Origin of the sequence: Paenibacillus sp. P36, assembly GCF_045866505.1 — a bacterium.
GTDB classification, from domain to species: Bacteria; Bacillota; Bacilli; order Paenibacillales; family NBRC-103111; genus Paenibacillus_E; species Paenibacillus_E chondroitinus.
The window spans coordinates 3,714,934-3,772,604 of sequence record NZ_AP038372.1; the positions used below are offsets into that span (position 1 = coordinate 3,714,934).

Below are 57,671 nucleotides of genomic sequence, written 5' to 3' on the forward strand. Positions count from 1 at the left end.
GGAGAAGATTGCCGGGAGGTTGTGACTCAGCTATCAGCGGTTCGAACTGCGGTAGACCGGACAATCGGTGTCGTGATCGGGTCCAATCTTCAGCATTGCATCCAGGAGGAACTTGCCAAAGGAAATTCACCGGACAAAGTGATTCAAGAAGCTGTGGAGCTTCTCGTAAAAAGCAGATAAAAAATGGGGGTGTCACATCAGGTTAGGAAAACTTGATGGACAACCCCTTTTTTATACGGTAAATTCAACTTATTATTGTGCTCGCTCGGTAGGATGCACAACGGATCTTTCCCAATCCAGCAGCAGCTTGACGGTTTCATCCAATTGTTGCTCGGCCGAAATCTCTGCAGGGTGATCCCCTTTCTGAAAGCCGTAACTGCCAAATTGCGAATGATTTCCGCCGCGGATCGTATGATATTCAGCCGTATTCGGTAAATCGCTTTTTGCTTTTGTCAGCGCCGCCATATTGATGGCTCCATCATCGGAACCAACGACGGAGAATACGGGTAAGTTAGACGAAACTAAGCTTCCTTTAGGATCTGGATAAGAGGCAAAGAAAAAGACACCATCCAATTCGCTGGCATGCGCTGCAGCATAACGAGCTGCCATCACGCCGCCAAGCGAATGGCCGCCAAGCAGAAAGGTTTCATCCGCCGCTTTCGCCGCAATGATCGGCTGAGCACGGTCTCCGCCGAATATGGCGAGATTCAGAGGCATTTTCACAATATAAACGCGATGACCTGCTTGCGCAAACGCTTTAGCATAAGTCGCATAGCTCTCCGGCTTCACGAGACCGCCAGGATAATAAATGATGCTGGGTTGTACAGGGGTTTTGGGTTCAAAACGGATGACCTGTTTCTCATCACTGACCGTAATCTCATCAGTAGACTGCATGGCTGACAACGCGTCTAGACTTGGCTGGTAAGGTCTCAAATACAAGTAGGTTGCTCCCATCAAAAGGACAATAAGAGCTAACCCCGCTTTCCACCAGTGGCGTTTGAAAGCTTTCACGATCCATCACCTCTCGCCGAGTAGGTTATCAATTCATAGAGGGAGTGTCAAGTGAATCCATATGAGGAGGTTTTCTAATGAACAAAGGTTATTATTTGACTGATTTAGATGGTACTTTGCTTCGCTCAAATGCCTCTTTATCCGATTATACGGTCCGTGTAATCACAGAAGCACTGGAAGCTGGAACGGTGATCAGCTATGCAACAGCAAGGAGTTATCAAAGCTCAACCGCTGTTGTTTCCCAAATTCCCTGGCGTTACCCGCTTGTCCTCTACAATGGAGCCTTGCTGTTTGACCCTGTGCATAAACATGTGTTGGACGGTTACTTTCTTGACCGGGAGCGTACGGAAGCAATTTTAGCCATCGGCAAATCAAGAGGTTTTGTTCCACTCTTATTCGCTTTAGATCATGAAGATCAGGAAAAGGTCCTGCATGAAAAGCTTGTTAGAACAGGGGATTTGCAGTTTGCTGCTAGCCGACCAAATGATCCTCGATTCAACGAAGTGAAGGAGCTAAGCTGTCCGCCACATTTACGTACACTGCTTATCACGTATATTGGTTTGCTAGAGGAGTTGGAGCCCCTCAAAGCGGCAGTTACTTCAGCGTTTGGCGCTGAGATCCATATTCATATGATGAAAGACAACTATATTGAAAACCATTATTTTTTGGAGTTCAGCCACCCCCAAGCAAACAAGCAGGAAGGACTCCTTTTATGGGCAAAACATGTTGGCTGTGCGGTAGATAAAATCACTGTTTTTGGCGATAATCTCAATGATGTCGGGATGTTTCGCGCTGCTGGCCGCAAAATTGCTGTGGAGAATGCGTATGCTGAGATTCTGCACATGGCGGATGAAGTCGTGTCAAGCAATGATCAGGATGGCGTTGCTGCCTATGTGGAAGCTCGTTTGAAAATGGGTGTATAATGGAAAAAATAGGGGAAAGGAGTGAGTTAATCAATGCCTTACAACGATGAACACATGAGTTATTCGAATACGTTCATTCAAGTCGCGACGGATTGTCCCGTTGAGATGGGAGTCGAGCCGCCGATGAAAAAGGAAGGCAAAACGGCTCACCGAATTCAATATGAGCTGTTGTCGCAGAACCCTTACAAATTCACGCAAGGTGAACTCATTTATGAAGTGCATTTGCAGCATAAACAGATTACAGATGAGGAAAGCGAGCAGCGCGGCGCCGAAATTCGTGAGGCGTTGTTTGCCAAAAATCACCCCTGTCTTCGAGCGTCCATGCTCCCGAAGAAACACGGTTGGGGTGTTCACTACAATGAAGAAGGCAAAATAGCGATCTACCCGATGGAATCGGAAGCATACCAGCAATTTGTTGAAGCAGGGACGCACCAGCCGGACGGGCCTAAGCTTTTGTTTGCCATGCGCAGTTCACGCGGATGAGTGGAAGAATATGTTTGGGGGTAACCGAACCAATGGTTACCCCTTATTTGTTTTTTGCGCAAAGGGCTGATAGAGTATCATCTCACGCATTGTTGACATATTTATAAACAAAATAATATAATGTCTATGAATTACTAAACAATTTGAGGAAGTGTTTGCTGTGGAAGTGTCTGATCAGTTTTGGCAGGCTTCAATCGATGACTGGAAGCGCGGCTACGTGAAAGAGAATGAATACTTTTGCTGTCTGCTATGCGGCAAGCGGACGGAAGTGGGAATTATTTATCCGGAAAGTGGAGTTTTATACGAAGCAGAACGATATATGAAATGGCATATCCAGCATGCGCATGTTTCAGTTTTTCACTATTTAATCGGTCTGGACAAGAAACTTACAGGGTTGACAGATCATCAGAATAGTTTGATGAAGCTGTTCTACGAAGGCAAGAACGATAGTGAAGTTCAGCAGGCAATGGGGATTGGCAGCGCCTCGACCATTCGCAATCATCGCTTTGGGCTGAAAGAGAAAGAGCGGCAGGCCAAAGTTTTTCTAACGATGATGGAGCTATTGAAAGAAAAGGATCAGCATGCGCCAACTTTTGTAGATATTCATAAAACGGCTACGATGGTGGATGAACGATACAATGTCACACAAGATGAGTATGAGCAGATTGTTAAAAAATATTTCCCAGAAGGCACGTCTGGAAAGCTCACTTCCTTCTCACAGCAAGAAAAACACAAGTTTGTTGTTCTTCGTGAGATCGCCAAACGATTCGAACAAGATCGCTTTTATGGAGAAAAGGAAGTTAACGAGTTGCTAAAACCGGCGTTTCACGATTACGTGAAAATCCGCAGGTATCTAATTGAATATGGCTTCCTGGACCGCGAAGAAGATGGTAGCCAATATTGGTTGAAAGGATGAAATGAGACCATGACAAAAAAGGAATCAAATCAACGGAGACAAGAATTGCAGCAAATCTATAAAGAAACGAAAAAAGAATCCGGAGTATTTCAAATCCGCAATACGGTGAATGATAAGCGCTGGATCTCGAGCACAAAAAATTTGCGCTCCTTAAACGGCAAACGTATGGAACTTGATATGGGTAAACACATGAATCATGCCCTGCAACTTGAATTGAACGAATTTGGAAGCAGCGCTTTTGAAATTGAGGTACTGGAAGTGCTTAAGGTAAAGGAAACAGGGTACTTCGATGAGGATGACGCCTTGAGGAAGCTGGAAGACAAATGGCTGGAAGAACTGCAGCCTTATGATGATCGCGGTTATCATAAGCGAAAGACTGAATAATTCGGATCATTTCTGCATGCATGTATAAGGTTTTGGTTTAGTAATGGATTTACTGAGATTTTTTAGTATAATCGTAGGTAGAGATTGAAAACTCTTACTACACTTTTACTAATAAGGAGTCTTATCATGTCAAAAACACTTATTTTCGGACATAAAAATCCGGACACTGATTCAATCACATCAGCAATTGCTTATGCAGCACTGAAAACGAAGCTTGGCCAAGAGGTTGAAGCTGTTCGTCTAGGCAGCGTGAATGGTGAAACACAATTTGCACTCGATACGTTTAAAGTTGCGGCGCCTCGTCAAGTCGATACGGTTGCGAACGAAGCGGCGAATGTAATTTTGGTTGACCACGTTGAGCGTCAGCAAAGCGCTGCGGACATTGATCAAGTGCGTGTAGTGGAAGTTATCGACCATCATCGAATTGCAAATTTCGAAACCAGCCACCCGCTGTACTACCGTGCAGAGCCAGTTGGTTGCACAGCAACGATTTTGAATAAATTGTACAAAGAAAACGGCGTTGCCATCGATAAGGACATCGCAGGTCTGATGCTTTCTGCTATCATTTCAGATTCCTTGTTGTTCAAATCCCCGACTTGCACAGAACAAGACGTTGCCGCAGCTCGTGAGCTTGCAGCTATTGCTGGCGTAGACGCTGAAGAATATGGTCTGCAAATGCTGAAAGCAGGCGCTGATCTGAGCGACAAAACCGTTGCTCAATTGATTTCCTTGGATGCAAAAGAGTTCCAAATGGGCAGCTACAAAGTGGAAATCGCGCAAGTTAACGCGGTGGATGTCAACGATGTGCTTGCGAAGCAAGCCGAGATCGAAGCTGCACTGAACACCATTATTGCTGACAAAAACCTGGATCTGTTCCTGTTTGTCGTGACAGATATTCTTAACAACGATTCCGTGGGTCTTGCCCTTGGTCGCAAAGTTGAAGCTGTTGAAAAAGCATACAAAGTAACGCTTGCCGACAACAAAGCACTTCTGAAAGGCGTAGTTTCCCGTAAATCCCAAATCGTTCCTGTACTTACGGATATTTTCAACAACCTGTAAGCTTGAAACGGCATACCGCAGGCATCGTTCGCACAAGTGGACGGTGTCTTTTTGGTTATCGCGCAAACTTTTGGTATGATAGAAGTGATTTCAATGAAAGAGGTGGAGAAGAGATGGAAACTAACGTTCAACAAAGTAAATATGACAAGGCAACATTTGCCGGGGGTTGCTTCTGGTGTATGGTTACGCCGTTCGACCAGCTGCCGGGGATTGTGTCTATCGTATCTGGTTATATAGGTGGTCATACAACTAATCCGACATACGAAGAGGTGTGCTCGGAAACAACAGGTCACGCTGAAGCCGTCCAAATTACATTTGATCCCGAACTTTTTTCGTATCATAAATTATTGGAAACCTATTGGCGCCAAATCGACCCTACAGATGCGGGCGGACAGTTCCATGACCGCGGCTCCTCCTATCGTACAGCGATTTTCGCACATACGGATCAGCAGAAGTTGGAAGCGGAAGCCTCCAAGCAAGCCTTGCAGGATAGCGGACGTTTCAACGCTCCGATCGTAACGGAAATCGTGCGTATCGATGCGGATGCTTTCTACCCAGGAGAAGAGTACCATCAGGATTATCATCATAAAAATCCGCTGCGCTACAAAGCATATCGCAAAGGCTCCGGGCGCGATGCGTTTATTTCCAAACATTGGAACACGGCCAAAGACAAAGAGGAGCGCAAGAAAAAGCTTACTCCTCTGCAATATGAAGTGACGCAAAACAGTGCGACAGAACGCCCTTTCAACAATGAATTCTGGGACTCCCATGAAAAGGGATTGTACGTAGACATTGTTTCAGGCGAACCGCTATTTACCTCCATCGATAAATTCGATTCAGGCTGTGGTTGGCCCAGCTTCACGAAACCGGTATTTGAAGGCAATGTGAAAGAGAAAACCGACACCAGCCATTTCATGGTCAGGACGGAAGTACGCAGCCAGGAAGCGGATTCGCATTTGGGTCACGTGTTTAATGATGGTCCTGGACCAACTAGACTCAGATACTGCATCAATTCAGCTGCACTTCGGTTCGTCCCGCTAGCTGATTTGGAAAAAGAAGGATATGGAGCTTATCTTCGTTTCTTTGAAGTTTAATTAAGCAAAAAGACGCTAGTCAGGTTCATGCCTGATTAGCGTCTTTCTGTTTATTTGCTCAGTTCATTAATCTTTGTACCAGGGATTTAAATGGATGAGAACTTCGTCGACGTCGGCGTGCTGGTCCATGATCGATTTTTTGATCACACGGGTAATATCGTGCCCTTCCTGAACGGTTAGTTCACCCGGGATGGATACTCTAGCATCTACCAGAATGTAGTGTCCATGTTCGCGAGCACGAATACGGTCTATTCGTTTTACTTCAGGCACCGCCTCAATCAGTAAGATGTATTGGTGAAGCTTCTCTTGATCAACCGTTTTCTCCATCAAAATATCGAAGGATTCTTTGCCCATTTCCACGGCTAATCTTAGAACGAGCAGGGATACGATAATTCCCGCAGCTGCATCACCAAAGGATAACCAGGCAATGTTATAGGCTCCTCCAACAAAAGCCAAACCAATACCAACGACTGCAGCGAGCGATGCGTAGACATCGGCTAAATGATCTTTTGCAGTCGCTATCAGACCCTTACTGCTGGTGTTAACGCCAATTCGCATGGTGTATTTATAAAGCACATACTTCCAAACGGTTGAAATAACAGCAGCCGTAAAAGCGACCCAGCTAGGGGATTGAGGTTCGTGAAATAAGGCAATAGTAGAATGATAGCCAATATAAAGTGCTGCAATCAGCAGGATAAAAGCGACAAATCCAGAGCCGAGCACCTCAGCTTTGCCATGCCCGTAAGGGTGGTCCTCATCAGCTGGTAGTTTGGATATGCGCATCGCGCTAAGGGCCGCGATTGTGGCGATAATATCGCCGGCATTATGGAGTCCGTCGGCCAGCAAAACTTCACTTTGGAACCATAACCCGATAATAATCTTCATGAGCGTAAGAAAAATGTTGCTGATCAGCGAAAGCCATATCGCCAATACGGATGATTTGTTGTCTACAGTCATTAATGATGACCTCCTACAGAAGTGTTTCCCGAAGGAAAAAAAATCCCTTGACCTAGGTACAGCTCAGGTCAAGGGATTTTTTGATTTATATAGTAATCTAGTAACTATCAATAGGCGCATAATCAACACTTCACTTTACACAAATATCTTTGTATAATACCACACATAGCAGAAATTAACAAACCACGAATCAGAGAATCTTGGAGAGGCACTAATTTGTGGGGGAAGGAAGTCTGGAGAAACAATGTTAAAGCCATGGTTGCTTGAGATCGAACATCAATTATTGCCACAGTTAGAGATATACAGCAAACAACCCTACGATCCGATTGTAGTCCATTATATTCCGAAGCCGTGGAAATTGCTTGGTTCAGGTAACTATGCGGCAGTACTTATGCACCCCAATTATTCTGATCTTGTTGTTAAGGTATACGCGCCAGGCAGGCCGGGAATCGAAGAAGAAACGGAAGTCTATCGACGACTAGGCAAGCATCCCGCTTATTCCGAATGTTTGCATGCAGGAGACAATTACTTAGTTCTGCGCCGGTTAACTGGCGTTACGCTTTATAAATGTTTGCAGCGTGGACTTCCGATTCCAAGGCAGGTCATTGAGGATATAGATGAAGCATTAGCCTATGCGGTTAAAAGAGGCCTGAATCCACATGATGTTCATGGAAAAAATGTGATGATGAAAGATGGCCGAGGATTAGTCGTAGACGTATCGGATTTCATGAAACAGGAATATTGTCCGATGTGGGACGATTTGAAAAACGCTTATGACCGATTTTATTATCCATGGGTTCGCAAAATGCCTATACCAAATTTTGCTTTAAATGTTGTGCGGAGAAGCTATCGGAAATGGAAGAAATTTCGCCGAACTCGTGGTACAATCTAAGTAGAAGAGATGAGATTTCCTAAATTTTAAACATAAGGAAGGCGCGTCTATGAGAGTACATGAATTCGAGCTTGGCGCTGACTTGCAGCGAAGTGATCTAACGGCGATTTCGGCCAAATCTTCACATTTTATGTCGGACATTACGATTGATTTTGAGTATGATCATTCCATGCATTGTGTCGATGTGAAAAGTTTACTGGGTATGCTGTTAATACCGATCAGAGCGGGGACTACGCTCCGCTTGCTGACCAAGGGCAAAGATGAGGAAGAAGCGATGCACTACATGTTCGATCTGTTTCAATCCTATCGGTAAAATAAAATAGATCCTGATAAAGACGTCCATTCTAACACTTGCGAATACTTGTTTATTCGATGGTGAGGAAGCGGCGTCTTTTTTCAGAGATGGATGTAAACGGTTTAACTTTAGGACAAGATGTGACGATTTTCCGTCAAGATTGGATAGAGCATGTACCAAACAAAAGGGATAAAATAGGTCTATATAGACGGAATAAAGGAGCGTGGCTGCTAAATGAGTAAGCATCAAATTGTCATCGTTGGTTGCGGAGGCATGGCAAATGTTTGGGTTGACTATGTGTTAAAACGTGAAGATTGCTTGATTGTGGCGCTGGTTGATATCAAAAAGGAATTCGCTCAGGCTATGGCGGATCGCCATCAGCTGACTTGCGGCATTTATACGGATCTGGAGCAAGCGATTGAGGAGTCCGGCGCGAATCTGGTACTGGACATCACCATCCCGGCCAGCCATTTTCAGGTGGCGACGACGGCGCTTCGCCATGGCTGCAACGTCTTCGGCGAGAAGCCGATGGCCGCCACCATGGCGGAAGCACGCGAGCTCGTGCAGCGGGTGGAACAGGCGGGAGCTTCGCTCTCCGTCATGCAAAACCGGCGCTATGACGCGAACATCCGCTCCCTACGCGAGCTGATTCACACGGGCACGATCGGACGCGTGGGTTATGTGGGGGCCGATTTCTTCCTCGGCCCACATTTCGGGGGCTTTCGGGATGCGATGGAAAGCCCGCTGATCCTGGACATGGCGATCCATACATTCGATCAGGCTCGCTTTATTACAGGGGCAGACCCGGTGTCAGTGTACTGCCAGGAATTTAACCCTCCCGGCTCGTGGTACGCCGGGAATGCTTCCGCCATCTGCATCTATGAGATGTCAGATGGCACGGTGTTCTGTTACCGCGGCTCGTGGTGCGCGGAAGGGGCGCCGACCTCATGGGAGGCGTCATGGCGCGTGACGGGCGAGACCGGCAGTGCCATCTGGGACGGGGCTGGCGCACCGTACGCCGAGGTTGTCGCCGGCGGCGAGCAAGCCGGCAAGTTCCTTCGCGAGCATACGCGCATAGACGTGGAAGTGAGCTGGCAGGGCCGCAGCGGGCATGCTGGCTGCCTGGATGAGATGTTCGCGGCGCTGGAGCAGGGACGCCGTGCGGAGACGGACTGCCGCGATAACATCAAAAGCATGGCCATGGTGCTTGGCGCCATCGACAGCGCGAAGAGCGGCCGTAAGGTCGATCTGAGCAGCTACTGGAGATGAGAAAAAGGGTTGAACAGATGAGCTTCTGTTCAACCCTTTTTGTGTGTTTAGTGAATGTCTTTCTTTTTGAAGCGGCCGCCTTTGACATCGTGAATGTTGCCAATCGCAAGAAAAGCCTTGGGATCGAGCTCATCGACGATGGATTTTAATTTGGCTTCTTCCAACCTGGTGATGACACTGAAGATGACTTTCTTGTCATCTCCCGTGAACGCGCCTTCGCCTTTGAGATAGGTAACGCCGCGGCCTAAACGGGAGGTGATGGAGTCACCGATTTTGCTGAACTCATCGCTGATAATCCAAACCGATTTGGATTGATCCAGCCCTTCGATGGTAATATCAATCATTTTGAAGGCGATGTAATACGCAATCAGCGAGTACATGGCATGATCCCATCCGAAAACAAAGCCTGCGCTGCCAAGGATGAAGAAGTTGAAAAACATCACGATTTCGCCAACGGAAAAAGGCGATTTTTTGCTGAATAAGATCGCGACGATTTCAGTCCCATCCAGAGAACCGCCGGAGCGGATAACGAGTCCGACACCGATTCCCAGTATGATGCCGCCGAAAACTGCGGCTAACAGAGGATCAATCGTGAACGCTTGAACCGGGTGGAGCAGGGTCGTTCCGATGGACATTAAGATAACGGAAAATAGCGTAGACAGGGCAAAGGTTTTACCAATCTGCTTATATCCGATTAATAAAAATGGCAGATTTAACAACACCAGAAAAATACCTAACGGGAAGTGGGATAAATGCGACAAAATGATGGAAATACCCACAATTCCGCCATCGATAATATTATTCGGAACTAGAAAGACTTCTAAAGCGACAGATACTAAGGCAGATCCGATGATCATAAACATGACTCTGCGTAAAAATTTGAGGCGGGTCAACTTTTGATGTTGGGAGCTTAATTGTACGGCTCCATTTGGCAGGTTAGACATAATAGGTTCCTCTTTTCCTCATTCATTTCCAACATAGCGCTCTTATGAAATAGGAAGTATGAGGCCCGTGTAACCCGAGGTGAATTTAAGGAATGACAGAAGAATTGTTTTTAATCTAAGCCAAATTTTCTTGACAAGATAAATAATGAAAATAACAAAAACGGTAATTTCATACTGTGTATAAACATCATACGGCCATTGGAGCTTATCAAAGCGCGTATAGATTGTTTTTTTGGCAGGAACGTGCTCCTGAATCGAAAGAACTTGCGAGGTATTAGCGAGAACAAGTATTTCTGTATCTGACGAAAAATGATGGGAAATCGGTGGAGTTAATGGAAAAATAAATAAACCGAGAATGATCCAGACCAATATTTTCCACTGATGTTGTCGTGTAAATCGATGCAAGAGTCATCCCCCTCCTTGTGCTAAATACAACTAAATTTGTTTGAATTGTAGCATTTCATCTTATCTGAGTCAAACCGCGCTAGGGTGGATTTATGATTTTCAATTCTTACAGGGAGTGATAAAATGGGGTGGAGGACAAAAACCGACATCGTTATGAAGTGAAGGTTCGATTTACATATTTTGTAAGCGTATACATATTGTTGGGGTTGAAATTGTTCATCCGAATTAACGCATGAATCGCCTTCATTCATCATTTTTTTTGGAGGAATTAAGCATGAGCATAACCAATTCATATCCAAAGAAGATCATATCCGCAGCCAACTTGCATCAGAGTTTCAGCTTCCATGGGGGGAATTTGTTTGATAAAAAGGTTACTACATAAGAATACTTGGTTGCGGTATGGGATTGCGGGCTTAGTGTCCTGTGGTTTATTTCTCGGCTTATATCACATGATGACTGTCGAAGGGGCCGATAACAATCCACGGTTCATGATGCTCCGATTGGAAGACATTGGCCCCGGTGGTTATTATAGCTCTCTTGAAGGTCTAGGTAAGTTAAGGGCGGTCCTCCACTATTTGGATGAGAAACACGTGCAGTTCGGCATGGCCGTCGTTCCGCGCTGGATCAATATTACAGATGACGGAACTCGCTACGATAAATCGATCGATCAGCTGGACGATACCTATATTCAAGCCTTTGATAAGGTTATCAAAGAGGCTTCGGAGCATCGAGGTACAATCGGCATGCACGGTTATACGCATCAGGCAGGGGAAGTGCGCCGCGGTGATGGCCAGCACGCTTCCGGCGTTGGCAACGAGTTTAATGTCAGCGATTTGCCGGAGACGACGACGGCGGCTTTCGCGGAGAGTCGGGTTAAAGAAGGGTGGGGGCGTTTCCGCAATGCCGGTATGACACCTCATTTCTGGGAAGCGCCGCATTATCACACAGCTCCCGAGCAGGATAAGGTATTTCGCTCCTATTTTGGACTCCTGTATCAACCGGATGTCAATATTGATCCCAACCCGCCATTCGCGAGATATGAAAATATGGTGAATAAAGGCTTTGGAACTGCATCGCTTGGCAGTGTATATGTACCGACGACGCTTTCCTACATTCCAATCGGTAAAGACGAGAAATTTATATTGAACCAATTAGGGGTTGCAGAACGCATTTATTCTTTCTTTTATCATCCCTTTTTGGAATTCAATTATTTGGAACCTGAGCTGGATGAGTTCGGCACTCCCGTTATCCGCGATGGCATTCCAGCTTACCAATATACCGGTGAGAATAAAAGTGTACTTCAAAAGTTGATCGCACAAATTCAGCAAAAGGGATATCCTTTCTATTCGATCCATGATTATGTTCCTTTTACACCGGGGGAGAGGCTGAAGGTCGGCAGTACGAAAACAGCTTTGACGGAGATCGGGAATGTCAGCGGCAGCGGTCAGATGGACATCGTGACGTGGGATAAGAAATCGGCAGCGATGTCCGTTATCCAAGGGCAATACAAAGAGCTGCGCAATGATCGTCAGCCGGCATCGCACACATGGGCGTCGATACCGTATGCGGATGGCGCGGCATTTACTTTGAACAGCAGAATTGATAGTAAGAAGCAAGGCCTTTGGATCGTGCGTCCGAACGGTAAGCTAGAAGCCTACGCGTCAACGGGAGATTCATTCAAGCGAAGCCAAGCGTGGTCCATCCCGGCAAATCGCTGGTACGATCTGTATGAACTGAAACAACCGAATGGAGATTGTATTCTTGCTGGGCAATCACAGGATCGAAGCAAACTTCTCGGCTTATATTTGCACGGGAACGAAATTAAAAGCATTAAACCGTATACGTTCAGATCGAGCGCGGCTCGAGATTTAATCGTGCGGAATTTAGCCGGCAAGGATCAGCAAAAGCTGATGTTATTTAAAGAAAATACCTCACAAGGTGTGGAATTTGAGCTGGATCAGGCTAGTATGCAGTGGAGACTGGACAAAGTTGAGCTGGACATTCCGGATGAGCTCGGCAGCATTCGTTTCGGTGATTTTAATGGGGATGGGAGAGAAGATATTCTTCGCTGGGATCCCAGAAATTTAACCAATCGTGTGTATCAGCAAACGGAGGATCATACGTATAAGCTGCTTTCCATTTTTGGACCTTGGGGCAAAACAAACGGTCGCCTATCTGTCGCTGATTTCGATGGAAACGGGAAAGATGATATCGCGATGTATGGAAATGAAGACGGATTCTTGGATGTAGCTTTATCGTTTCAGACCGATCATGTAAAATAAAATAGGTTCATTCGGAAAGAAAAACTTGGAGGATCACCATGCGAACACCTATTTTATATGGATCGGTACACATTTTATTTTATCGAAATGACGAGGTTTTACTGTTAAAACGGCAAAATACCGGGTTTCAAGACGGCAATTGGAGCGTAGTGGCCGGCAGGATGGATGGCAACGAGGAGGTCGTTGCTGCGGCGATCCGGGAAGCAAAGGAAGAAGCAGGCGTCGATATCGAGCCTGATCAGCTTGAAATTATCGGCATGATGCACCGCAAAAACACAACTTCCGAATGGGTCGATTTCTTCTTGAAAGCGCACGACTGGAAAGGCAAGATCACGAATATGGAGCCGGAGAAATGCGAGCAGTTGACATGGTTTCCATTGAGCGAGCTTCCGAGCCAAATGGTCAGCTATATTCGGGTGGCGATCGAGCATAAACAAGAGGGGCTTTGGTTTGAAAGTATAGGTTGGAAATGAAAAGAGCTGGCGCTGCCAGCTTTTTTTGTTTGTTCGGTTGAGTGATTGGCGAACGGTGATGGGGATCAGGCGACAGGGCCGTGAATAAGGTGACAAAGGGTCTCCGGGGAGGAACTTGAGGACCTACGTTGCATTTTATACAGCGTAGTAGCATGAATTGACTGTGAATACGATGCTTCGTTGCACAGAATACAACCATTTCTCTCGAAAGGGTGAGATCCAAGCAGTTTATTGGTTTAATCGTTGTATAAAATACAATATAGAGGTGATCTGAGGCACAATTACAGCTATATGATTGCACAAAATACAACAAAGAACGCTGTTGCAGCGTTGTCCTCGCCCTCTCAGCCCCAGAAGCCAAGTACTGGCAGATGTGAACATCCGGTTTAGCATGTGAAAAAAGGCTCATGAATGCCGTTCTTTTGGACCAGAAAGGAAGCAAGTGCATACAGTGTTATGGATGGCTTTTTGGTGGAGGTGTTCATATGCGCAATGTAGTGGGCATTCTTTTGGATCGAAAAACGTACTTAGGTATACAGAGTAAACAAACCGGATATGAACAAATTGATTTGTATAACCAAGCGGCGGAAAAACTGGGTATAACGCTTTTTTATATTTGCTTGCAGGAAACGAGCGCTGAGTCAGCCCTTGGTTTATGTTTTGAAAACAAAAGCTACCGCCTACTTCGTCTTCCAATCCCCAAAGTCATCCATAATCGAGCTATTTCGCTTTCCCCATATATGCTTAAGAAATTGAACCATCTTGCTGCATCAAGTCATGTCTTCAATCGTCAAAATCGGTATGATAAACTGCGTATTCACAACTTGCTGCATACGAAGGAGTCGCTGCGGGCGCACCTCCCGGCGACTTTGTCGTATTCTCGCACGCATCTGCTTGAGGCTATGGAGCAATTTCCTGATTTTTTCGTCAAACCGACAAACAGTTCCGTAGGCAAAGGGATTATTAAGCTTTCAAGGCAGGAAAATGAGACATGGGAATTGTTTTGGAGCAATAACCAGCCCAAGAAGTTGACCCGTGACCAAGCGCTGGCTTATATCAAAACCAAGGTGGGAAAGCAAACCTATCTCATACAACAAGCCATTTCTTTAGCAACGCATCAAGGCAGGCCCTACGATTTACGAGTTTCTGTGCAGCGCGGTGCAAAGGGCAAATGGCAGGTAAACGGGATTGCAGGAAAAGTTGCCGCCCATGGCAGACAGGTTACCAATTTGGGCAAAGGCGGAGAAGCTTGGCGATGCGAGCTTTTATTTCATAGGAGCGGGTTTCAGCCTGAACAGATGAAAGAAGCCGTTGAGCAGGTATCCCTGAGAATAGCTGAAGTATTGGGCAAACGATTACCGAATATGGCGGATATCGGGTTGGATATAGGTGTCGATAAAACAGGGCACATCTGGTTTATCGAGGCCAACGGGAGGGATCAAAGGTACGAATTCAAGCAGTTGAAAATGGAGGATTCGTTCTATCAGACTTATGAGACACCGCTTGTGTATGCCAAGTACCTACTAAATAAACGGGGATAATCGTCATCTAGAAATGGAGAATTCATCTAGTACACTAGCTGTGAAAAGTGAATAAATTACTATTATAGCGCTGTAAAGGTGGAGTTTGATAGTGAAAAATAGGGTGTTAGTCATTAAAATGAATTTATTACCCTGGTACAATGAGCTCAACGATGAATTGGAAATTAACCATCCGGCTTTTCCTATCCCAGTGAAAACGAAAATTTTATTGTTCGGTGAGTATTCAATTGTAGCTATTAATCGAGTTGAAACAAGATTACGACAGATACGCCAACAATCAGATGAAAAAACCTCCAAACCGTGACTTGGGTAATGGAGGTTTTCTTTTTTATAAGTGAAATCTTTCTATTTGTTCCCATTGGTGTTCAAGCTCTAAAATTTTCTTTTGGATGGGCCCAAATAAGTCGTAATGCGGATATGAGGGACTGTGGTGAATGTATTGCGGATTGAGACCATGGGACAAGCACCAGTTGGTTAATCGTTCCAAATCCGAACAGCCGACCTTGGTTACGGTACTTACGCCAGCAAAACGATCATCAAGCCAATAGTGGGTTAAAAAGGCGATTTCACCGCGGCTGACAGCGTCTTTCCATCGATAAAGCTCATCTCTTTTTATGCCAAATGCCATGTTAAACTCCATCCTACTGTTAATTTTCAATGTTAAGGCTTAGAATATATAAAAGTGTGTTATAATTATACAATACATCAATGGTTCATGGAAAAGGGGCACAAAAATTGAATGTTCATTTGAATTTTACGAACAAAGGTAAGCTGGTCATCGAGAATTTTAACAACGAGGAACTAATCGAAATTTTTAGTCGATATATGAATACATTGACGAAGAAATACGCCGTAGATGTTAATGTTCCGGAAGAGGCCAATCAAAACATTGTCCAGGATGGTTCATTTAAGGTTGTTCTAAGCAATGTACAATGCGATGTTGACACTTTTTTCAAAGAGCTTGGTCGTGATATCAAAATTCCTCTGAAAAAAAGATCTGAAGGCAAATTGGAGAATGTATTTAAAATTCAAGTGATGGAGTAATTGACGCATGCTCAGTTTAGAAGAAAAGTTAGCGATTGTGGAATCATTTCCCGAGTTACATCGTAAGGATGTTTCTCTGGGCCGCATTAATTTTCATTATGAAGAAAGCAGCTATGATAAGAAAATTGTTGTCTACCACTTGCACCCGAACGGCAACGGATTTGTTTATGCGGAATATGTGAAGGGGTATGCAACAGATAGTAAAGGGTTAATCAATATTCGTGATTTTAGTGCGGAAGAGCTTCGTGACATTATTCGAAAGTCCATCCAGTCATTAACAAGCACTGCGATTCAAGATCAACCGGAGTCAGACTCAACGCAGGAAGAGCTGTGGACGGATGAAGAAGGCCATGCTTTGGCCGTTACTTTTGAAGAAGATCTGTGGTATGTCTATGCCGGCAGTAATCTGGACTGCGCTTTTGAAACCTACGAAGAAGTTGAGGAATACATGGCGGAAGAAGGATTCATCAAGCAATAAGATCATATTACGAGCCAGGCCGTCCCGAACGTTATGGGAAGGTCTTTTCTATTTTGAGATCCCATCCAAGGTTCTTCGTTAATAGAATGTGCTATAATAAATGGAAAATCAAGCTAGCAACATTTGCGGATAGTGGGGGTAAAGTCATTGGAATTTCGGCCATGCATCGATCTACATAGCGGGAAAGTGAAACAAATTGTTGGTGAAACGTTAGGCACAGAAGGTAAAGCTATTATTGAAAATTTTGTATCTTCATTTGACTCCAAGTATTATGCGGCAATGTTCAAAAAGGATCAATTAGTTGGCGGGCATGTCATTATGCTCGGAGATGGGAATCAAGATGAAGCCGTAAGTGCGCTTCAGGAATATCCAGGCGGTTTACAAATCGGTGGCGGCATTCACGCTGAGAATGCCATGTATTATTTGGACCGCGGTGCATCCCACGTCATTGTGACGTCGTACATTTTCCGGGACGGACAGCTCAATCAGGAAAATCTGGATAGAATAGTAGATAAAGTTGGAAAGAAACGCTTAGTCATTGATTTAAGCTGCAAAGAGAAGGATGGCAAGTGGTTCGTTGCAACCAACCAGTGGAAACAATTAAGTGATTTTGAGCTGAATGAAGAGAATATTCGGTTTCTGGAGCAATACTGCGATGAGTTTCTTATCCATGCCGTCGATGTAGAAGGCAAACAAAGCGGTATTCAACAAAGTCTAGTCCGCACACTCGCGGAATGGGTTACGATTCCCACAACGTATGCCGGGGGAGCGAGATCCTTCGAGGATATCGAGCTGTTTAAGCAATTATCAGCCGGAAAGCTGGATATTACGATTGGCAGTGCTCTGGATATTTTCGGTGGAAACCTTTCGTATGATCAAGTTGTCGCCTACATGAAAGAGCAGTGAAGTTGAGTTGAAAAAGTAGCGAACTCTCCATACGAGAGCGTCAGCTACTTTTTTACATAGGAAAGGATGCATAGGATGGCTCTTTGGAAAAAGTTGTACTATTCGGCTATGGTTCTGACGCTGCTCTTAGTTGTTTTGGGGGAGTTGATTTGGCTCCCGGACCCGCTGCAGCTCAGCTCTAAGATCTACTGGATTGATATGATTGATGAACTTATCTATGTCCTCATCCTCATTCCATTGCTTTGGATCGCTGGTTCACTGATCCACTTAAGGTCGCACAGACAGCTATGGATGTCGGTGAGAGCTGTGTCCATCATCGTGGCAGGACTGGCCTGTATCATCATCTTATTGACGGTACCGAAGAAGTTAGAGTATTCGGCAGGAGCATTTATTTTGACCTGGCTGCTAGTTTTTGTGGATTTATTCGCTCATGAGCTCAAAGGGCGCAAGCTGCCTATAAAAAGTATAAGTCTTTTTGCTGCAACGGTAGGTTTGATGTTGGTGATGTTTTGGCCGACTAAGTATTTAGTGACGTATCCTGGCTTGACGCTAAATATGAACCGATATGCACATACCACTGAAAGTAAGGTTCATGGAGACATCTCAGGGGTGCTGGTGTTTGAACGTCCCGCATTTCCGATCGATTGGGTATATGCGAAGCTCTTTGCGAAGTATTCATTTGAAGTGGAAAATTTAGGGATGACACTAGGCGAATACAATCAAGAAGTAAGGCTCATGAAGGCCGATGCGAATGCCGCGGGAAGTGCGGTTGCTTTTCAAAAGGTCGGAAAAGGGAAGGGAATCACATCCGACGGTGTTCGTATCACAGCCATTCTCAAGGATAGCCCGGCGAGCGCCCAGATTCAGTTAGGGGATGTGATCCAACAAGTGAATGGGCAGGCTGTCACCACAGTCCAAGAACTCACTGAGCGTATGAAATTGGTCAAGCCCAATGATCAAGTGGCCCTCATGGTGCTGCGCGGCGGCAAACAAGTCAGCTTGCAGGCTAAGACACGGACGAATCCAGATGATCCGAGTCGTGCTGCCTTCGGCATCCAAGTGGAGAACGAGGTGCAATATGATCTGCCAATCCTTGTGAGTTATCATGATTATTTATTGCATGAGGGCGGACCTTCCCATGGAGCGATGCTGGCGCTAACGTTAATTGATCAACTCTCTCCTTGCGGTGTAACCTACGGCAATCATGTTGCAGGGACGGGAACCATGGAACCGGACGGTTCAATCGGCCCTGTCGGTGGATTGGAACAGAAGGCCTACACCATTAGCAGAACGAATGCTGACGTTTTCTTTGTCCCGGCCGCGAATGAGGCGGAAGCGAAGAAAGGGGCGCCAAGTCTGCAGATCGTGCCCGTACGCACGTTAGATGATATTCTGAAGTGGTTAAAAGATCACCCGAAACAAACGGCAGGCCAGCTTTCTTGTCCTTAATTTTTCACCAACATTTATGAAAAGTAGGTTTACTTATATGGCAACGAACGGTCAAAACATGTATCGGTTCAGTGAATCTCCCATTTGGGAGCTGCAGCGAGCCTATTATGAAGAGATGGGCATAAGCGCATGGCAAAATAACGAAGTCCCTGAGTACATCACAAGTAATCCGGTGATGGCTTCCTCCTACGCGGAAATTATTTTTGGTTTTTTGCAAGATCGGGCAAAGTTAGGTTCTCTGTCTGACCCTGTTACGATCGTTGAGCTTGGTGCAGGCTCAGGTCGGCTCGCCTTTCATGTACTGAAGGAATTGTGCGCCATGAGGGATTATGCGGGAATGGCTCTGCCTGCTTTTCGTTATGTTATGACGGATTTGGCGCTCAAAAATTTGGCTTACTGGCGGCAGCACCCAAGTTTGCGGCCTTTTGTGGCGCAGGGGATCCTGGATTTCGCTCAGTTCGATGCCGTGCAAGATGCCGAGCTAAGCTTGACGGAAAGTGGCATCAGTGTCCGAAAAGGAGACTTGCAGCAACCGCTGCTGGTGATTGCGAATTACTTTTTTGATAGCATCCCACAGGAGCTGCTCTATGTGGATGATAAGCGCGTCTATGATTGTATGGTATCGCTGCATTTCAACGATGAGGTCACTGGTGGCAGCGCTGCTGATAGGCTGGAAAGCGCAACGGTCGAGTATGAATATCGACTTGCTGAGGAATACGAGCAACAATCGTATGCGTACAGCAACGTTATTGCGCAATACACCCAGAAATTAGAAGATTCACATATCCTATTTCCGGTGATTGGTTTGCAATGCCTTGAACGGTTGAATCAACTTTCGAGGGAAGGATTCGTCCTACTGACGGCTGACAAAGGAGACCACCGGCTGGAAAGCTGGGAGTACTGTGAGCCGCCGCAGCTGATCCATCACGGCAGTTTTTCGTTAACGGCGAACTATCATGCCCTGAACGAGGTTTGGGAGCAAAAAGGGGCTCTGTGTCTGTTTACACAGCATCCGTATCATCACCTGAACATTGGCTGTATGTTGATGCTTACCCATCCAGCCGGGTATGGAAACACTCGTTTAGCCTATCGGCGATTTATAGAGCGTTATGGGCCGGACGATTTTATCACGGTGAAAGAATGGCTCGATGGTTACTTGGAGCAGCTGGAAGTGCCTCAATTTCTTGCCTTTTGGCGATTATGCGGGTATGATGCTCAGTTTTTCCTGCAATTTGTAGGAAGGCTATCGGAGCTGCTGCCGATGTGCGAGGAAGGCGTGTACTCTGACATACGTCTTGGCATTTACCAGATGTGGGAAGGGTACTATCCGATGAAGGAGCGGCATGAAATGGCTTTGGAGTGCGCAGCGCTTTTGTATCAGATGGAGATGTATCAGGATGCCAGTGTCTTTTTCGAGAAAACAGAAGAAGCTTTCCATCAGAATCCGGATGTCCTCTATGATATGGCGATCTGCTATTATGAGGTCGGGAATGTCGAAGCAGCGAGGCGTTACGCAGAGCTTACACGGAATTTTGCCCCGGAGCACGAAGGTGCTTCAGCACTATTGAAACTTAAAGACTAGCTGGCTGTAAATGAGTCGTCCAATCGAAGGGATGGCGGTCACATCGGGTAAGATCGGCTTCTCAAGAAATTATACCAACCCACCGCGCAAATCACGCACATCGTGATGATGCCGACCAAATCGAACCATTCCTCTTGAAGCAGCAGCAGGATACCTGGTTCTTTTTTTATTTGCAGAACAGCTAGTTGCGCCAGTAAGCCGGCTATGACGATTTCGAGCCAGGGCATCTTGAAAAAAAACATTTCCATTTTGGAGGAGAAAAAGAACAGAAGAAACAAAGCCGGGAGCACGCCTGTTGCGATAAAAGCGACATTATCTGAAAGTCTGGCCGATAGCAGAATACTGTCGATGCTCATGACTAGATCCAAAGAAGCTACGCTGCTGAAAATCCATAATAATGAGAAATGTTTTCTCATTTGATTCTTGGGCAGGACCATTCGAATCGCAAAAAATAACATGATAGCGGCTGTAGCCAAGTTGATATAAGGAATTCGATATGAGGATTGGACACAAGCGATGTAGATGATGCGCAGCAAACATAAGAGGCCAAGAAGGTACAATTTGAATTTACTTCTCAGGCTATATCGGTTAAGGGAATTTTGAATCATAATGGCGTTATCGACGTTGGTAAATAAATTGTATATGAAAATGATAAACCAATTCTGCATCCTTGGTCTTCCTCTCCAGGACATCGGCCTGTCCTCAGAAACTAAGATCATTATATGATTGAGATTCCAAAATAAACCAAATACTACGAATGGAAAAGAGAATATAAATGGACGTAAAAGGTCTTGTACGGATAACAGATAAACTTACTGAGCTTGGTATTCCTTATGCGCTAGGCGGAAGCGGTTTATTGCACGCTTTGGGGCTCGTTGAGCAGATGAATGATTGGGATCTACTAGTGGAGTGTCCGAAAGAAAAGCTTACTGAGGCCATTCAAGGGTATTCCTGGCAGGAACAAACAAGTGGAGAGGGTCTTTTTGCAAGCGAATATCGGATCCAAGTTGTACCTTTATCCATTGACTTTATTGGTTATTTCGCAATGCGGAGCATGAAAGGGATCGTGAAGTTGCCTCTTGGAAAAAGGGAAGGGAGTTCATGGCAAGGTATCCCATTAAGCGCGCCTGAAACTTGGTATGTGGCTTATAAAATGATGGGGCGGGAGCCTAAGGCAGAGTTACTGTACAATTATTTGAAAAATAAAGACAGGAACGAAGAAATCATTACAGAGCTTGCAAGAAACGAAATGATGGATGAGTCGATCAAAGCGGATTTGCTTCGGTTGCTAGGCTGAACTATGAGTTTCCATGGGAAATTTTGCAACATTTTTCGAACGGATCACGTTAAGAGGGTAACTACACATTGAGTCATCTCAAAAATAGTAAAGGAGAGAATGAGGATGAAAAAATTAGCCGCTATCACATTAACGACTTTGTTGATCAGCTCATTGACCGTTAGTTCGGCATTTGCCTTTTCTGATCTGGAAGAGGGTCAATCCGATGCTGTTATGGCGCTGAAAGACCGCGGGATTGTATCCGGAATTGACAGCGAGCACTATGTGCCAAAAGGGAAAATCAGCTATGCGCAAAGCGTGCAAATGATTGTAAAAGGCTTGAATTTGAATATGGATACGATACGTTTCATCAAGCAGCCATTGGCGTCGGATACGTACACGAATGTTCCAAATGATGCTTGGTATGCAGACGCCTTCATCATTGCTCATTATAACGGACTGGACATTCCCAAGGATGTGAATCCGAACGCAACCATTTCACGTGAGCAATTCGGGGATTTATTAGTCCGCGCTCTTGAAACGAAAGGCAATTTCCCACTTGTTAAAATGTTTATTGTGATCAAAGATGAGGATCAAATCAACATCAATTACCAGGGCACTCTGCAAAGATTGCTGTTGTACAAAATCACACAGTTGGATAATGACGGCAAGTTCAATCCGAAAGCTGAACTTACACGTGGCGAAGCAGCCAGCTGGGTTTATCAGGCGATTCAATTTGTAGAAGCTCATGCGCAGAACCAGGCTCCGGTTGAAGAGGTTTCGGTGAAAGTTGAGAAGGTGAATGACGAAGTCAACAAAGTGACATTGTCCAAAGAAATGCCGAGTCCCGGATACGGCCTTGTTATACAGGCTATTGAGTTCCAAACAGATGGGCAGGCTGTCATTCGGTACACGATTCAGCAGCCAAAGCCAGGCATGATGTATCCGCAAGTGATTACAGAGGCTAAGGTGGAAACGTTTGTATCTTCCAAATATACTGTGATCGCTAAACCAGCGGTCTCGCCATAAGTAGTGGCATGCTGTCGCCTTGAATGAGGTGACAGCATTTTTTGTGCGTCTGCATCACTGTCATTTGGACATGTCCGATGCCAGGTCTCTCTCATAGAATATAGCATCCTATTTTCATAGGAGGTGAGAGAGATGAAAGTAAACTACTACACGTTAACTTTGGGCTTGATCGGTGCTGCCAAATTGATTTTGGACGCGTACGGTATGGACCTTATTAAAGATGCGGATATGAACGCGATTGCCAATGGTGTTGCTGCGTTGCTATCTGTCGTTGGTATTTATACAAACCATCAGAAATCCTAATTAATTCTAAAAGGGATGGATGTGGGCGAGGAGGCTTCGAGCGATAGCTCGAGGCTTTTTTTATCTGAAAATATGTCCAAAGGTTCTTGAATATCGTCATGGTAACGTTTTCTTGAAATGATTATAGTTAAGTTGCGGGTAAGAAATGGAAGAGGGGGATCGACAAAGAAAAAGCGATAAAAGGGTCCATTGGTGTGGGCACGCCTTATTATCGCTCGTCGGTAGTGAGACTGAATTTTTGGCGAAATTCAATCATCACTACAATTTTGACACAAGAGGGTCCTGAGATGCAACTACTATAATCTGTGTTTAAATTGAAGGGAGCTTGAAAACAGGATGAAAATGAACAACTTTAAAGTGATCGGTTTAACTTGTATATCTTTTGCCATGGTTTTGTCGGGATGCTCGACCACGAAAACAGCTGAACCAGCTGCGGCGACAACAGCACCTGCTGCTTCAACAGCAGCAGCGACTAAAGCGCCAGAACCGGCAAAAAGCGGTGAGAAAATTACGATCAACTTCTGGAACCCTTTCTCTGGTAATGACGGTCCATTTATGAAGAAAATTGTGGACAATTATAATAAATCACAAGACAAATACAACGTGAAAATGACGATTCAACCTAATGGCGACTACTACAAGCTGTTGGATACGGCGATTGCGACGAAAAAAGGTGTTCCTGATGTGGCCATTATGCATCTTGACCAAACGCCTACGTATATTGCCAAAGATTTGCTGCAGCCGTTAGATGAAGTGGCTAAATCCGCAGGTGTGGATAAGGGCAATTTCCCGGCAGCAACGGTGGACTATTCGACCAAAGATGGCAAATGGTACAGCATTCCGCTGGATATTCACCCATTGGTGATGTACTACAATAAAGATTTGTTCGCAGCAGCGGGTATCACGGCTCCTCCAACGAATCGTCAAGAATTTGTTGATGCAGCGAAAAAGCTGACAGATCCGTCCAAAGGGATTTGGGGGGCGGCGATGCCAACGTTCTGGATTCAGAACTTCTTATTCCCAACGGTCTTATTCCAAAATGGCGGCAGCTTCCTGGATGAGAAAGGAAACATTGCGTACAATTCACCGGCAGGCGTTGAGGCCGTTACCTTCATGAGAAGCTTAACCACGATGAAAGTTTCCCCGCCAACGGTGGCGGCGGACGGCGATTTCAACTTGTTCCAACAAGGGAAAAGCGCCATGCATTTCAACGGCCCATGGGCAAAAGACGCTTTCGATAAAGCGAAAGTGAACTATGGCGTTGCGGAGGTGCCGCAATTAGGTACAGTGAAAAAAGCTGTTTTCGCTGGTTCGCACAACTTTGTCATTCCTAAATCAACGACGGATGCAGCAGTGCTGGCTGGTGTCGGCGATTTCTTGAAATATGTATCGAATAATTCCATCGATTGGGCCGAGTCCGGCCAGGCTGTTGCATCCAAAGTCGTTCGCGACAGCGCAGCGTTTAAAGCAATGACACAACAGCAAACAGAAGTTGCCAAAGAGTTTGATTATGTGCAATTTGCGCCTAAAGTTTTGAACTGGGGCCCAATCTCCGACAGTATTTGGAGTGAACTGGCGAATGCGCTGCAAGGGAAAAAGGATCCAAAAGCTGCCCTTGATGATGCAGCTGCGAAATCGACGATTGCGATGAACAAAAAATAATGCTGAGCGAAGGCAGGCGGGTACACGTTACCCGTCTGCCATTTTAAAAAAAGGAGGGGAAGCCCTTGCCTACAACATCCTCTTGGAAATCAAAGCTGACATCCAGCTTATTCATACTTCCGTATTTTGCGGCCTTTATGGCGTTCACGCTAATTCCGATTATTTATGGTTTTGTGATTAGTCTAAAACAATATAACCTGCTTGATCCCGTACATCCTTTTGTTGGACTGGACAACTATAAGAGCATTTTCACAAAAGGTACGCAAGAAAATGATCTCTTTTTTATCGGTATGAAAGCGACTTTGAAATTTGTTATCTTTTCTGTTCCATTCTTAGTCCTCGTGGGCTTAGGTTTTGCCTTATTGTTAAACGCGCTTCCCGCCAAACTGCGCTCCTTCTTCCGTTCGATTTACTTCATTCCGTATGCGGTTTCGGCTACCGTGATGGCGGTCATTTGGAAAAGGATGTTCGATGTTACGGGTGGATTCATCAATTTACTCTTGGCCAAGATGGGGATTCATGAATTTGACCCAATCCCTTGGTTGCTGGATAAACCGTTTGTGTGGATTGCGTTGGTCGTGGCGACACTCTGGTGGACGATTGGTTTTAATATGATTATCTTTGTCAATGCGCTTAATGGCGTTCCAGAGGATCTGTATGAAGCTGCCAGAATAGATGGGGCAAATGGTTGGGAAAGACTGATGAGCATCACGCTGCCATCGATCCGGCCAGTGATCATTTTTGTGCTGATTACGTCCACGATTGCATCTTATAATGTATTCGCTCAGCCCAATCTCATGAGTAACGCCGGGGATGAGACCAAGGTTCTGCTTATGGGCATTCTGCAAACGGCTTATACAGCTCGGGAAATTGGCTCAGCATCGGCGATGGCCATTCTGATGGGATTAACGATCATGATCGTATCGGTCATTCAATTTAAAGTCACGAGCAGAAAGGAGTAGAGGACGTTGAAACCTTTAAAGCTATTTTATGTGGTGTTGGCGAGTGTGTTAGGCATCATATTTATTTTGCCGATTCTGTGGATGTTTTCCAATTCGTTCAAAACCGACGTAGAAGTAATGTCTCCTGTGTTTCATTTATTGCCGCAGGAATTCACTTGGGATAATTTCCATACGATTTTTGTCGGCGGTGACGTCGAGGTACCGATTTTCCGTTGGATATTTAATTCGTTTTTTGTAGGTTTTGCTGCGACTTTCTTGGTTATTTTGCTGGACACGATGGCAGCGTACGCGTTAACGAAGCTTGATTTGCCTTTTAAAAAGACGTTAATTGCCTTGTTCGTCGGTTCCTTAATGGTGCCAGGCATTATTTCTTTTCTGCCGCAATACTTGAACTTCAGCAACTTAAATTTGATCAATACGTATTATGTGCTTATATTGCCTTATTCCGGCGGCGCGCTTGGTGTATTTCTGTTGATTCAATTTTTCCAATCGTTCCCGATTGAGATTATAGAAGCTGCGAAAATGGATGGGGCGAACAAATGGCATGTGTTCACGTCCGTTCTGCTGCCGTCCTCTGTTTCGATTGTGACAACCTTGGCGATTTTTACGTTTATGGGGGTTTTCAACGATTATGTGTGGCCGTTTTTTACGGTGACCGATTTGGAAATGCGCACGCTCACTGCGGGAATTGCTGTTATGGCTACTGGAAGTTTTGTGCAATCCTATGGTAAATTAATGGCACTTGCCACACTATCGACACTTCCAACCCTTCTGATTTTTCTAATTGGGCAGAGACAATTTATTCAATCTATTACAGCCACGGGAGTTAAGCAGTAAAAAGGCTGTATCTCGAGGGCGGTGTGGTCAATAATGCGCATGTTTTTTGTGGTGTTCATCTGCTTCCTGCTTGCAGCGGGTTGCACGAAAGGGGCTGGGAAAGAAGTCATGACGAAGACATTTACGAATCCAATTCTCGATAACGGTGCAGACCCATGGGTGACTTCGAAAGACGGCACTTATTATTATACGCATACGACAGGTAACTCTATTCGAGTGTGGAAATCGCAAAAGCTGACGGGGCTTGCTGACGCCGAATATAAGGATGTGTGGTTCCCGCCTGTATCAGGCCCTAATACTTCAAACATCTGGGCGCCTGAACTGCATTATCTGCAGGGAAAATGGTACATTTATTATGCGGCCGATGATGGCAAGAATGAGAACCATCGCATGTTCGTGCTGGAATCAGAAACGGATGATCCGCAAGGCCGATATATCGATAAAGGAATGATGGATACAGCTGGCAGGTGGGCAATTGACGGGACGACGTTGCAAAAAGAGGACGGTTCCTTATACTTCATATGGTCCGGTTGGGAAGGAACGGTCAATGTCAGTCAGCACTTGTACATAGCTCCAATGAGTAATCCTTACACGATTAGCGGCAAGCCTGTTGAAATTTCGAGACCTACCTATGATTGGGAATTGAACGGTACACCAGCCATTAATGAAGGTCCGCAGGTTTTGCTGCATAAGAATCAAATTTATGTCATTTACTCAGCAAGCGGCAGCTGGACGGATGATTATTGTTTAGGGATGCTGAGCGCTGCGATGCAAAGTGATTTATTGAACCCGGCGTCATGGAAAAAGTACGAGCAGGCTGTTTTTTCCAAAACAGACCAGGTATTCGGACCAGGCCACAGCTCCTTTACGAAATCACCGGACGGCAAAGAGGATTGGATTCTGTATCACGGTGCGAAGACGCAAGGCTCTGGCTGGAATCGCAATGTACGTATGCAGCCATTTAAGTGGCATCCGGATGGTTCTCCTGATTTCGGAGTACCGATTGCAGAGGGTGTCCCTATCCCTGTGCCGAGCGGTGAATAACAATCGAAACATCTCCAGGATTGGGGATGTTTTTTTGCAATTTATTGGGGATCCAAAAATATGTCCATGTCTGGTGGAAATAGGTCATTGGATTCAGCAAGGCCAATTTGTATAATGAAGACACACTATGTATGGAGCGAGGGATTTCTGTGAGAGGCAAGCTGCGAGCCAGAATTAGCACCATGATCCTTCTGATTCCATTCAGTTTACTAACCATAAGCTGCAGCTCTCAGCCGGATGTGCAAGTTGATGATGCGGCATCGAATAAGCTCAGAATTACGTTCTGGTCGCCATTTAGCGGTGGGGACGGGCAATTCATGGCTGAATTAATTCAGCAGTATAACAATGAGAACAAAGATCATGTAAAAATTGATCAGATTAATAATAACTCAGGTGATTATTATACCAAGCTGTCCACAGCGATTGTGACAGAAGAAGCGCCTGATATCGCGATTGTCCATTCGGCCAAATATTCGCAGTATGCGCCAGCTGGATTTTTAACGGACTTGAATACGCTTGTTTCAGAAGCGGGCGTGAACTGGCAAGATTTTAACCAGACGATATTGAAAAGTACGGTTTCCGATGAGAAACATTACGGTATTCCGCTCGATACCCATCTGGAAGTCATGTATTATAACAAGGCTTGGCTCAAACAAGCAGGCCTTCTAGATGAGAAAGAGAAGCCTGTTCTGATGAATGGCGAGGATGGGTTTCTGCAATTTTTACAAAAAATAAAACAACATGTACCCGCAACTGTTACGCCATTGGCTGAACCTAATGTACGTATCGACTCATTTTGGCTATGGTACTCCTTTTATAGTCAGATGAATGTAGACGGTGGCAGGTTTTATACAGACGACGAGAAGAAAGCAGCGATCGACAATGCTTCTGCCCTTCAATCTCTGAATTTTGTTAATTCCCTTTATTCGAAAGGGTTCATTATTCCGAATATTAACGATTCCGTACAAACCTTTTCGAAGGGCAATGCCGCTTTGTTAATTACGGGTGTTTGGGCGACAGGCACGTTTGAGAAAATTCCGGATCTTAACTTCGGTGTTACGAAAATACCGCAAATATACGATCATCCTGCTGCTTGGGGGGATTCGCATACCTTTTCCTTGCCTTATCATGAAAAACCGGATAAGAAAAAGCAAATCGCAGCGCTGAAATTTGCGAATTGGGTTGCGGCGCACGGCGCCAGCTGGGCGAAGGCCGGCCACATTCCAGCGGTGAAACAAGCGGTACAATCCCCGGAGTTTCAGAGCTTGAAGTACCGTCCGGACTATGCAAGTTCCGCTGACGATGTGAAATATTTTCCGAATCACCCTAGACAGGGGAAAATGAATGAAGAGATCGTACGCGAGTTCGAAAAGATGATGGTGGGGCAATCCACCCCGCAAGAGGTGCTGCGTAATGCGCAACGGATTATTAACACGAATATTCAAATACAGCAGAATACAGCTCCAGACTAAAAAGCAGTGGATCCAGAATCTTCCGATCGTCACCAAATTGATCGTTATCAGTTTTATCCTCATAGCCGTTCCGCTGGGGATAGCCAGCTATTTGACGTTTACAAGTTATTCGGCCTCGATTCAGAAAAACACAGGCAAATATCAAATGGACGTTGTGAAAGAGTTAATGGCTAACATTGATACGTACATGAATGAGCTTAATCTTTTAACCTTATTACCGTACCAATCCCAGGATATTGTGAAATATTTGGAGTCGAATAAGGGGACGGAAACAACGATCTCGTTTGATGATCGGGTAACCGTTGAAGATTTCGCTAAGCGTGTGTATGCCAATGGACGTGTAGATATATCGGGATTAACGCTGTATCGCCAATCGGGAGGCACTTATACGGCGATGTTAGAGGAGCAAGCGAATTATTCTCTGAAAAAGGCTGAAAATGAACCCTGGTACCCCAAGGTTTCCACGACAGGGAAGGTTGTCTATATCGGCACGTACAATAAGAACGCGTATGATACGACGAATCAGGTGTACTCTTTTGCGAGGAAAATACGCAGTGTAGATACCGGTAGGGTGCTTGGCTATCTCGTCTTGGATGTGGATAAAAATATCATTCGCAACAAAATTGAGACGATCTCGAATGACAAGAAAAACATTATGATTGTCGACAGCGAAGGGGCTCTCATTTATAAAAGCGCTGATTCTTGGATCGACATGGACAAAGTGCAGCAATATCAGGGGACCGGCACAGTTATCTATAAGCAAGGTGTAGATACAGAGCTGTTATCCTACTATACTTCGCCGAATACCGGATGGACGATGATCGAGATGGTGCCTCTCGCGTCATTGCTTCAGGATACCGTGAATGTGAGGAATTACATCATTCTGATTGGTGTTGTTTGCTTGCTGCTGGCTGTCATTCTGTTTACAGCCTTAGCTTTTCGTATCACAAATCCGATTGGCGAACTGCGAAATCTCATGAAAAAAGTGGTGCTTGGCGATCTGGACGTTTCGATTCCCATTCGAAGTCGGGATGAAATTGGTCAATTGAGCCAATCATTTAACCTCATGGTTTCGAAGCTCAGTGATCTGGGCTATCGGCTTTACGAATCGGAAATCAGAGAGAAGAATGCGCAAATATCTGCGCTGCAAAGCCAGATTAATCCCCATTTTTTGTACAATACCTTGGGCTCCATTAGCATGTATGCTGAAATTCAAGGCAATCGTGAAGTTGTCAAAATGACGAATAATTTAAGCAAGCTGCTGCGCTACAGCATCAATAGCCATAAAAGCCAAGTACCGCTGAACATGGAATTGGAACACGTGAAAGGTTATATGGCTATCCAGCAGATCCGCTTCGAGGATAAAATACAATTTCGGGTCGATATCGAGCCTGAATTGCTTGTCTATTCGGTGATTCGGTTTATTTTGCAGCCGATCGTCGAGAACAGTATTGTGCACGGTTTTGAAAAAGGAAGCGGGTACGGGACCATTACGCTCAGCGGTAAGAAGCAAGATGACACAATGGTTATTATCATTCAGGATGATGGTGCGGGGATGAGTGAAAACCGGTTGGAGCAAGTGCTTCAGAAACAATTTGATTTCACCCCAAATGAAGAGGGAACAGGCGGGCACGGATTAATGAACGTACACCGGAGGATTGTGCTTCGTTATGGCCATCCATACGGCATGAAGATTGAAAGCCTATTACACCGAGGAACGACGATTATTCTCACATTACCACTCATCACAGATGAACTTGAAGGAGGCAAACTGGATGCCTAAACTCCTTATCGTGGATGATGAAACCATCTTCCGCAGAGGCATTGGTTTAATGATTGCTGAAATGCAGTCGGAATGGTCGGTTATTGACGAAGCCAAAGATGGCGTGGAAGCTTTAGAGAAAATTGAAGCCTTGCAGCCGGACCTGATTATTACGGATATTAAAATGCCCCGCATGGACGGCATACAGCTGCAGTACATTGTGAAAGAGCGTTATCCGCATATTTCCTGTGTGGTGATGAGTGGCTATGACGATTTTCAGTACGCACGGGAATCGCTTAAATTAGGGGCGAAGGACTACTTGATGAAGCCTTTTGAACGGGCAGAGCTTTATACTTTGCTGGACAGGCTTCAGGTTGAAATCGCGCTTGAGAAGGAACAATTGACTACGAACAAGAAAGACAAGCAAGTTCAGAATCAAATGCGTCAGCATGTGCTTGCCGGACTGTTGACAGGAAGCTTTTCGCATGGAGAAACAGAACTGCTCGATAATGTCGGCGTACAGTTTCCGCTTCCCTGCATTAGCTGCTTGGTAGCCAAGCTGGACCGTGATTCTGTGACGGATGAAAGGTATTACCAGTTAAATCCATCTTTATTTTCTGTGTATATTCAGCAGTTCATTCAGGAGAGCATCGAAAAACCGCTGCTTGGTTATGTGTTTATTTTAAATGAGCATGAGGTTGTCGCGTTAATTAATCATGAGGATACGTCGGCTTCCTATGCTGACATCGAGAAATTAACGAATCGAATCCGTAAGGGAATTCGGGGGCAGTCCAATTTTACGATCTCATTCGGGCTCGGAAGTGCTGTGAAAGATTTGGAGTCGATTTCCAAGTCCTACAAGGAAGCGGGTTTGGCTCTGCTCTACCGTTTAGTTATTGGCGGGGACCGCCTTCTTTCCAGTGATACAATTGCTGAAATGACGATGGAGAAGCTTGAATGGCACACTGCCGATTGGAATTTGCTCAATCAGTATGTGCAGGAGGGCGATTTGGCGAATGTACATCTTCAAGCCGATCAATTCGTTACCAAGCTATGCCAGCAATGGAGGGATCCCGAGCTGATTCATGAGCAAATTTGTAAAATGCTGCTGCATTTTTACGAGTTGGCCGTGAATTTAACCGTGGTGAAGATGTGGCTGCAAGGCACGGATATGAAGCAGGTATTGATGGAGATATATTCGATTTCGTCCAGTAAAGAGTTAAGCGAGCACTGCCAGAAGCTGCTGGGGGATTTGAGCGTGTGCATGGTGAACCGTAAAAAGAAATTCGTGACTAGCCCTGTTGAATTGGTGGTGCGGTATGTGGAGGAGCATTATGCGGAATCCATTACCCTGAACATGATGGCGGAGATCGTCTATCTCAACCCCTCTTATTTGAGTTCTTTGTTTAAAAGCAAGCAAGGCCAGTCCTTTATCGATTTCTTAACGGAAAAACGGATTGAGAAAGCGAAAGCTATGCTGCTTCACTCCGATGAGAAGATTCAGGTGATCTCGGATTCTACAGGATTTACGAACATTCGCCATTTCAACCGCGTATTCAAAACGCTTACGAATCGAACGCCCACGGAGTATCGGGAGGGTAGACAAACGAGCTGACAAACGGCTAATCAAGTGGGAGGGAATTATTTTGCTAGGGCATACTAATGGAAAATGTCTGGCAGGAGGGGTTCCGCTTGCAAAGGAAACGCGTTGTTGTGATAGCTTTCTTGTTAACTCTAACCACTGGTTGTTTCTATCGCGCAAACCCTCTTGCTTATAAGGAAGCGCAGCCACAAGTTAAAGAAGAACTGCTAGGTGCCAAACAGGATGCCGCTCCGGAAGCTAAACCAGAAGCTAGGCGAGATCAGCCACCGACTATAACGGTACCGACGATTCCACCGGTTGTTTCAGAGCCTAGGGTAAGTAAAGTCACTTTGGGAGCCATCGGGGACGTTCTCATTCACAGCGAAATCTACCAAGATGCGAAGCAAAAGGACGGTACGTACAACTTTTTCAAAATGTTTGAAGATGTGCAGAACTATCTGCGTATGCCTGACATTTTGGTTGCGAATCAGGAGACGATGATTGGGGGGAAGGAGTTGCGACTTTCCGGTTATCCGTCATTCAATAGTCCGCAGGAAGTTGGGGATGCTCTTAAAGCGGCCGGGGTGGACCTGGTTACAGTAGCTAATAATCATACGCTGGATCGCGGGGAAAAAGTGATTCAAAGCGCTCTGTCGTACTGGGATCGTCTCGGCATTCCATATACCGGAGCATTTAAATCAAAGGAAGATCAGAAGCATATTCGTACGATGGTCAAAAATAACATCACGTTTTCGTTTCTGAGCTACGCCTATGGCACAAATGGCATCCCCCATCCGAAAGGGAAAGCGTATTTGGTTAATCGAATCGATACCGCTCAGATTGCTCAAGAAGTCGAACAAGCCAAGCGTATATCCGACGTTGTCGTGGTTGCTATGCATTGGGGGACAGAATACGAAACTTTACCTAATGAGAGTCAGATGGCGCTGGCTCAAAAGCTGGCAGACTACGGTGTTCATATCGTCATCGGAAATCACCCGCATGTTTTGCAGCCGCCTGCTTGGGTATCAGGCAGGAATGGCCACAAAACGCTGGTTCTGTACTCGTTAGGCAATTTCATATCCGCACAAGGCGGAGTTGCCAAGCGAGTAGGCGGAATGGCAACGATTGACGTCGTCAAAACGATGGGGAAAGAGAAGACCATTACGCTGAAACAACCGTCCTTTCTTCCGACATTTACCTCTTACCAAAACATGTCGCAGTTCAAGGTGCTCCCGTTGAAGCAAGCTGTTCCTGTGCAGATTAGGAATGGTACGATTCAGTTTGATCCGGTTAAGCAACATATGAGAAGATACATGCAGGAACTTCACTTTATCGGCACGGAATAAAATACCCCTCGAACAGGTGTCGAGGGGTATTCGCTACTGTGATTGCTTCGTGACATTAGGAGAGACTTTCGTCATCCTCATTGCTTGCAGATGATTGCGTAGTACGCGCTTCAGCTAATTGTGCATGCGCCGCGTCTAACTGCTCCTGCGCACCTTGAATCACCTGCCGGCGATTATTGTTGGCGGTCTGGGCTACGTTCAGATTGTGCAAAGCATCAGCCACGGCATTGTGAGCTTGGGTTTCAGCGTTTTGTTGTTGATCGGATTGTTGATCTGACATGGAGGAACCTCCTAATTGTTGGAATTTTTCTTCGTTAATATGCCCAAGAAGGCAGGAATCATTCATGTAGCGATAGAAAATGTCAGGTGGAAGGAGGCTGAATCGTTGAATATCAAAAGTGTGAACCATTTTCTTTTTTCGGTAACGGATTTAGATAAATCGATTTCATTTTATCAGGAAGTGTTTGGAGCCAAGCTGTTGGTCAAAGGGAGAAACTTAGCTTACTTTGACTTGTGCGGCATATGGCTGGCGTTGAATGTCGAGAAGGAAATTCCTCGGAATGAGATTCAATATTCATATACCCATATGGCTTTTACAGTAGAAGAGGCGGATTTCGCTGCTGTGGTTGAAAAGCTGGAGCATTTAGGGGTCAATATACTTCCAGGGCGGGAGAGAGATGAACAGGATAAACGTTCTGTTTATTTCACCGATCCGGACGGGCATAAATTCGAATTTCATACAGGCAGCCTGGAAGACCGATTGGCCTACTACAGGAAAGAGAAGCCGCATATGACATTTTATGAAGATGATTTCCCTAAATAGAAAGAGGCTGCCCCATCGGGCAGCCTCTTTGCTGTCTAATCCTTAATCCTGCGAATCGCTATTGGAAGATGAGGATGAATTGGATTGGAATACTTCTGCCGCTTCCTCTGCGGAGAATTCGGTATCCTCTTGACCAGGCACCGGTAATTTATTTAGTTCGGTAGTCTGTACTTGCGCTTTGGATGCTTGATCGGATTGATTTTGATTTGGCATAGTGACACCTCCTTTGCTCTATAAACAACAAAGAGTAGTATGCCAAAGTTTGGAACTTTCTATACGGATTGTGTGGACATAAAAGAATAAATCAAATCTTGAATGTTAACGAACCGACGTTCTTTCGAGAGCATGTGGTGCACCAGCCGTTTCAGTGGAGTTCGTTCCTCGTAATAAGGTGGGGCATATTTGCGAATGTGAATATACGGGAATTCCAGAAAGGGGTGGTAATAAAATGAAGCCAAATCATCCGCACCGTATTGATCTACTTGATCCATAATCCTCGTGATGTCCTGCTCTACGGCATCACCCCTGACAAACCCCAGTGGCGTTGGGACGTAATAGGTTCTTCCAACGATTGAAGCAGCTATTTGATAGGTCACCTGGCGATTGGTTGGGTCATGGGGATTATCTTCGTAGATTAACCATGAGCATGATTCAATAATCGTACGCTGCACATCCGATGCTGCGTAGTGTGGCGTTTCAAACCAATCGGGTCGCAGGCCGGCGGCTTGAAAGGCGGATAAGGCCATATGAAATCTGCCATAAGCATAGGACCTCTGAATATGCAGACTATCAGAAAGGGAAGACCTCGGGTCATCTGGCGGACAATCTTTGAGGCAGTCCGGATATGCGAATTCGTACCCCTCGCCGCTGATGGAGTGCCCATATTGATGAGTGTACCCGTGAATGCCTAGTGAAGCTCCGCGAGTTCGTAAGGCTTGTAACGTTTCAACAAATCTGACGGAAATGGCATCAAACGGATTGCTGATGGTGCAGTCATATTGCAGATTCGGATTGATGTATCGGGGAATGACGGCCACATGAAAAGGGATCTTTTGCATATATAAATAATCCGCAACGGCACGTAACTTCATTTGGTCTTCTGTTTTTTCGTAAAAACCGCCAGGTCCGATATCTTCAAGCCGCAGTAATGCTTTCACGGTGAATCCCTCCGCAACGAGTAAGTTGGATACTTCCAATACCATTGTATGTGTAAGACTTCCGTTTCATTTCGCTGAATATAAGGGGTGAAATTCATGCAGATTTATGTCGATGTTTGTCTGAAAAAGGAGAATTTCAATAAAGAGAAAGGAAGGTTAAGGTAAGCGGTTTCAAGTTTTATTAAAATAGTGTAAATCTCTTTTGTACCATCGGGTTAACCGCTTTCCCTCATTTTACGAATTATTAATAAAAAACGTGTTGTAATTTGTCAATTTTAAACTATAATAGGGAATATGAAGAGCGTTAAACCGGTTTAATTAAACCGCTTTAATGATTTGAAAGTGAAAGCTATTTTTAATTGCATAAAGGAGGTGGAAGGATGGCTACCATTGATGATGTTGCCAAGCTTGCGGGTGTTTCCAAAGGAACAGTTTCGAGCGTTTTCAGCAAAAAGAGACCGATTTCTCAACCGGTAACGGATCGAGTACTTTCGGTAGCCAAAGAACTGGGATATTTCCCGAATCATATTGCCAGAAGTTTGGCAATTAAGAAGACGATGATTGTTGGACTCAAGATGCCGATTTCTAAAGAGGGCTCGACGACGCAATTTGAAATTCAAATGCTGAATGGGGTCATTAAGGAATGTACGAAGCATGGCTATCGTATTCTGCTGGATACGCTTCCGGAGCATGAAGATCTTACACAATTTTCAAGCGATCCTGTTGATGGCGTTATTATGTTGAATCCACGCAAGCACGATCAACGCATTGAGCGATTCGAGCAGATGAGAATTCCGTTAGTGCTAGTAGGCAGACCTGATCCCTTGGAGAGCTCAATTAGCTATGTCGATAATGACAATGAGCAGCTTGCCTACGAGGTTGGCAGTTACTTATTAAAGCAAGGCCACCGTTCTATTTTATTTTTAAATGCATCAGCGAACATGACGGTTTCAGCCGATCGTGTAAATGGTCTTAAGAAGGCATATGAAGAACACGGAATTCCTTATGATAACGTCCATGTTATGAACTTTGTCCGTCAGCAGCATGCGACACCAATGGATTACGGCTACATGTCTATCATGCAAATGCATGAACAGATTCCTTTCACAGCGGTTGTGTCGGATACAGACAGAGTTGCACTAGGGATTCTGCGGGCTACCCGTGAACTCGGTATACACGTTCCAAGAGACCTTTCGATTGTGGCGTTAAGCAACGATGTGAGGCTGGCCGAAGAGATGTCACCGAAATTGACTTCTGTTGAGCTTTCAGCGGAAACGTTAGGAGCAGAGGCAGGACGCATTTTAATTCAAAAAATGAAAGATCCGTCAACGGTGGAACAACTTATCGTAGATGCACAGCTCATTGTACGTGAATCAACCCGAAGTTTATAAGGATGAGATCCCATGAAGAAAGGTTCATTGCCTATTGTGAAAGCGCTTTATTAACGTTTCGTAAAGGTTAATCCCATAACAACGCATATAACGGAGGGTAATATGAAGGCCAAAAAAGCGAAAGTCGTTACGTCGATGATGGCAGCTCTGCTTGTCGGAAGTTTAGCAGCGGGTTGTACATCTAACAGCAGCACAGGAACTGAAGCTCCGAAAGCATCCGATCAGGCGAAGACGGAAGGGAATAAGGAAGAGCGCTCTTTGCGAATGATGTCCGGTGTTGTTGGCGGTAAAACACCCGAAGAGAACGTCCTGTTTGAGAAAGAAATCGAACGTTTGAGTGGCATCAAAGTTAAGATGGAAAAGCCGGCTTCCGATTATAATCAGAAGCTGATGGCGGCTGTTTCCTCCGGCGAGAAATACGACTTGCTTCAAGTAAGCAAAGAGTTGATGAACACACTGACTGAGCAAGGTATTCTCATGCCTTTAACCGATCAAGTGAAAGGGTCAAAAACACTTCAAGATCCTGAAGTTTTGCCAACGTCGGAGTGGGATCAAGTGAAGACCAAGGACGGCAAGATCTATGGCGTCTTCAGTAAATTCCAAGGTGGAACGATGCCGATCGTTCGTGCGGACTGGCTCAAAAAACTCAATTTGCCTGAACCGAAAACGTTTGATGACTACTACAAGGTCTTGAAAGCATTCACGGAGCAAGATCCAGATGGTAACGGGAAAAAGGATACATACGGATTAAGCACCGCTGGAATGTACGAACTGCAAGGTTTCTTCAGTGGAGCCGGCTTGAAACAACGTTATGTGGAGAAGGACGGGAAGCTGGACGTTCCATACTCAACGGATGCGGCTATTCCGGTATACGAGTGGTTGAACAAATTGTACAAAGAAGGCATTCTGGACCCTAACTTTGCAACGAACGATACAGGTAAAATGCGGAATCTGTTCCTTGCTGACCGTGTAGGTATGATTACTTACTGGGATGCTTGGGTTGGTATGCTGAACAATACAAGAAAAATTGCTGATGCCAACACCGCTTTTGAAGCGAAGGGCCTTCCAGGCATCGCCGGTGCTGACGGTAAATATATGCTGCGCCGTGGAGATCCGGACGTTTGGGTCATTCCGGTGAATGCGCAACATCCAAAAACAGCTTTTGAATTCATTGAGTGGTGGCACTCCAAAGATGGTATTGTTTTGGGCAGCTTGGGAATCAAAGATACGGATTATACGGAAAATGGCGGAAAATACGAGCTTACACAAACAGGGAAAGATCATGCTATGGATCACGGCGTACCTTTCTGGTATAACAAAAAATTCCCGAATCCATTTGGTTTACTTCCAGGCGTGAAAGAAGCGCAGGATCTTATTTTGAAAAATGCAACGCTTGAGCTGACGCCACCGAAATGGGCCGATGCTGAGAAAATCATTAATGAATATTCCTTCAAAGCGATACTTGGCGAATTGCCGGCAGCGGATGCTGTGAAGAAAATGCGTGAACAATTAAAATCAGCGAAATTGATCGACTAGTTCATATGGACAGGGGAGTATGCACACATATGCACGACATACTCCCCTTACAATTAACGGCAAGGTGGTGACTTCGTTTGAAAGTTGTATGGAAATTCAAAGCCCTCTATTTGATGATGCTTCCAATCATGGCTTATTTTCTTGTGTTCTCCTATTATCCGCTCGTTCGCGGCTTTATCATTTCCTTCCAAGAGTTTCGATTGATTGGAAACCGGCCTTTTATCGGATTTGATAACTATATTACCGTCTTAAAGGATCATGCTTTCTGGGAAATGCTGCAAAACACATTGCTGCTAGGCGGAGGCATGCTGGTGATCGGTTTTATTATGCCAATCTTGCTTGCGCTGTCGCTTAATGAGATCCTCCAGGCATGGTTTAAAAAAGTGGTTCAGATGATTGTTTACATTCCCCATTTGTTCTCATGGGTTGTCGTTGGTGGCATGTGGATTCTTATGCTTTCTCCAGACACCGGTATTGTGAATGCGATTCTCAAGCTGGTAGGCGCGGAAAAACCGATTACTTTTATGGCCAGTGCGGACTCTGCCCGTTGGGTCATGGTGCTTACTTCGGTGTGGAAAGAGATGGGTTTTATCTGCATCCTTTATCTAGCAACGATTGTAGCCATCAATCCGGCGTTATATGAGGCTGCTCGAATGGATGGAGCAAACCGTTGGCAATTGGTTCGTTATGTTACACTGCCATCGCTGGTGTCAACGATGAAAGTTGTTATTATGCTGAATGTGCTTAGCATTTTGCGTATTTTTGATCAAATCATCGTGATGCGCAACGGTGCCATTGCCAAGAAAGTGGATGTCATCATGATGTACACGTACCAAAAAGGGATTCTGGAATTCAAAGTCGGTTTAGCAACATCAGCAGGATTTTTAGTGATTTTCGCGACATTGCTCATTACGTTTGTGACCAGAGCGATCATTCGCTATGACGAGGGGTGAAGGGATCTCCATGAAAACAAACAATTTGCCTACGAGCTGGGGAAGCCGGTTATTCGATGGGGTTAATTTATTATTTTTATTCATTTTACTGGCTACCATGCTTATTCCGTTATTGAATACGTTCGCACTGGCTTTCTCCTCCAATTTTGCTTCCATGCAGCCAGGCATCATTTTATTTCCAAAACAATTCAGTGTTGAGGGCTTCACAACGGTTTGGAATCGCATGCAATTGTATACGCCGTTCCTGAATAATGTGATTGTCACGCTTATAGGGACAGTATGTCATGTGCTGCTGTGCTCGATGGCTGGCTATGTATTGATCCAAAGAGGGTTGCCCGGGAAAAAGTTTATGGTTTCTGCAATTCTCCTTACTATGACGATTCCAGGCGAGGCGATCATGATCCCCGTTTATGTGGTGAACAAAGAGCTTGGCTTGTTAAATTCTTTAACGGCATTAATTATGTCGGGCTTAGTTTCTGGTTTCAGTATTTTACTTATGCGTAATTTCTTCCTGTCCGTACCCGTGGAAATGTCGGAGTCTGCGACAATGGACGGTGCAGGTGCATTTCGTATTTTCATTACCATGTACATTCCATTAGCTGCTGCAGGGCTTGCTACTGTGACCCTTTTCGAGTTCGTTAGCCGTTGGAACCAATTTACCCCTGCGTTATTATTTATTAGTGATCATGCGAAATATACGCTGCAAATCGCCTTGAAATCCTTAATTGTAGATACCGATTCTACATCCAGTAACTTTATTGTCACGACGAATGTTAGGATGGCAGGGATTGTGATTGCGCTTCTCCCTCTCGTTATTATTTATCCCTATGTGCAGAAGTATTTCGTTAAAGGCATTTTGGTTGGTGCTAACAAAGAGTAACATTTATGAAAAAGGAGCGTGGAGTTCGTCATGCCGCAGACAAGCCGAAGAAAACAAGTCACGACTTACCGCAGAGAGATTCATCACAGTGAGCAAAGTACATATGTAGAAGTTCCTTTCGAAATGCCTGAACAGGTGGAAGAGATTCATGTGGAATTTGCCGTTCAATCTCACGGCGAAGCAAAGCCTGTTATCGATCTTGGCGTCAGAGACAGCCATAAAGTACGAGGCTGGAGCGGAGGGGCTCGCTCCGAGTTTGTGATCGGGCTGGAGAAGGCGACTCCCGGTTATTTGCCTGGTGAACTGCAAGCCGGGGACTGGGCTGTTCTTCATAACGCCTATAAGGTTCCCGAAGAAGGCTGTGAAGTTACGATCACTATCACATTCTTTTTTCATACGGCACGCTGGCTCAAAGGGGACTTGCACACCCACAGTGTTAACAGTGACGGCTCTTATACGCTGGAGGAAAATGCGGCGATCATGGAGCAGCTGGGCTGCGATTTCATTGCGATGACGGATCATAATGCGGTTAGCCAAAATTATTCGTATCCTCGAAACACGCCGGTCGTCATGATCCCGGGCATGGAGTTTACGACCAATTTTGGCCATAGCAATTTCCTTGGCGTTCTGGAGCCAATTGATGATTTTCGAGTGAAGAATCAAGAGGATGTTAATCTTCGACTCGCAACGGCACGTGAGCGTGGGGCGAAAATCGTCCTTAACCATCCCCATTGCGATTATTGCCCGTGGGAGTGGGATTTCAATACAGATCACGACTGGTGGGAAGTCTGGAATGGCCCTTGGACAGCTCGCAATGAGCGGGCGCTGGCCTGGTGGCAGGAGCAGCTTGCCTCAGGCAGGAAACTTGTCGCAACTGGCGGCAGTGATGTTCACCGACCTGAACGTTATGTCAAACATGCCATGCCTTGTACATGGGTTTATGCCGAAACGAAAACGGTCAACGGCATTCTTCAAGGGATTGATAAAGGGCATGTGGTGATTAGTTATTCACCGGAAGGCCCTTTCGCGCAGCTAACTTGTGGTGATTACATGACAGGCGATACCGTATTAAATGACGTGAAAGAAAACGTGCTAGTCAGGATTGAACACATTCGTGAAGGTGACCAAATCAAACTGATTAGTGAACATGGCGTAGAGTCAACGGAAGTTTGCTCATCAACAGGATTATGGGAACTTACGGTTGAGCAAAAGGGTAGAGCATTTTACCGCGTTGAAGTATGGCGCCATTTTGAGGAATTCGATCAGACTTTAATGGCGATGTTAACGAATCCAATCTATTTTCAGAGGTGAAAGCAGATGGCATATACCGTAATGACATTTAATTTAAGATACAACAATCCGGGTGATGGACAGAACGCTTGGCCGAATCGGATTGACAAGGTAGCGGAAATGATTCAATCGCATGCACCACTTATTGTCGGAACGCAGGAAGGCTACTACGAGATGCTGAACGATCTGCAGCCGAAACTGGCCGAGTATGCTTGGATTGGCGAAGGCCGTTTTGGTGCCCGAGAGAATGAACATTGTGCTATTTTCTACAAGCAAGAGGAGCTGACGCTTCAGCAGCATGGGCAGTTTTGGCTGTCGGAAACGCCGGAAGTGACCGCTTCGATTTCGTGGAATAGCGGTTTTCCTCGCGTCTGTACGTGGGCTATTTTCGAACATAGGAAAACGGGGAAGCGTTTTATCGTATACAACACGCATCTTGATCATCAAAGCCAGCAAGCCAGAGATCTCGGCACGAAAGTCATCTGGGCATATATTGCCGCTCATCACAAAGAACATGCGCTTCCCGTGATTCTGATGGGAGATTTCAATAGCCGACCTACGGATTTACCGATCCGTTTCCTGCGCGGAGAAACCGATTTGGATGGCGAGCAATCCTGGCTAAAAGATGCCTATACCCAGCTGCCTGATCCGATTGGATGGACAGCACATGATTTTCAAGGCGGCGAAGCAGGGGAGCCTATCGATTATATTTTTGTATCACCGGATGTAGCAGTGGTTCGAACGCTTGTAGATCGAAGGGAAATTAACGGGGGTTATCCGTCCGATCATTACCCGGTCATTGCTCAGATTAACCTCTAAGAAGATCAACTAGATGACAGTCAGAAGGAGACAGAGGAATGACACTTGAGAAGATTTATGTCGTTTTTAAAACGCATTTTGATATTGGATTTACAGGCTTAGTTTCAGACGTTGTGGGGCGTTATCGCTCCGAGATGCTGAAGGATGTTATCGAGATTTGTGATCAAACCCATACGAATGAGGAACATGAAAAATACGTTTGGACCATGTCAGCTTGGCCGCTGCTTCAATCCTTGAAGGGCAGCCAAGAGGAAGAGAAGCAGAAGGCGCTTGCCTATCTGGAGAATCGACAGCTGATTTGGCATAAGCTTCCTTATACGACGCATACGGAATTTTGCGGTTTAGAGGAATGGATTCGCGGGATGTATGTATCGGAAGGACTTACCAACCTCTATGGCTACAATCCGAAGGATGCCAAAATGACGGATGTACCCGGGCATACCTGGGTTGTGCCGTCGCTCCTCAAAAAAGCGGGCGTGGAGTTTCTGCATCTCGGCTGCAATCCGGCTACAACACCGCCTGACGTTCCGCCGGTCTTTTACTGGGAAGGCCCAGATGGCGAGCGTTTGTTGACGTTTTATTCCAAAGGGTCCTATGGGACGGGCATTTTGCCGCCGGAAGAGTGGACGCATCCCGTGTGGCTTGCGATGATTCAGACCAGTGATAACCACGGGCCGCATAACGCTAGTATTATCGAAGATATGAAAGCCTCCATTCGTGAAAGCGGTTCAACGGCAGAGCTGCATATCGGCAGCTTGGGCGACTTCGCAGCGGATTTCTTAGCACGGAATCCGGAATTGCCGGTTATTCGCGGCGATATGGCCGATTCCTGGATCCATGGGGTTGGGACTGCACCGCGCGAGGTGGCAAGGGTTAGAGCGCTAAGAAGTGAGATTACCGCAGTGGAAAGCGCGGTAGCTGTGAATCATTTTGAGGGTGCAAAAATAGAGTCTGAGAAGACTGTAAAAGCCTTCATCGATGAAAGCTATGAGCACACGCTGCTGTTTGGCGAGCATACGTGGGGGATGGATTGCAAGACATTCCTTTTTCCGAGAGTCGCTTATGATAAGAAGTCATTCCTTCAGTTAAAACAGAGTGAACGCTATCAACGCATGGAACAATCTTGGGCGGAACAAGTTGACTATTTGAACAAAGCGGAGAATTCTTTGCAAGAGGCAAAAGCGGAATTGACAAGCGGGCAATGGACAGAGAATCAGGCTGCTAAGGCGCTGCGAGTCCATTCTAATTTGGGCTGGAGCCGCACGGCCAAAACATGGATTCAAGAAAGCGATCTGCCTGCTGACGATGAGGTACTAGTCGATGCGGAAACGGGCGAAGCGATTGCCTTAAAGCGGTCCGAGGGTGGTGCAGAAGCTGACATCTCTGGCATGCCTGCGCTTGGCTACAAGACGTTGAAATATGCGAAGAAAGATGGTCAGACTCTTGCTGCTGAAAATAAAGGGCTAGCGCGAGCTTATCTAACGGAGACGCAGGCTGTTATCGAAAATCCTTTTATCATCGTAAAAGTGGATCGAAATACGGGCTGGATTCAAAGCCTCTGGGATAAAAAGCTCCGGAAGGAATGGATTGACGATCGTGCAGAAACCGGTTTTGGTCAATATAAGTACGATATTTACTCCAATAAGGAGATCACGCGTTATTTGAAGAAATACGCCTATCGCTTTTATGATTGGGGTGTCCATGACTTTGGTAAAACCGATTATCCAGAACAGCAGAAAAGGCTTACGTTCACTACGCAAGCTGCGGATATTCAAATTTGGAAAAATGGCGGTTCTGTAGGCCTTACTTGCAAAGCAGCTACAGACATTGAAACTACGACGGAGTATGGTAATGCGAGTTCTATCGAATGGACATTCTCGTTGACTGAAGATTCTCCGTATCTGGATGTTGCCTACAAGCTGCATGCCAAACAGGAAACCCCGCTGGCAGAATCGGGACATATCGTTTTCCCGCTGAAGCTTGAACGCCCGCAATACAGCATCAATAAGCTGGGCTCTGTCGTCAATCCGCTCACGGATACGATTCGCTCCTCAAGCACACTGCTTCATTGTTGTGAGCATTTTGTCGATATTTCCAATGGATTCGCGGGAATGGCGATCATTCCGCTGGACTCGCCGCTCTTTTTTATCGGGAAAAATGGCATGTGGGATTTCGAGCACGAGTACAAGCCAGAGAAGCCGGAGCTGCATTTCAATGTATTCAACAATTGGTGGGGAACGAATTTCCCGCAGTGGAGCGGCGGCGACTTGCATTATCGTTTTCGTTTGGTTCCGCATGCCGGTGATTGGCGAGAAGGCGAAGTTTGGAAAGTGGCCCAGGAGACGATGACACAAACGGTTACGATTGCGGCGCCTGCAGATGAGCTCCAAACGATGCAAGACATCCTTCCGGCGGGACTGGACGGGATGGCGGTTAGCTGCTGGAAAGTTGCAGAAAATGGGGAAGGCTGTATCCTGCGTATTCGTGAATGTACAGGCGTTCTGAGAGAAGTTGAGATTGTTCTCCCGGAGCAGGTCAAAGAAGTCCGCATGACGAATCTTCTGGAACGCGATCAAGACAACATGCCAATAAGCAATCATCGTATTCGACTGATAACGAAACCATTTGAAGTGCATACATTTAGAATAATCAATTAATTGCTATTCTCACGTTTACAGCTCGGCGGTTCATATCGTATGATAAAGCCAATATGGATTGTCTGTGATAGGAACGTTTATTGAGAGGGGCAAGGAATGAAACCGACCATCTACGATGTTGCCCAAGCCGCCGGGGTGTCCATCGCTACCGTCTCCAAAGTTATTAACGCCACGGGCCGAATCAGCGATAAGACGCGGAAGCACGTACATAGCGTAATGGAGCAGCTGAAATACCAGCCAAGTATGGTAGCGGCAGCATTAACGGGGAAAAGCACTTACACAATCGGACTTACGCTACCCGATTTGGCGAATCCTTTCTTCGCCGAGATAGCCCGGTCTGTCGAAGATCGGGGTCATGAGCATGGTTTTAACGTGTTTATATGTAACACCGATAACGATCCGGACAAAGAAGTGAAATATTTATCGCTGCTCTCACAGAAGCGAGTAGACGGAATTATCTCGGCGACCCGAATTCAGAATGATCAGTTTTTAAAAAAGCTGATCCAACAAAACATACCGATTGCTTTAATTACGGGCGAAATGCCAACGCTTGCCGTGGATACGGTCATGGTTGACGACTATCTTGGAGGTTTCCAGGCGGGCAACCATCTATTAGAATTAGGTCATAAGCGAATTGCTATCCTCGTTGAGGATATGGATAATATGAGTAACCGGGAGCGACTCAGAGGCTGTAAGCAAGCTTTGAGCCACGCAGGTTTGCATGTTGAAGAACGGTTGGTCGCTATAGGCGGTTTTTCCGTAGAGACCGGCCAGCAGGCGATGGCCCAACTGCTACAGCTGGAAGACAAGCCTTCGGCGGTGTTTGCTTGTAACGATCTGTTAGCTATCGGCGCCATTCGCGCGGCTAGAGTTGCGGGCATGCAGCTGCCGAGCGAGCTATCGGTCGTCGGTTTCGATAATACGATTCTGGCAACTTTGATTGATCCTCCCCTTACCACGATTGCTCAACCAATCCAGGAAATTGGACGCAGGGCGGTTGATCTGCTCGTAGAGGAGATAAAAGGAGAGAAAGTACTGAAACAGCGGGTTGTTTTGCTGCCGGAGCTTGTTATACGGAACTCATGTACATCTTACAATAAGCAATAAACGAGGCCGTTCTACCTCTCATGTGATAGATTCGAGAAGATGGAACGGTCTGCATTATTAAGATTAGGTTAAGCGCTTACCCTATTGTACCCCGAGGTGCTATTATCTAGAAGGAGGTTTTAGAATGAAAACTTTGTTGATTGCAGAAGGAACCGTGACACCGAGCTGTTCCAAAAGTCATATTACTTACACGCTTCATCTGTCTAGAGATTGCCATGAACTTCATGTGAAATTCGCCTATGAGCCGAAAAAGCTGGAGGATGAGGAGCAAGCGGAGGCATTGATTCGTGAAGGGCTTAACCAATACATCTTGGAAGAACATAGAGCCTCCTACAATTGGCGGGAGTTTCTGCCTTTGCAGAATTTATTGACACTATCCTTCGATGATGAGCATGGTTTTCGCGGCGCCGGACACCGCCACGATCCTGTCCAACACCTCACAGTTACTGTCACGGAGGCTTCTCCCGGATTTACGCCGGGTGTCTTCCCGAGGGGGCAACTAAAGATCATGATTAATGTTCATTGTGTTGTAACTGAGGAATGCCGCTATCGCCTGCAGGTATGGGATGGAGGTGCAGACGCATGAAGCAATGGCTGCCATTTGAGCTTCACTGTCATACCTTTCACAGTGACGGCAAGCAATCCCTGTTAGAGCTAGCTGAAGCTGCCAGAGAATTAGGGCTGCGGGGTGTCGCGCTAACAGATCATAATACGATGACAGGTCTTTCGAATCGTGATGAGGTCGTGGCCGCAACTGGGGTCGAGGTGATCCCGGGATTGGAATGGACCACTTTCTTCGGTCACATGCTGACACTCGGATTGTCCGAGTATGTCGATTGGCGAAATCTAAGCCCGTTTCACATTCATAGAGGCATAGATGGAGTTCATCGCCAAGGCGGGCTTGTCGGGTTGGCGCATCCTTTTCGTGTCGGCAGTCCCATGTGCACAGGCTGCTACTGGGAGTTCGAGGTCTCGGACTGGAACGAGATCGATTATATGGAGGTATGGTCAGGGTTATTCCCATCGATTCGGAGAAATAACGCACGCGCATTTGCAATGTGGACGGATCTGCTTAATCAGGGTTATCAGATTGCCGCGACCAGCGGCAGAGATTGGCATGTGTCCGATCCGGTATCTGAGCCGATTTCAGCGACTTTTTTAGGATTAAGCGATTCGCTCGTGGCGAGCTCAGGCCTTGTCGTAGCTGCGCTTGATGCGTTGAAACGGGGAGCGGTCGCGGTTTCCATGGGGCCGCTGCCGCAGCTTCGCGTTGGTCAATCCGGCCGTGAAGGGGCAGAGATCGGCGACAGCATTCAAATCAATCAGGGTGAGCTGACGGAAGTCACGGTTGGCGTGGATTTTACGGCAAGAGAGGGTCACTGGGAGCTTCCGGATCATCCGTTAGAGATGAAACTGGTTAGCAACAAGGGGGACCTTGCCGTATTGAAACTGACGCGAGACCAATCCCAGCTGAAGACAGAGCTTGATTTAACAGGCGTTACGTGGATGCGAGCGGAGATGAACGGTGTTTTTTGCAACGTTCATACGTTAATCGGATTTACGAATGCGATTTATCTGACAGAAGATAGAGGAGGAGACGATAAATGAGTTCATTTCCACGCATGACAGCCCACACCGGCTGTATGGGTACACCGGATAATACGCTCAAATCCATCGAAGCCGGATTAAGTTGCGGAGCCGATATTCTGGAAGAGGATATTCTTGTTACGGCTGACGGGATGCTTGTTCTTTCCCATGATGATAACGTTCATTTGGCAGACGGCACGGAATGCTGGATCTCTCAAATGAGCTATGAACAATTGCTTCAATTAGATGTTAAAGCCCATAATGGGGCACCTGGCGAAACCATGCGCATTCTTCCCTTGGACGCTGTACTTCCTTACCTGAGCAAATCTGGTGTGCGGATGAATTTGGATCTTAAATCAGATGCTTGTGTAGAGCCTATAGCAGCGTGGATTGAAAAGAATCAACTGCTTGAACAGGTTTTCTTGTCCGGCTGCGAGAAAGACCGTGCCCAGCTTGTTCAGCAAGTAAATCCGCGTCTACGCAAGCTGTTAAACGTTGATCCTGCTGTATTTATGACGGGTGCTCCTTACTTGGAGGTTGCTCATCAAATTTGTAAAGACGCCGCAGCTTCAGCCTGTTTCGGGCTTAATTTGAATTATCGCGTGGTCGCACCTGAACTGCTGCCAATCGCAGCGGAGTATGGGCTGGATGTCTGCATTTGGACAGTCAATGAGGTAGATGAGATGGAGCATTTTAGTCAAATGGGCGTTCACTCGATTACTACACGTAACATTGCCGCCCTCGTCCAATTAAAGACTGAACGGCAAATATAGAAAAAGAAAACCTCCCAAACCACAGTTGTGGTAAAGGAGGTTTTTTACTTGTTCCTCATGACCGGAATCATGTTAAGGAGATGGGTTCTTCCAAAATGGACTTCAAGGGTTGTCCTTCTTTGTAATACAAATGAGGGGACAATAGAATAAAGAAGATATGAACATCGCCATAGCCATGCGCGGCTAGCAGGTTATTCATCTCTTGCGCAATGCGGTCGTGCATTTCCTGATCTCTTGGAAACATGAGAATTTCGAGCGATTGCGGTGAATTGCTAAGCTGTTCGACTAGCAGAAGCTCGATTTTCACCTTTTGCGGCAAGACGCCGGTTACCTTTGAAAACTCCTGCACTACGCTAGTTGAGATCGAAGAAACGAAGTCCTTCTGAAATCCTTTGAAACGGAGAAACGGCATGCTGATTCCTTCTTTGCATAGTTGTTAGCGAATTTAATCATTCTATTGAAAACTAAACATAAAAACAAAACCTATTTTAGATGAAATCATTCTCAGATCTCGATAGGTCGTGTGAACGATCTTGTACACTTAATCGTATTATAGTTGTTCAGATAAGTTTAGGAAAGTAATGCTGAATGGAAAAAATTTGAAGCTCGGAGGTACTCCTATGCCAAGAACCGTTGAATATACGAATGACCGCCTTATTCTACATCTATCAGGATTGACTAGTGCTGCCGCGTTAAAACGTCAAGTCGATATCCCTTTTAAAAACATAAAAAAAGTGTCGATTGAAGATTTTAAACTATCGATGTTTCAATTCCGGGTGGGTACTTCGGTCGCCGACATTCGAGAAGGTCGTTTTCTGATCGGGAACAAATGGTGCTTCATTTCTTATGAAAATCACAAGGATGTCGTTGTTCTTGAATTGGAGGAACATGAATTTGGCAAAGTTGTCTTTCAGATCGATCATCCGGAGGAAATTAAACAGCGTATTTTGGAGCAAACTGTGAGATCATAATCAGTGAAAAAGGGAGAGAGTTCAAAGGAATGGATATTCCTTGAACTCTCTTTTTAGTAAGTAAGCCTTATATAAAGGATTAATAATGTCTAGCTGTTATGTAGCGAGTACTCCAGTAACCCGTGTTTAAAGACGAAATGACAACGCCGGAGCTCTTCGTGTTACTTATGAAATTACCATTTCCAACATAAATCCCTACATGATCGATTTGACCAGGCTTGCTCACACTGAACATGACGAGGTCGCCGATGGCTAGTTGGCTCTTGCTTGGAACGCGGGAACCGAAACTCGTTTGAGCTTTGGAGCCCCATGGGATATTCACGCCATTTTTCTTAAATACAAATTGTGTAAATGCGGAGCAATCAAAGATGAGATGCGCCGGATCTTTGGTACCGAAACGGTAAGTTACTTTACCGATATAAGATTTTGCTGTATTTACAAATTTATGACCGTTCGTGGCATAAATCTCTTGTGCCGACGCAGAAGCAGGCATTGACACCCCAACCGTCGAAAATAGTACAGAAAGCGCTACCGTGGTAGATATAACTAGTTTTTTCATATGTGATGACACATCCTTATTCCAAATTTGGTAGTAAAAAGCCTTTATGGGATAACTGTACCATAGAAAATCATGGTGGGCTTTAGTGGATTAATGGGTACGAAGGGTTTATTAACCATGGTAATTGTTGTGTTTACATTTAAACGTATCATAAAATAATGAGCACGATTTGCGTAGAAAGAAGGATGAGAAACCCTATGATTCAATTGCAAAATGAAGCTGTGACCGTTTTCCAAAGCGCACTGTTTCAAACCACTTCGACCGTCATACAAACGAAAGAAATGATCATCATCGTGGATCCAAATTGGCTGCCGAATGAAATTGAATCCATCCAACGTTATGTCCAATCCATCCAGGGGGAGCGGGAGATTTATCTGCTTTTTACACATGGAGATTTCGATCATATCATTGGCTATCAGGCGTTCCCGGGCGCGAAAACCATTGGAAGTTTGGCGCTCCAAAACCACCCCAAGAAAGAACATAAGCTGAAGCTTATTAAGAACTTTGACAACGAGAATTATGTGATCAGGAATTATCCGATTCTATTTCCCGAGCTGGATATCGTGATCCAGGAGGATGGTCAACAGTTGCAGCTGGGAGAAACGACATTGACCTTCTATTTGGCGCCAGGACACACAGCAGACGGATTAATGACGGTAGTTGAACCCTTGGGCCTTCTGATTGCAGGGGACTATTTATCGGATTTTGAATTGCCTTTCATTTACGATAGCGCGAAGGCGTACACTCAGACACTTGAGAAAAGCAGCAGAATCCTCGAGCAGCATCATGTTCAGCTATTAGTCCCTGGTCATGGCTTAGCCACTTCCGATCAAGGTGAAATGAAGAGACGTGTGGAACTGGCAGCCGATTATCTGGAAAGGCTCCGCCAGTCTGTTATCGAGAACGATGAATCAGCACTAGAAGCGCTTCATCATAAGCATGCTTTTCCATCTTCCTTCACGGAAGAGTGCCATAAAGAAAACGTGAGGATTATGAAACGTGACTATTTGTAGTTTGTGGAGGAATCGAAATGAGGACTGAAAAAGAGATGCTTGCACTCCTTCTAGGGTTTGCACAAGAGAGCGAAAACATTCGAGCGGTCATCATGAACGGTTCACGCGTCAATCCGAACGTTCCGAGGGATATTTTTCAGGATTATGACATTGTGTACGTGGTGACCTCTTTGCAATCCTTTATTCAAGATCGCAGCTGGATTGACCGCTTCGGGAATCTTATTATCATGCAAACACCGGATGAGATGGGGGAGGAAGTTTCAGAACCTATACATAAATTTACATTCCTTATGCAATTTACGGACGGTAATCGAATTGATTTATCCTTCTACGAAGCAGACCATATCTCAGCTTGGTCTAGAGAAAGTTTGAGTGTTTTACTGCTGGACAAGGATGGAATTATCGCGCCATTTGATGAACCAAGCAACCGCGACTATTTGACGCATCCGCCAACTTCATCTCAATTTGCAGGTTGCTGTAATGAGTTCTGGTGGGTAAGTACCTATATAGCGAAAGGATTATGGCGCAGAGAGCTTGCCTATGCGAAATTCATGTATGAGCACCCCGTTCGCGATATGTTAATCAGGATGCTTCAATGGCATATCGGAATCAAAACGGAATTCGCTGTTGACTCCGGAAAATGCGGTAAGTATTTCGAGAAATATCTTGCACCCGCTCAGTGGACGGCATTTGTTCAAACCTATCCAGATGGGGATTATGATCGTATGTGGCAAGGACTTTTTATCATGTGTGAGCTTTTCAGGGAAACGGCAAAGGAAGTAGCTCGATATTGTGGTTATGCCTATAACCTAGATGAAGATGAGAAGGTTTCGGCTCATTTGGCACATGTAAGAGAACTTCCTGTGAACGCGGAAGGTATTTACTAGGATTAAAGTCGGATAGAGCGGAGGGCGTCTATGAAAAAAGTATGGTTAGACACCGATATCGGCGGAGATATTGATGATGCTTTATGTTTGGCGTACTTGCTTCGACAACCGGCATGTGAATTGGTTGGGATATCGACCGTCGGCGGTGAAGTTGAGCAAAGAGCCATGATTGCCGACAGCATCTGTAAAGCCGCTGGCCGTCATATTCCCATATTCGCAGGAGCGGACAGGCAGCTCTTACCTGGCGATCTGTATCCCACTCCTGGCGGGGCTGTCCATCTGCCTCTTTTTCCGCATGACACACACTTTCGTAAATATGAAGCCGTGGATCGTATGCGCATGGCGATAAGAGCGCATCCCCATGAAATTTCTCTCGTTGCCATCGGGCATTTAACGAATATTGCCCTGCTTTTTTCCTTGGATCCGGAAATCTCCACGCTGCTCAAGGAGCTATTTATCATGAGCGGCGTATTTTCGGAGGCGTTGGAACGAAGTTTGAATATGCCTCAAGATAACTGGAACGCATGGGTTGATCCTTATGCTGCGGCTATGGTTTACGATGCAAATGTTCAGCATTTGAAAACATTCGGACTTAACGTGACGACCAAGCTTGTCTTAGAAAAACAGGAGAAAGAGGACCTGTTTCGCACGGATGTGATGAGAGCTGTGGAAAGTTTCGGCTCCCCCTGGTTGGCGGATCATCCGATGAAGTTCCATGATCCGCTCGTGGCCGCCTGCTTATTTGAGCCAAATCTTTGTGACTATCAAAGAGGGAGTATCAAGGTTGATTTTAAGCATGAACAGAAGCTCGGGATGATGAGCTTTTGTGAGAGCGAGGAGGGGAGACATGTAATAGCTTCAGCGGTTGACCGAGCGCGCTTTTTTGAACATTATTTCTCGGTTGTGTGTGGCTAGTTTTATCGGGGGAGGGCGCAGTATGCATGAACTTGTTGGTACTTGTGCAAAGTGCAGTAAACCGATTTATTGCCGGGAAGGGTTTCTGGACGGTGTTGTTTTAGAGGACAAAAGCCTCGTTTGTTTTGAGTGTTTGGAACTTTCGAAGCCGCGGGAGCCGTCGGAGTAACGATGTATATTCGTAATATAAAATGTCATTAAATGAATTTCGTTATCTTGCTGTCATATTCGAGAATACGTACAAGAGCTTATTTTGGGGCTATACTGTTTGTGGACACCATTATCATAAGGGGGAGACTTACAATATGCCTGAAAGCCTCTTGTTAAGCGTAGAGAATCTGGATTGGAATAGTATTCAGCAAATGCTAGACGAAAATGGTTATGCTAAACTACCTAGTTTGTTAAAGAAAAACGAATGTCAAGAGCTCATCAATACTTACGAAGAAGAAGGTCTCTTCCGAACGACTATCGACATGTCTCGATATCGGTTTGGGGTTGGAGAATACAAATATTACAGTGCTCCACTCCCATCATTGTTATTGAAGCTGCGTGAAGGATTGTATCCGGATCTTGCTATAACTGCGAATCGCTGGCTCAAACAATTAGGTCACGATGCTTCATATCCGCCAACACTGGAAGAATTCCTTGAACAATGTCATCAAGAGGGACAGAACCGTCCAACCCCATTGATCCTGAAATATGAAGCAGGAGGGTATAATTGCTTGCATCAGGATTTGTATGGGAAAGTATTCTTCCCATTTCAGGTCGTATTCGCTCTCAATCAAAAAGAAGTGGATTTCACAGGTGGTGAATTCTTATTGGTGGAGCAGCGGCCGCGGGCACAAAGCCGTGGGCACGTCATAACCTTGAATCAAGGGGAAGGTCTTATTTTTCCGACCAACCATCGTCCCGTATTAGGAACCCGTGGTTATTATAGAACGACACTTAGACACGGTGTAAGTACTGTAACTACAGGTACAAGATACAGTTTGGGGATTATTTTTCACGATGCGAAATAGAAAAAACACCTAGGACCAGGGCCCTAGGTGTTTTTTCTATTTCGCATCAGTTTGGTACTAGTTTAATGTAATCAAGTGACAGATGGTTGGCTGAACTTGAGCCATTTTTACCTGCAACAGTAAACTTGAAAGCTTTATCGCCTGCCGAGCTGAAGGTGATGTTGGCGACATTCAGTTCCACATAGTTAAATGCAGTTGAGTATAAATCCTGAACCACACCATGATTTACACCGTTTACCGACAATTGGAACTGTCCTCTGTTAGGTCCCTTTTTCACACCGACCCTTACGCTATAGCTGCGTGCCTCGGGCACCTTCACCGTGTAGGTCACATAGTCATTGACGGCATTGGCCTCCAACGCAGTTCCAAATCCACCACTCAAACTGAGGTCACGACCAGTTCCATTTCCGAACATGGTGTGTTTATCTCCTGAGGTAGCGCTTACAATTAAATTTTCTGTTTCGTATCGGCTGCTTAGAACGGAAATATTATCAAATTTGGCCGCTGAATCATAAGTTCGAACGCCTACACTGCCTCCCTTATAAGTCGAATCCGTCACACTAACCTTTGGTGTCGTCATATCCCCAACATAAACCTTAAGGGAATCATCTTGTGCGACTATTTTAACATGATACTTTGTATTAGCGGTTAAGCCCATCGGAGCCGTGGCAAGCGAGGTCCAGTTATTGTTGGCCTTGCCAATCAACACTTGCTGATTGGGAACATCGAGTCCCGCATAGTAGCCTTGGTAAGCATCCGCACCCGTTCCAGGATTGGATACCCTAAATACCAGACCCGCATTGCCAGTTGACCCCGGTGTCACATCAGCTTCATAGATCAGATCTGAGAAACTGGTATCCAAAAGAGCCTTGGCACCCGGATTTGATGCTACATTATACTGACCGCCAGCTACGGTCCATGCGCCGCCATATGTTGTCCAACCTGTATCATTGCCGTCATCAAAGTTATCTTCTTCGGCCATTTCGACTGGCTTAATCGTATTATCAGGATTAAACTCAAATTTATCATACGCCAGTACGCGTTGGGAATTATTCAGATAACGTTTATGGTAAAAAATGTACCAATCATTAGTTGTAGGGGATTGAACAATACCATTATGACCAGGGCCATCTGCTGTCGTCGTATCCGTATGCAGCATAATACCTTGTGGTACAAATGGTCCTGTTACAGAGCTGGACGTTGCATACATGACCTTATAAGATGAATCAGCCCAAACACCGGCAGCATAATTCATATAGTAAATCCCGTTTCGCTTGAACACTTTAGGCGCTTCAAAGTAGTCATTATCGCCTGTTTTGGCGGGCGTAACTTTCTTATAGACGGTTCCGTCGGGCCATGTTCCCAGAGACTTCATGTCAGCGTTAAGTTTTACAACATTGCACTCGCCCCAGCTGCCATAATACATATACGCCTGACCGTCATCATCGATAAATACATCTTGATCCATTGGCCCTGCACCATTTCTTACAACATTGATAAGCGGTGCCCCAATCGCATCGGTATATGGACCTTCTGGATGATCAGCGACTGCAACGCCTATTCCCCCTAATTGTCCATCGCCATTGATTGCGTTAGCAGCAAAATAGATGTAATATTTCCCATCACGATAAGCCCCGCTTGGTGCCCACAATGAATGTTGCAACCATGAGATATTGGCCGAACTGATGACATTTGGGTATTTGGTCCAATTAACCATGTCCGTTGAAGAAAAAATGTCCACAGATTTTGCGCCAGTGTTGGATTCACCAACTTGAGTCGAACGAGTCGGATACACCCAATATGTGCCATTATATATCTGTACATCAGGGTCTGCATAATAGCCATCCACAAATTGTGGGCCAGCGTGAATCGGAGCAGCATAAGCTAGTCCCGGCATCGATACAATCAAGCCAAATACGATCGAGAAGCAAAACAATACCCATTTAGATTTATTTATTTTCCCCATAAAATAATCTCCTTTTTAGCTGACAATGTACTAATCTTGTTGGCATCTGTTACTTGGAATATGGAAGGGAAGCGCTTTCAAAAATAGATTAATTGCTACAAACGGGCCACCTCCTAGAGAATGTATCCGCCACTGCTGCCTAGCGCTCCGGATTTGCGGTTTACACTTAGCAGAAATGTGATCGGGAGAAGACGCTGTTGGAAATTTTATACAGAGACCTCTTGTGAAAAATTATACGCTCATGACTTTTTATTAAAAATGTAATTTGATAAATAATTTTTGTAAAAAATTTATTTGTGAGATTTAGCCGAAATCCTCACCTTGACGTAATTAAATAACTTTACTAAACTTAATTACAAATAGTAAGTATTTAAAGGGGGATTTCCATGTCAGCGACTCTGCCTAAGGATATGAAGCTTGGCATCATCAAATTGTTTGTCTCCAATTTAGAACGTTCCATACGCTTTTATCAAGAAACGGTAGGCTTTCGACTAGGCAAGACAACGTCCACATCCGCTGAATTGACGATTAACGGCATTGAACCCTTTGTATTACTGGAAGAAATGCCTGATGCACAGATTACAGCACGCAGATCTGCAGCCGGGCTTTATCATTTTGCAATTTTGCTACCGACACGGAAAGATCTTGGTTTGAGTTTAAAAAATTTGATTCAATCCGGCATCCATATTGGTCAAGCGGATCATTTGGTAAGCGAAGCCTTGTATATCACCGATCCGGATCATAACGGAATTGAGATTTATTGTGATCGGCCAAGAAGCACATGGCGCCGCGACGCCGAAGGAAACTATATCATGGCGGCAGATCCGATTGATTGGGATGGCTTGTTGCATGAGGCGGAAGGTGCGGTATGGCGCGGTTTACCCGTCGGTACGGTGATGGGACATATTCATTTCCATGTTAAAAATTTGCAGAAGTCCAAGGAATTCTACTGCGATATTCTGGGTTTCGATGTGGCGGCAGATGCCCGAATGGCGATGAAAGCCTTGTTTATCTCCGCAGGTGGCTATCATCATCACATCGGTTTGAATGTTTGGGCTGGTGAGGAGGCGCCATTACGGCCTGCCAACGGCACAGGGCTGGATTATTACACCTTGGTGTTTCCTGACAAACAGCCCCGTAATGAAGCCGTCGAGCGCTTGAAGCTGGCGAATGTGCAAGTTAGCGAGATCGATAATAGCTTAATGGTAAAAGATCCGTCCGGCATTCCGCTGAGATTGGGCTACGAACAATAAAGCCGAAAGAAGCAGCTGCGGGGGGGAACCCTGCCTGCTTCTTTTTTTTGGGAACTACAGTCTACTAATTTCACTGTAAAGCAAGGGATCGCAGTTCCCCTTCCTGTCGTAAAATGGGCCTATTTCGCAGAAATAGAGCCCGTAGTTCCCCACAGCCGAGTCACAGCCTCGGCCTGGCCTTGCCGTCGCCATGCCAGGCAGCATGCGGCGGCACATAGAGGAACCTGAGGGCACTATTTGTGCCCTCAAGGCTGTTCTAGAGCTTTCCGGGGAACTACAGGGCCTTATTTCTAAGGATTTGGCGGAGTATCAACCAAATACTTAGAAATAAGGGCCCCCAGTTCCCCTTCACTGCAAAATGGGCCTATTTCGCAGAAATAGCGCCCTGTAGTTCCCCACAGCCGAGTCACAGCCTCTGCCTGGCCTTGCCGCCGCCATGCCTGGCAGCATGCG

59 protein-coding genes (1 of these 59 running past the window's edge) are annotated in these 57,671 nt (G+C 45.6%); 47 read left to right on the plus strand and 12 right to left on the minus strand.

Going from position 1 to position 57,671, the window contains the following annotated elements; all coding sequences use genetic code 11:
• On the plus strand, positions 1-180 hold the 3' portion of the coding sequence (locus tag ACKTT9_RS16615; RefSeq protein WP_145655952.1) for a metal-sensitive transcriptional regulator. The gene continues 81 nt to the left of window position 1, outside the view; 180 of the gene's 261 nt are visible here — the last part of the coding sequence; the start codon falls outside the window, past its left edge; the stop codon is at positions 178-180.
• Between the two features lie 72 nt (positions 181-252).
• Here ACKTT9_RS16615 and ACKTT9_RS16620 read toward each other — a convergent pair whose 3' ends face one another.
• Positions 253-1,011: an alpha/beta hydrolase gene (locus tag ACKTT9_RS16620; RefSeq protein ID WP_407872419.1), complete on the minus strand. Its 759-nt coding sequence runs from the start codon at positions 1,009-1,011 to the stop codon at positions 253-255.
• A 77-nt stretch (positions 1,012-1,088) separates the two neighbouring features.
• On the opposite strand from ACKTT9_RS16620, the gene ACKTT9_RS16625 reads away from it, so the two are divergent.
• The 6 genes from ACKTT9_RS16625 (at position 1,089) to msrB (ending at position 5,870) form a co-directional block, all read left to right on the plus strand.
• The gene (locus ACKTT9_RS16625; RefSeq protein WP_407872420.1) at positions 1,089-1,934 is read left to right on the plus strand and encodes an HAD family hydrolase; all 846 of its coding nucleotides are present in this window, start codon (positions 1,089-1,091) and stop codon (positions 1,932-1,934) included.
• A gap of 33 nt (positions 1,935-1,967) precedes the next feature.
• On the plus strand, positions 1,968-2,417 hold the full coding sequence (locus tag ACKTT9_RS16630) for a DUF6157 family protein (RefSeq protein WP_407872421.1): 450 nt from the start codon (positions 1,968-1,970) through the stop codon (positions 2,415-2,417).
• A 160-nt stretch (positions 2,418-2,577) separates the two neighbouring features.
• Positions 2,578-3,333 (plus strand): DUF2087 domain-containing protein, encoded by a 756-nt coding sequence (locus ACKTT9_RS16635; RefSeq protein ID WP_407872422.1) that lies wholly within the window; start codon positions 2,578-2,580, stop codon positions 3,331-3,333.
• Positions 3,334-3,342: 9 nt separating this feature from the next.
• On the plus strand, positions 3,343-3,717 hold the full coding sequence (locus ACKTT9_RS16640; protein ID WP_407872423.1) for a GIY-YIG nuclease family protein: 375 nt from the start codon (positions 3,343-3,345) through the stop codon (positions 3,715-3,717).
• A gap of 126 nt (positions 3,718-3,843) precedes the next feature.
• Positions 3,844-4,776 (plus strand): manganese-dependent inorganic pyrophosphatase, encoded by a 933-nt coding sequence (locus ACKTT9_RS16645; protein ID WP_407872424.1) that lies wholly within the window; start codon positions 3,844-3,846, stop codon positions 4,774-4,776.
• A 113-nt stretch (positions 4,777-4,889) separates the two neighbouring features.
• Complete coding sequence (msrB, locus tag ACKTT9_RS16650; protein WP_407872425.1) at positions 4,890-5,870, plus strand: peptide-methionine (R)-S-oxide reductase MsrB; 981 nt, start codon at positions 4,890-4,892, stop codon at positions 5,868-5,870.
• Positions 5,871-5,936: 66 nt separating this feature from the next.
• Here the strand turns inward: msrB and ACKTT9_RS16655 are convergent, their stop codons facing one another.
• Positions 5,937-6,827, minus strand: coding sequence for a cation diffusion facilitator family transporter (locus tag ACKTT9_RS16655; protein ID WP_407872426.1), 891 nt, complete (start codon positions 6,825-6,827; stop codon positions 5,937-5,939).
• A 244-nt stretch (positions 6,828-7,071) separates the two neighbouring features.
• On the opposite strand from ACKTT9_RS16655, the gene ACKTT9_RS16660 reads away from it, so the two are divergent.
• From ACKTT9_RS16660 to ACKTT9_RS16670, 3 genes are all read left to right on the plus strand, one after another.
• The gene (locus ACKTT9_RS16660) at positions 7,072-7,719 is read left to right on the plus strand and encodes a serine/threonine protein kinase (RefSeq protein WP_407872427.1); all 648 of its coding nucleotides are present in this window, start codon (positions 7,072-7,074) and stop codon (positions 7,717-7,719) included.
• A 49-nt stretch (positions 7,720-7,768) separates the two neighbouring features.
• Complete coding sequence (locus ACKTT9_RS16665) at positions 7,769-8,032, plus strand: HPr family phosphocarrier protein (protein WP_127456074.1); 264 nt, start codon at positions 7,769-7,771, stop codon at positions 8,030-8,032.
• Between the two features lie 216 nt (positions 8,033-8,248).
• Positions 8,249-9,283 (plus strand): Gfo/Idh/MocA family protein, encoded by a 1,035-nt coding sequence (locus ACKTT9_RS16670; RefSeq protein ID WP_407872428.1) that lies wholly within the window; start codon positions 8,249-8,251, stop codon positions 9,281-9,283.
• Positions 9,284-9,330: 47 nt separating this feature from the next.
• Here the strand turns inward: ACKTT9_RS16670 and ACKTT9_RS16675 are convergent, their stop codons facing one another.
• Both ACKTT9_RS16675 and ACKTT9_RS16680 read right to left on the minus strand, forming a co-directional pair.
• Positions 9,331-10,227 (minus strand): YitT family protein, encoded by an 897-nt coding sequence (locus tag ACKTT9_RS16675; protein ID WP_315949750.1) that lies wholly within the window; start codon positions 10,225-10,227, stop codon positions 9,331-9,333.
• Positions 10,228-10,269: 42 nt separating this feature from the next.
• The gene (locus ACKTT9_RS16680; RefSeq protein ID WP_407872429.1) at positions 10,270-10,632 is read right to left on the minus strand and encodes a hypothetical protein; all 363 of its coding nucleotides are present in this window, start codon (positions 10,630-10,632) and stop codon (positions 10,270-10,272) included.
• 359 nt (positions 10,633-10,991) lie between these two features.
• Here ACKTT9_RS16680 and ACKTT9_RS16685 point away from each other — a divergent pair, with 359 nt between their 5' ends.
• The 3 genes from ACKTT9_RS16685 to ACKTT9_RS16695 all read left to right on the plus strand — a co-directional run bounded on the left by ACKTT9_RS16685 (position 10,992) and on the right by ACKTT9_RS16695 (position 14,928).
• Positions 10,992-12,914: a DUF2334 domain-containing protein gene (locus ACKTT9_RS16685; protein ID WP_407872430.1), complete on the plus strand. Its 1,923-nt coding sequence runs from the start codon at positions 10,992-10,994 to the stop codon at positions 12,912-12,914.
• Between the two features lie 38 nt (positions 12,915-12,952).
• Positions 12,953-13,387, plus strand: coding sequence for an NUDIX hydrolase (locus ACKTT9_RS16690; RefSeq protein ID WP_407872431.1), 435 nt, complete (start codon positions 12,953-12,955; stop codon positions 13,385-13,387).
• Between the two features lie 485 nt (positions 13,388-13,872).
• On the plus strand, positions 13,873-14,928 hold the full coding sequence (locus ACKTT9_RS16695; RefSeq protein ID WP_407872432.1) for a YheC/YheD family protein: 1,056 nt from the start codon (positions 13,873-13,875) through the stop codon (positions 14,926-14,928).
• Positions 14,929-15,256: 328 nt separating this feature from the next.
• On the opposite strand, the gene ACKTT9_RS16700 is transcribed toward ACKTT9_RS16695, so the two are convergent.
• The gene (locus tag ACKTT9_RS16700) at positions 15,257-15,556 is read right to left on the minus strand and encodes a hypothetical protein (protein ID WP_407872433.1); all 300 of its coding nucleotides are present in this window, start codon (positions 15,554-15,556) and stop codon (positions 15,257-15,259) included.
• A gap of 107 nt (positions 15,557-15,663) precedes the next feature.
• Here ACKTT9_RS16700 and ACKTT9_RS16705 point away from each other — a divergent pair, with 107 nt between their 5' ends.
• The 5 genes from ACKTT9_RS16705 to ACKTT9_RS16725 all read left to right on the plus strand — a co-directional run bounded on the left by ACKTT9_RS16705 (position 15,664) and on the right by ACKTT9_RS16725 (position 20,387).
• Positions 15,664-15,972, plus strand: a complete 309-nt coding sequence (locus ACKTT9_RS16705; protein ID WP_127456065.1) for a hypothetical protein — start codon at positions 15,664-15,666, stop codon at positions 15,970-15,972.
• Positions 15,973-15,979: 7 nt separating this feature from the next.
• Positions 15,980-16,450 carry a hypothetical protein gene (locus tag ACKTT9_RS16710; protein ID WP_407872434.1) on the plus strand — a complete coding sequence of 157 codons (471 nt, stop codon included), beginning with the start codon at positions 15,980-15,982 and terminating at the stop codon, positions 16,448-16,450.
• Between the two features lie 147 nt (positions 16,451-16,597).
• Entirely contained in the window at positions 16,598-17,356 is a 759-nt protein-coding gene (hisA, locus tag ACKTT9_RS16715) for a phosphoribosylformimino-5-aminoimidazole carboxamide ribotide isomerase (RefSeq protein ID WP_127456063.1), read from the plus strand.
• Between the two features lie 75 nt (positions 17,357-17,431).
• The gene (locus ACKTT9_RS16720; RefSeq protein ID WP_407872435.1) at positions 17,432-18,805 is read left to right on the plus strand and encodes a PDZ domain-containing protein; all 1,374 of its coding nucleotides are present in this window, start codon (positions 17,432-17,434) and stop codon (positions 18,803-18,805) included.
• 37 nt (positions 18,806-18,842) lie between these two features.
• Complete coding sequence (locus ACKTT9_RS16725; RefSeq protein WP_407872436.1) at positions 18,843-20,387, plus strand: SAM-dependent methyltransferase; 1,545 nt, start codon at positions 18,843-18,845, stop codon at positions 20,385-20,387.
• A gap of 38 nt (positions 20,388-20,425) precedes the next feature.
• Here the strand turns inward: ACKTT9_RS16725 and ACKTT9_RS16730 are convergent, their stop codons facing one another.
• On the minus strand, positions 20,426-21,055 hold the full coding sequence (locus ACKTT9_RS16730) for a TerC family protein (protein WP_407872437.1): 630 nt from the start codon (positions 21,053-21,055) through the stop codon (positions 20,426-20,428).
• Positions 21,056-21,162: 107 nt separating this feature from the next.
• Here ACKTT9_RS16730 and ACKTT9_RS16735 point away from each other — a divergent pair, with 107 nt between their 5' ends.
• From ACKTT9_RS16735 to ACKTT9_RS16785, 11 genes are all read left to right on the plus strand, one after another.
• Complete coding sequence (locus tag ACKTT9_RS16735) at positions 21,163-21,684, plus strand: hypothetical protein (protein WP_407872438.1); 522 nt, start codon at positions 21,163-21,165, stop codon at positions 21,682-21,684.
• A 105-nt stretch (positions 21,685-21,789) separates the two neighbouring features.
• Positions 21,790-22,692 carry an S-layer homology domain-containing protein gene (locus ACKTT9_RS16740; RefSeq protein WP_407872439.1) on the plus strand — a complete coding sequence of 301 codons (903 nt, stop codon included), beginning with the start codon at positions 21,790-21,792 and terminating at the stop codon, positions 22,690-22,692.
• Between the two features lie 132 nt (positions 22,693-22,824).
• On the plus strand, positions 22,825-22,995 hold the full coding sequence (locus tag ACKTT9_RS16745; protein WP_164819675.1) for a hypothetical protein: 171 nt from the start codon (positions 22,825-22,827) through the stop codon (positions 22,993-22,995).
• Positions 22,996-23,331: 336 nt separating this feature from the next.
• Positions 23,332-24,657 (plus strand): ABC transporter substrate-binding protein, encoded by a 1,326-nt coding sequence (locus ACKTT9_RS16750; protein ID WP_127456058.1) that lies wholly within the window; start codon positions 23,332-23,334, stop codon positions 24,655-24,657.
• Between the two features lie 65 nt (positions 24,658-24,722).
• Positions 24,723-25,619, plus strand: a complete 897-nt coding sequence (locus ACKTT9_RS16755; protein WP_407872440.1) for a carbohydrate ABC transporter permease — start codon at positions 24,723-24,725, stop codon at positions 25,617-25,619.
• Positions 25,620-25,625: 6 nt separating this feature from the next.
• Positions 25,626-26,456 (plus strand): carbohydrate ABC transporter permease, encoded by an 831-nt coding sequence (locus ACKTT9_RS16760; RefSeq protein ID WP_315949774.1) that lies wholly within the window; start codon positions 25,626-25,628, stop codon positions 26,454-26,456.
• A gap of 33 nt (positions 26,457-26,489) precedes the next feature.
• A complete protein-coding gene (locus ACKTT9_RS16765; protein WP_407872441.1) occupies positions 26,490-27,500 on the plus strand; it encodes a family 43 glycosylhydrolase in 1,011 nt (336 codons plus the stop codon).
• A 149-nt stretch (positions 27,501-27,649) separates the two neighbouring features.
• Positions 27,650-28,972, plus strand: a complete 1,323-nt coding sequence (locus ACKTT9_RS16770; protein WP_407872442.1) for an ABC transporter substrate-binding protein — start codon at positions 27,650-27,652, stop codon at positions 28,970-28,972.
• Positions 28,914-30,755, plus strand: a complete 1,842-nt coding sequence (locus ACKTT9_RS16775) for a sensor histidine kinase (RefSeq protein WP_407872443.1) — start codon at positions 28,914-28,916, stop codon at positions 30,753-30,755. Before ACKTT9_RS16770 ends, ACKTT9_RS16775 begins: the two co-directional genes overlap by 59 nt.
• On the plus strand, positions 30,748-32,349 hold the full coding sequence (locus tag ACKTT9_RS16780; protein ID WP_407872444.1) for a response regulator: 1,602 nt from the start codon (positions 30,748-30,750) through the stop codon (positions 32,347-32,349). The genes ACKTT9_RS16775 and ACKTT9_RS16780 overlap by 8 nt, the downstream gene beginning before the upstream one ends.
• A gap of 77 nt (positions 32,350-32,426) precedes the next feature.
• Positions 32,427-33,662: a CapA family protein gene (locus tag ACKTT9_RS16785; protein ID WP_407872445.1), complete on the plus strand. Its 1,236-nt coding sequence runs from the start codon at positions 32,427-32,429 to the stop codon at positions 33,660-33,662.
• A 55-nt stretch (positions 33,663-33,717) separates the two neighbouring features.
• Here the strand turns inward: ACKTT9_RS16785 and ACKTT9_RS16790 are convergent, their stop codons facing one another.
• The gene (locus tag ACKTT9_RS16790; RefSeq protein ID WP_407872446.1) at positions 33,718-33,942 is read right to left on the minus strand and encodes a hypothetical protein; all 225 of its coding nucleotides are present in this window, start codon (positions 33,940-33,942) and stop codon (positions 33,718-33,720) included.
• 105 nt (positions 33,943-34,047) lie between these two features.
• On the opposite strand from ACKTT9_RS16790, the gene fosB reads away from it, so the two are divergent.
• Positions 34,048-34,485: a metallothiol transferase FosB gene (gene fosB, locus ACKTT9_RS16795; RefSeq protein ID WP_407872447.1), complete on the plus strand. Its 438-nt coding sequence runs from the start codon at positions 34,048-34,050 to the stop codon at positions 34,483-34,485.
• A gap of 42 nt (positions 34,486-34,527) precedes the next feature.
• Here fosB and ACKTT9_RS16800 read toward each other — a convergent pair whose 3' ends face one another.
• The gene (locus ACKTT9_RS16800) at positions 34,528-34,698 is read right to left on the minus strand and encodes a hypothetical protein (protein WP_407872448.1); all 171 of its coding nucleotides are present in this window, start codon (positions 34,696-34,698) and stop codon (positions 34,528-34,530) included.
• Between the two features lie 59 nt (positions 34,699-34,757).
• Positions 34,758-35,642, minus strand: coding sequence for a DUF2334 domain-containing protein (locus ACKTT9_RS16805; protein WP_407872449.1), 885 nt, complete (start codon positions 35,640-35,642; stop codon positions 34,758-34,760).
• A gap of 380 nt (positions 35,643-36,022) precedes the next feature.
• On the opposite strand from ACKTT9_RS16805, the gene ACKTT9_RS16810 reads away from it, so the two are divergent.
• The 11 genes from ACKTT9_RS16810 (at position 36,023) to ACKTT9_RS16860 (ending at position 48,635) form a co-directional block, all read left to right on the plus strand.
• Positions 36,023-37,033, plus strand: coding sequence for a LacI family DNA-binding transcriptional regulator (locus tag ACKTT9_RS16810; RefSeq protein WP_407872450.1), 1,011 nt, complete (start codon positions 36,023-36,025; stop codon positions 37,031-37,033).
• Between the two features lie 102 nt (positions 37,034-37,135).
• Entirely contained in the window at positions 37,136-38,569 is a 1,434-nt protein-coding gene (locus ACKTT9_RS16815; RefSeq protein ID WP_407872451.1) for an extracellular solute-binding protein, read from the plus strand.
• 77 nt (positions 38,570-38,646) lie between these two features.
• Complete coding sequence (locus tag ACKTT9_RS16820; RefSeq protein WP_315949784.1) at positions 38,647-39,522, plus strand: ABC transporter permease subunit; 876 nt, start codon at positions 38,647-38,649, stop codon at positions 39,520-39,522.
• Between the two features lie 10 nt (positions 39,523-39,532).
• The gene (locus ACKTT9_RS16825; RefSeq protein WP_407872452.1) at positions 39,533-40,402 is read left to right on the plus strand and encodes a carbohydrate ABC transporter permease; all 870 of its coding nucleotides are present in this window, start codon (positions 39,533-39,535) and stop codon (positions 40,400-40,402) included.
• Between the two features lie 30 nt (positions 40,403-40,432).
• Entirely contained in the window at positions 40,433-41,713 is a 1,281-nt protein-coding gene (locus ACKTT9_RS16830; RefSeq protein ID WP_407872453.1) for a CehA/McbA family metallohydrolase, read from the plus strand.
• 6 nt (positions 41,714-41,719) lie between these two features.
• On the plus strand, positions 41,720-42,511 hold the full coding sequence (locus ACKTT9_RS16835) for an endonuclease/exonuclease/phosphatase family protein (protein WP_407872454.1): 792 nt from the start codon (positions 41,720-41,722) through the stop codon (positions 42,509-42,511).
• A 38-nt stretch (positions 42,512-42,549) separates the two neighbouring features.
• Positions 42,550-45,168 carry a glycosyl hydrolase-related protein gene (locus ACKTT9_RS16840; RefSeq protein WP_407872455.1) on the plus strand — a complete coding sequence of 873 codons (2,619 nt, stop codon included), beginning with the start codon at positions 42,550-42,552 and terminating at the stop codon, positions 45,166-45,168.
• Positions 45,169-45,264: 96 nt separating this feature from the next.
• Positions 45,265-46,275: a LacI family DNA-binding transcriptional regulator gene (locus ACKTT9_RS16845; protein ID WP_407872456.1), complete on the plus strand. Its 1,011-nt coding sequence runs from the start codon at positions 45,265-45,267 to the stop codon at positions 46,273-46,275.
• Positions 46,276-46,399: 124 nt separating this feature from the next.
• On the plus strand, positions 46,400-46,861 hold the full coding sequence (locus ACKTT9_RS16850) for a hypothetical protein (protein WP_407872457.1): 462 nt from the start codon (positions 46,400-46,402) through the stop codon (positions 46,859-46,861).
• Positions 46,858-47,883 (plus strand): CehA/McbA family metallohydrolase, encoded by a 1,026-nt coding sequence (locus ACKTT9_RS16855; RefSeq protein WP_407872458.1) that lies wholly within the window; start codon positions 46,858-46,860, stop codon positions 47,881-47,883. The genes ACKTT9_RS16850 and ACKTT9_RS16855 overlap by 4 nt, the downstream gene beginning before the upstream one ends.
• The gene (locus tag ACKTT9_RS16860; RefSeq protein WP_407872459.1) at positions 47,880-48,635 is read left to right on the plus strand and encodes a glycerophosphodiester phosphodiesterase; all 756 of its coding nucleotides are present in this window, start codon (positions 47,880-47,882) and stop codon (positions 48,633-48,635) included. The genes ACKTT9_RS16855 and ACKTT9_RS16860 overlap by 4 nt, the downstream gene beginning before the upstream one ends.
• Before the next feature lie 67 nt (positions 48,636-48,702).
• Here the strand turns inward: ACKTT9_RS16860 and ACKTT9_RS16865 are convergent, their stop codons facing one another.
• The gene (locus ACKTT9_RS16865) at positions 48,703-49,047 is read right to left on the minus strand and encodes a DUF1904 family protein (RefSeq protein WP_157326546.1); all 345 of its coding nucleotides are present in this window, start codon (positions 49,045-49,047) and stop codon (positions 48,703-48,705) included.
• Positions 49,048-49,255: 208 nt separating this feature from the next.
• Between ACKTT9_RS16865 and ACKTT9_RS16870 the strand changes: the two genes are divergently transcribed.
• Positions 49,256-49,606, plus strand: coding sequence for a hypothetical protein (locus tag ACKTT9_RS16870; protein ID WP_407872460.1), 351 nt, complete (start codon positions 49,256-49,258; stop codon positions 49,604-49,606).
• A 79-nt stretch (positions 49,607-49,685) separates the two neighbouring features.
• On the opposite strand, the gene ACKTT9_RS16875 is transcribed toward ACKTT9_RS16870, so the two are convergent.
• A complete protein-coding gene (locus tag ACKTT9_RS16875; protein ID WP_157326544.1) occupies positions 49,686-50,165 on the minus strand; it encodes a C40 family peptidase in 480 nt (159 codons plus the stop codon).
• Positions 50,166-50,362: 197 nt separating this feature from the next.
• On the opposite strand from ACKTT9_RS16875, the gene ACKTT9_RS16880 reads away from it, so the two are divergent.
• From ACKTT9_RS16880 to ACKTT9_RS16895, 4 genes are all read left to right on the plus strand, one after another.
• Positions 50,363-51,178, plus strand: a complete 816-nt coding sequence (locus tag ACKTT9_RS16880; protein ID WP_407872461.1) for an MBL fold metallo-hydrolase — start codon at positions 50,363-50,365, stop codon at positions 51,176-51,178.
• Between the two features lie 17 nt (positions 51,179-51,195).
• Positions 51,196-52,065 (plus strand): aminoglycoside 6-adenylyltransferase, encoded by an 870-nt coding sequence (locus ACKTT9_RS16885; protein ID WP_407872462.1) that lies wholly within the window; start codon positions 51,196-51,198, stop codon positions 52,063-52,065.
• Between the two features lie 30 nt (positions 52,066-52,095).
• The gene (locus ACKTT9_RS16890) at positions 52,096-52,980 is read left to right on the plus strand and encodes a nucleoside hydrolase (protein WP_407872463.1); all 885 of its coding nucleotides are present in this window, start codon (positions 52,096-52,098) and stop codon (positions 52,978-52,980) included.
• A 305-nt stretch (positions 52,981-53,285) separates the two neighbouring features.
• Positions 53,286-53,999 (plus strand): 2OG-Fe(II) oxygenase, encoded by a 714-nt coding sequence (locus ACKTT9_RS16895; protein ID WP_407872464.1) that lies wholly within the window; start codon positions 53,286-53,288, stop codon positions 53,997-53,999.
• 46 nt (positions 54,000-54,045) lie between these two features.
• On the opposite strand, the gene ACKTT9_RS16900 is transcribed toward ACKTT9_RS16895, so the two are convergent.
• A complete protein-coding gene (locus ACKTT9_RS16900) occupies positions 54,046-55,965 on the minus strand; it encodes a family 43 glycosylhydrolase (RefSeq protein WP_407872465.1) in 1,920 nt (639 codons plus the stop codon).
• Positions 55,966-56,351: 386 nt separating this feature from the next.
• Here ACKTT9_RS16900 and ACKTT9_RS16905 point away from each other — a divergent pair, with 386 nt between their 5' ends.
• The gene (locus tag ACKTT9_RS16905) at positions 56,352-57,218 is read left to right on the plus strand and encodes a VOC family protein (protein WP_407872466.1); all 867 of its coding nucleotides are present in this window, start codon (positions 56,352-56,354) and stop codon (positions 57,216-57,218) included.
• Positions 57,219-57,671: the final 453 nt, after the last annotated feature.

Bases quoted from the DNA above. Each gene is read 5' to 3' on its own strand.
- ACKTT9_RS16735 (WP_407872438.1), top strand. From the start codon at position 21,163: ATGGACGTAAAAGGTCTTGTACGGATAACAGATAAACTTACTGAGCTT.
- ACKTT9_RS16725 (WP_407872436.1), top strand. From the start codon at position 18,843: ATGGCAACGAACGGTCAAAACATGTATCGGTTCAGTGAATCTCCCATT.
- ACKTT9_RS16730 (WP_407872437.1), bottom strand. From the start codon at position 21,055: ATGCAGAATTGGTTTATCATTTTCATATACAATTTATTTACCAACGTC.
- msrB (WP_407872425.1), top strand. From the start codon at position 4,890: ATGGAAACTAACGTTCAACAAAGTAAATATGACAAGGCAACATTTGCC.
- ACKTT9_RS16710 (WP_407872434.1), top strand. From the start codon at position 15,980: ATGCTCAGTTTAGAAGAAAAGTTAGCGATTGTGGAATCATTTCCCGAG.
- ACKTT9_RS16890 (WP_407872463.1), top strand. From the start codon at position 52,096: ATGAAAAAAGTATGGTTAGACACCGATATCGGCGGAGATATTGATGAT.
- ACKTT9_RS16800 (WP_407872448.1), bottom strand. From the start codon at position 34,698: ATGCCAAATCAAAATCAATCCGATCAAGCATCCAAAGCGCAAGTACAG.
- ACKTT9_RS16840 (WP_407872455.1), top strand. From the start codon at position 42,550: ATGACACTTGAGAAGATTTATGTCGTTTTTAAAACGCATTTTGATATT.
- ACKTT9_RS16865 (WP_157326546.1), bottom strand. From the start codon at position 49,047: ATGCCGTTTCTCCGTTTCAAAGGATTTCAGAAGGACTTCGTTTCTTCG.
- ACKTT9_RS16895 (WP_407872464.1), top strand. From the start codon at position 53,286: ATGCCTGAAAGCCTCTTGTTAAGCGTAGAGAATCTGGATTGGAATAGT.
- ACKTT9_RS16740 (WP_407872439.1), top strand. From the start codon at position 21,790: ATGAAAAAATTAGCCGCTATCACATTAACGACTTTGTTGATCAGCTCA.
- ACKTT9_RS16720 (WP_407872435.1), top strand. From the start codon at position 17,432: ATGGCTCTTTGGAAAAAGTTGTACTATTCGGCTATGGTTCTGACGCTG.
- ACKTT9_RS16655 (WP_407872426.1), bottom strand. From the start codon at position 6,827: ATGACTGTAGACAACAAATCATCCGTATTGGCGATATGGCTTTCGCTG.
- ACKTT9_RS16670 (WP_407872428.1), top strand. From the start codon at position 8,249: ATGAGTAAGCATCAAATTGTCATCGTTGGTTGCGGAGGCATGGCAAAT.
- ACKTT9_RS16765 (WP_407872441.1), top strand. From the start codon at position 26,490: ATGCGCATGTTTTTTGTGGTGTTCATCTGCTTCCTGCTTGCAGCGGGT.
- ACKTT9_RS16825 (WP_407872452.1), top strand. From the start codon at position 39,533: ATGAAAACAAACAATTTGCCTACGAGCTGGGGAAGCCGGTTATTCGAT.
- ACKTT9_RS16750 (WP_127456058.1), top strand. From the start codon at position 23,332: ATGAAAATGAACAACTTTAAAGTGATCGGTTTAACTTGTATATCTTTT.
- ACKTT9_RS16640 (WP_407872423.1), top strand. From the start codon at position 3,343: ATGACAAAAAAGGAATCAAATCAACGGAGACAAGAATTGCAGCAAATC.
- ACKTT9_RS16860 (WP_407872459.1), top strand. From the start codon at position 47,880: ATGAGTTCATTTCCACGCATGACAGCCCACACCGGCTGTATGGGTACA.
- ACKTT9_RS16700 (WP_407872433.1), bottom strand. From the start codon at position 15,556: ATGGCATTTGGCATAAAAAGAGATGAGCTTTATCGATGGAAAGACGCT.
- ACKTT9_RS16830 (WP_407872453.1), top strand. From the start codon at position 40,433: ATGCCGCAGACAAGCCGAAGAAAACAAGTCACGACTTACCGCAGAGAG.
- ACKTT9_RS16630 (WP_407872421.1), top strand. From the start codon at position 1,968: ATGCCTTACAACGATGAACACATGAGTTATTCGAATACGTTCATTCAA.
- ACKTT9_RS16815 (WP_407872451.1), top strand. From the start codon at position 37,136: ATGAAGGCCAAAAAAGCGAAAGTCGTTACGTCGATGATGGCAGCTCTG.
- ACKTT9_RS16845 (WP_407872456.1), top strand. From the start codon at position 45,265: ATGAAACCGACCATCTACGATGTTGCCCAAGCCGCCGGGGTGTCCATC.
- ACKTT9_RS16695 (WP_407872432.1), top strand. From the start codon at position 13,873: ATGCGCAATGTAGTGGGCATTCTTTTGGATCGAAAAACGTACTTAGGT.
- ACKTT9_RS16660 (WP_407872427.1), top strand. From the start codon at position 7,072: ATGTTAAAGCCATGGTTGCTTGAGATCGAACATCAATTATTGCCACAG.
- ACKTT9_RS16625 (WP_407872420.1), top strand. From the start codon at position 1,089: ATGAACAAAGGTTATTATTTGACTGATTTAGATGGTACTTTGCTTCGC.
- ACKTT9_RS16850 (WP_407872457.1), top strand. From the start codon at position 46,400: ATGAAAACTTTGTTGATTGCAGAAGGAACCGTGACACCGAGCTGTTCC.
- ACKTT9_RS16665 (WP_127456074.1), top strand. From the start codon at position 7,769: ATGAGAGTACATGAATTCGAGCTTGGCGCTGACTTGCAGCGAAGTGAT.
- ACKTT9_RS16790 (WP_407872446.1), bottom strand. From the start codon at position 33,942: ATGTCAGATCAACAATCCGATCAACAACAAAACGCTGAAACCCAAGCT.
- ACKTT9_RS16880 (WP_407872461.1), top strand. From the start codon at position 50,363: ATGATTCAATTGCAAAATGAAGCTGTGACCGTTTTCCAAAGCGCACTG.
- ACKTT9_RS16855 (WP_407872458.1), top strand. From the start codon at position 46,858: ATGAAGCAATGGCTGCCATTTGAGCTTCACTGTCATACCTTTCACAGT.
- ACKTT9_RS16775 (WP_407872443.1), top strand. From the start codon at position 28,914: ATGCGCAACGGATTATTAACACGAATATTCAAATACAGCAGAATACAG.
- ACKTT9_RS16905 (WP_407872466.1), top strand. From the start codon at position 56,352: ATGTCAGCGACTCTGCCTAAGGATATGAAGCTTGGCATCATCAAATTG.
- ACKTT9_RS16870 (WP_407872460.1), top strand. From the start codon at position 49,256: ATGCCAAGAACCGTTGAATATACGAATGACCGCCTTATTCTACATCTA.
- ACKTT9_RS16900 (WP_407872465.1), bottom strand. From the start codon at position 55,965: ATGGGGAAAATAAATAAATCTAAATGGGTATTGTTTTGCTTCTCGATC.
- ACKTT9_RS16835 (WP_407872454.1), top strand. From the start codon at position 41,720: ATGGCATATACCGTAATGACATTTAATTTAAGATACAACAATCCGGGT.
- ACKTT9_RS16810 (WP_407872450.1), top strand. From the start codon at position 36,023: ATGGCTACCATTGATGATGTTGCCAAGCTTGCGGGTGTTTCCAAAGGA.
- ACKTT9_RS16645 (WP_407872424.1), top strand. From the start codon at position 3,844: ATGTCAAAAACACTTATTTTCGGACATAAAAATCCGGACACTGATTCA.
- ACKTT9_RS16875 (WP_157326544.1), bottom strand. From the start codon at position 50,165: ATGAAAAAACTAGTTATATCTACCACGGTAGCGCTTTCTGTACTATTT.
- ACKTT9_RS16675 (WP_315949750.1), bottom strand. From the start codon at position 10,227: ATGTCTAACCTGCCAAATGGAGCCGTACAATTAAGCTCCCAACATCAA.
- ACKTT9_RS16690 (WP_407872431.1), top strand. From the start codon at position 12,953: ATGCGAACACCTATTTTATATGGATCGGTACACATTTTATTTTATCGA.
- ACKTT9_RS16885 (WP_407872462.1), top strand. From the start codon at position 51,196: ATGAGGACTGAAAAAGAGATGCTTGCACTCCTTCTAGGGTTTGCACAA.
- ACKTT9_RS16780 (WP_407872444.1), top strand. From the start codon at position 30,748: ATGCCTAAACTCCTTATCGTGGATGATGAAACCATCTTCCGCAGAGGC.
- ACKTT9_RS16745 (WP_164819675.1), top strand. From the start codon at position 22,825: ATGAAAGTAAACTACTACACGTTAACTTTGGGCTTGATCGGTGCTGCC.